Raw genomic sequence first — 55647 nt, 5'->3', positions numbered from 1 at the left:
TCAGGCCCTCCTCCGGCCAGGTGCGCGTGCTCGGCGAGGATCCGCGGCACGGCGGCGCGCGTCTGCGGCGGCGCATCGGCTACGTGCCGGGCGAGCTGCGGCTCGAAGGCCGCGTGACGGGGCACCGGATGCTGTCGTTCTACTCCGAGGTCTCCGCCCCCGTCGCGCGTGGCTACGTCTCCGAGCTCGCGGAGCGGCTCGGGGTCGATCTGTCGCGCCCGGTGCGCAGTCTGTCGAAAGGGAACAAGCAGAAGGTCGGGCTGATCCAGGCGTTCATGCACCGACCGGAGCTGCTGATCCTCGACGAGCCGACCAGCGGTCTCGACCCGCTCGTGCAGCGCGAATTCCTCTCCATGGTGCGCGAGGCGCGCGACGCAGGGCAGACCGTGCTGCTCAGCTCGCACGTGCTCAGCGAGATCCAGCAGACCGCCGACGAGGTCGCCGTGCTCGCCGCGGGTCGCATCGTCGCCCAGGGCGACGTGGCGTCACTGCGCCTCGGCTCGGTGCGCCGGGTGAGGGTCGCGCTCGACGGGCAGGATCCGGATGCCCTGCACCGCCGCTTCACGGGCATCCCGGGTGTGACCGAGCTCGAGATCACCTCTCATGCGGGCGCGCTGCAGCTGGCCGCCACCGTCGACGGCGACATCGACCCGCTGGTGAAGACGCTGGCCCAGGTGACCGTTCGCGACCTGACCGTCGAGGAGCCCGACCTCGAGGAGAGCGTGCTGCGGCTGTACGGCCCGACCGCCCCTTCGCCGACACCCCTGGTTCCTGCCGACACCCCCAGGTATGGGCGTTCGCAGGCGGGGGTGTCGGCGACAGGTGGGGGTGTCGGCGAGACCAGACGCTCACGTCACGAGGGAGGTGCGCGATGAGCGGCATCCTGCCGGTGTTCCGGCGCAGCATCCGCGAGTCGTGGCGCAGCCTGATCGGGTGGAGCCTCGGCATCGCGGCGGTGCTCTTCCTGTACCTGCCGCTGTACCCGAGCTTCGGGGCGAACGGCCAGCTCGACGGCGTCATCGAGGCGCTGCCGAAACAGCTCGTCGACACGATCGGCTACGACCAGATCGCCACCGGCGCCGGATACGCGCAGAGCACCTTCTACGGATTGATGGGCTTCCTGCTGCTGACCATCGCCGCGGTGCTGTGGGGCTCGGCCGCGGTCGCCGGCGCGGAGGAGTCGGGTCGGCTCGAGCTCGACCTCGCCCACGGCATCGGCCGGTCGCAGTACGCGGCCGAGTCGGCGCTGGCGGTGCTCGTGCGGCTGCTGTGGCTGGGGGCGTTCTCGGGCGCGATCGTGTTCGCGCTGAACGAGCCGGCGGAGCTGGGCATCCATCCTCCGCACATCGTCGGAGCCGCGCTCGCGCTCACTGGGCTGGCGTTCCTCAGCGCGATGGCAGGTCTGCTCGCCGGCTCCCTGACGGGGCGCAGGGCATGGGCGACCGGCGTCGCGGCGGGCGTCGCCGTGCTCGGATACGTGCTCCAGGCCGTCGCGAAGCAGTCCGACGACCTCGAATGGCTCAACGCCCTCTCGCCCTACGCGTGGGTGTACCACCAGCCGCCGCTGAGGGACGGCGTCGAGACGGGCGGCCTGCTGCTCGTCTGGGGGATCGCCGTGGTGCTCGGCGTCGCATCGGCCCTCGCGCTCTCGCGCCGCGACCTGCGCGGGTGAGCCCGGCGGCGCTAGCGTGGCAGCATCATGACTGCCACGCTCGCGCTCACCTCGGTCACTCTCCCGTCGGCTCCCGTCGGGGCGCCGAATCCGCTGCCGGCTGTGGCGGCCATGCCGCAGGCGCCGTACGAGGCGTCGGTCGACGGGCTTCCGGATGACATCGCCGAGAACATCCGGTACGGCCAGGTCACGAGCATCCACCCCTACCTGCTGCAGGATGAGTACACGCGAGAGCGCACCCCCACGCCGATGCGCGTGGCAGTGCTCGAGAACGACCTGATGAGAGCCGAGTTCGCGGTCGAGCTCGGTGGGCGGCTGGTGCGCCTGCTCGACAAGGCCACGGGGCGCGATCTGGTGTACCGCAACGCGATGTTCCAGCCGGCGAATCTCGCGCTGCGGGGCGCCTGGTTCTCGGGCGGCGTCGAGTGGAACATCGGCATGCGCGGGCACTGGCCGCTCACCTGCGATCCGATGTACGCCGCATCGCTCATCGCGCCCGACGGCGAGCCGGTGCTGCGGATGTGGGAGTACGAGCGGGTGCGCGGGCTGATCGTGCAGATCGACGCGACTCTCGACTCCGCCGTCGCGGCACTGCATGTGCGCGTGCGGGTGCGCAATCCGCACGCCGACGAGACCGGCATGTACTGGTGGACCAACATCGCGGTCGCGCAGACCGCGGGCTCGCGTGTGTTCGCCCCTGCGACGCACGCGTACCAGACCCAGTACGACGGGACGCTGGGGCGGGTGGACGTCGCCTCGCCCGACGTGAGCCGCCCGGCCGAAGCCCGCGCGGCGGCTGACTGGTTCTACTCGCTCGAGGGTTCGGTCGTGCCCTGGATCGCCGCACTCGAGCCGGATGGCTCCGGCCTCGGCCACGTCTCCTCGCCGCGCCTGTCGGGACGCAAGCTGTTCGTGTGGGGCGAGACCACCGGTGGGCGGCACTGGCAGGAGTGGCTGGGAGGACGGACGGGCGCGTACTTCGAGATCCAGGGCGGGCTCGCGACGACGCAGTACGAGCACCTGCGGATGCCGGGAGGCGCGACCTGGGAGTGGAGCGAGACCTTCCTGCCGTTGCAGGTCGACGGCGACGTCGACGGGGCGTGGGCCTCGGCCGTGGAGGTCGTCGGGGCGCAGCTGCGCACGGCGGCGGGAGCCACCGATGCGTCGCGCCTCGACGCCGTCGCCGACGTCGCTCCGGAGCGACTGCTGAACGTCGGCTCGCCGTGGGGCGCGCTGGAGGCTGTGCTCGCGGAGCGGTACGGAGAGGCGTTCGAGAGCCTGCCCGGCGTGCGGTTCGACGCGACGGCAGGGGAGGACGCCGCGTATTGGCGCCGCCTGCTCGGGCTGAGCGAAGCCGACGCTCGGGCGGGCTCTGATGCCGGCGCGATCGACGCGGACGGCGACGACTCCGATCTCGACGCGGGTGCACCGCCTGCCAGCTATGTCGCCGGCCCGCTCTGGGATCGGCTCCTCGCCGAGGCTCCGGCCAGCTGGCTCACGCATCACCACCGTGGAGTCATGGCGCACGCGCGCGGCGACCTGGCCGGGGCGAAGGCGGCCTACGAGGCGTCGCTGCGCCTGCGCCGCACGGCCTGGGCGCTGCGAGGGCTGGGCCTGGTCGACATCGCCGGCGGGGAGACGGATGCCGGCATCGCGGCCCTCGCCGACGCCCTCTCGCTCGCCCCCGATCTCGCTCCCCTCGCGCTCGAGCTCGGTGAGGCGCTGCTGACCGCGGAGCGGGCGGAGGAGGCATCGGGGCTCATCGCATCACTGCCCGCCGAGGTGCGGGAGCGGGGTCGGTTCCGGGTGCTCGCGGTGCGCGCGGCGCTGGCATCCGGAGCTCGCGACGACGCCGGACGGATGCTGGAAGCCGAGTTCGACGTGCCGGACATCCGCGAGGGAGAGCTGAGCATGTCGGCGCTGTGGCAGCAGGCGTTCCCCGACCGCCCCGTTCCGGCCCGCTACGACTTCTCGATGACCTGACCCGGCCGCTGTACTCGCCCGCCGTCGTATCCGGGGCTTGACACCATCGCCGGTCATGTGGTTACTTAGTTAAGTAACCAACCATCTAACCGGAGGCGACGTGATCGACGAAGCCAGGCCGCTGTTCCTCCAGATCGCCGGGTCGATCGAGGAGTCCATCCTCGACGGCACGCTCAGCGAGGACGACCAGGCCCCCTCGACGAACGAGCTCGCCGCGTTCTACAGGATCAACCCGGCCACGGCCGCGAAGGGCGTCGCCATGCTGGTCGACAAGGGCATCCTGCTCAAGCGTCGCGGGATCGGGATGTTCGTCGCCGCCGGCGCACGCGACATCCTGCTGGCCGAGAGGCGCACCGCGTTCGCCGAGCGGTACATCGACCCGCTCATCGCCGAGGCGGCGACGCTGGGCCTCGGCGCCGAAGACCTGACCGCCCTGCTGCGCGAGCGAGTGCGGCGTGCGGATGAACACGCATCGACAGAAAGGAGCCGCGCATGACCGCTGTCATCGAGGTTCGGAACGTCACCAAACGCTACAAGGACAAGCTCGCTCTCGACGGCGTCTCGCTGTCGATCGAGAAGGATGCCATCTACGGGCTGCTGGGCCGCAACGGCGCCGGCAAGACCACGCTGATGTCGATCCTCACCGCGCAGAACTTCGCCACATCCGGCGATGCCCTGGTGTTCGGCGAGCGCCCGTACGAGAACGCGCGCGTGCTCAGCCGCATCTGCTTCGTGCGCGAGAGCCAGAAGTACCCCGACGACGCCACGCCGACGCATGCGTTCCGCGCCGCCCGGATGTTCTTCGACAACTGGGACCAGACCTTCGCCGAGCGTCTGATCGCAGACTTCCAGCTGCCGATGAAGACGACCATCAAGAAGCTGTCGCGCGGCCAGCTGTCGGCCGTCGGTGTGATCATCGGCCTCGCATCCCGCGCCGAGATCACCTTCTTCGATGAGCCGTACCTCGGTCTCGATGCCGTCGCGCGTCAGATCTTCTACGACCGCCTGCTCGAGGACTACACCGAGCACCCGCGCACCGTCATCCTCTCCTCCCACCTGATCGACGAGGTGTCGAACCTCATCGAGAAGGTCATCGTGATCGACGAGGGCAGGGTGCTGCTCGACGAGGACACGGATGCGGTGCGGGGGCGTGCGTCGACGGTCGTCGGCGATGCCGCCAAGGTCGAGGCGTGGGCCGAAGGACGCGAGGTCCTTCATCGCGAATCGCTCGGCCGAGTGGCATCCGTCACCGTGCTCGGTCACCTCACCGATGCCGACCGCGCCGCCGTAGCCGAGGCCGATCTCGACCTCGCGCCGGTATCGCTGCAGCAGCTCATCGTGCGCCTCACCCAGAACGCCGCCCAGGCGCGCTCCACCACCACGCCCGCTCTTGCCGAGGAGGTCCGCTGATGCGACGCGTATTCAATGTCGTCCGACTGCAGATGATCAACCGAGCCCCCTTGATCTGGGTGCCGCTCATCGTTCTCGCCGGAGCCGTCGTGCTCTCCGTGCTCATCTACGCGATGATCCCCGTCGACACCCCGAAGTACGGCGGTGGCGGCCAGGCCCCGCTGTGGGTGTTCTTCGGCGTGGGGATGTCGGCGATGACCCTGACGTTCCCGTTCTCGCAGGCGATCAGCATCACCCGCCGAGAGTTCTTCATCGGAACGATGCTGACCGCGGTCATCAGCAGTGCATTCATGGGACTGCTCTTCCTGATCGGCGGAGGCATCGAGCTGCTGACCGACGGGTGGGGCGTCAACGGATGGGTGTTCCACCTGCCCGACCTGTGGACCGCCGGTCCCGCCGGTGCGTTCGTGATCTTCTTCACCCTCGCGCTGTTCTTCTTCGTCACGGGGTTCACGGGCGCCACGATCTACAAGCGGTGGGGGGCGATGACCATCTCGCTCGTCGGCGTCGGAATCGGTCTGCTGCTGGTCGCCGTAGCCTTCGTGATCACCAGGCTCGAGCTCTGGATGCAGGTCGGCAGAGTGCTGGGTGAGCTCGGCGCGCTGGGGATCGCCCTCTGGGGCCTGGTCGGGGTGGTCGGACTCATGGCCGTCTCGTACCTCACTCTGCGCAGGGCGACTCCCTAGGCGAGCGGGGGGCCGCGCGGCGGCCCCCCGCGAGCCGGTCAGATCGTCTCGTCCGCTGCGAGGATGTCGATCTGCCAGAAGAGGCTGGCGGGATCGGCTTCATCGTGCGCCTCTTCGATCTCACGGAAGACCTCGTCGACCCGGGTCATCGCCTTCTCGAACTCCGCACGGGTGAGGCGGGCATGGCGCTGCTGGAACGTGCCGCGGACCACCGGGTCGCGGCCCTGCGTGTACTCCGGCGTCCAACTGGCTACGCGGCGCAGCAGGTCGGCGTGCTCGTCCATGACCAGTCGGACGAAGGCAGCCCCGGCCGCGGTGTCCTCGATGGGGTGATCGGGTGAGCCGAGCTCGAGGGCGTGCAGTTCAGCCGGCTTCCAGACCCGGTCGCGCCGATCGCGCGCGTGCTCGGGATCGGGTTCGATGAGGCCGGCGTCGGCAAGGACGCGAAGGTGAAAGCTGAGGGTGTTGGCCGCGACGTCGAGGTCGGCCGCGAGGTCGGCGGCGCGCGCGTGCCGGCGGCGGATCAGCTCGTTGACGATACGGCGGCGAAGGGGATTGGCGAGAGCCTTGAGCATCGCCGAGGTCATGGTCGTCACGCCCTGGTGACCGCTGCTCTTCGTGTCGTCCGGCATGACCGCATTGTACTCAGCCAAATTTGCGCAACTTTAGTTGCGCAAGTTTTCTTGCGCAGATAGCATCGCCATCATGACGACCGACTCGCCCGCGCGCCTGTGGAGCAATCGCCGCTACTGCTCTGGCTGGTCAGCGACACGAGCAAGGGCCTGGGCACGACGCTCTTCGGCTTCGCGATCCCGCTCGTCGCGCTCTTCGTCACCGACGACCCGGCGCAGGCCGGCATCATCGGCGGCGTCGGCATGGGCGTGCGCCTGATCAGCACGCTGGTCGGCGGCGCGCTCGCCGACCGGCACGACCGCATCCTGATGATGCTGGTCGGCTCGCTGATCGCGATGCTCGTCGGAGCGGCCTTCGCCGTGCTCGCCTCCGCCGATGCGCTCACCTTCGCCGTGCTGCTGGCCCTCGAGATCGTGCTCTGCGTGCGAGCGGGACTGTTCGAGCCGGCAGGCGAGAGCGCTCTGAAGCAGCTCGTCTCTGACGAGACGATGGGCCGCGCCCAGGCCGCCAACCAAGGCCGAGACGCCGCACTGCAGCTCGCCGGCGGACCACTGGGCGGCGTCCTGCTCGCGGCAGGAGCATGGGTGGTCGGAGTCGTGATGACGGCGGCATACGGCTTCGCCGCGATCACCGCGTGGATGCTGGTGCGCGCCACCCGTCGCACGCGAGCGGCGCGCGGAGGAGACGACGGCTCCGACGGCGACGCCGGTGCCATGGCATCCGGATTCGCGACCGACGTGCGCCCCGGCGCGACCTCCGGCGCGGAGAGCGAAGGGGATGCCGCGGCGGCGGCCGTCGCCGAGGAGGCCCCGCGCGGCGGGATGCTGAGCGAGATCCGCACCGGGTTCCGGTGGCTCTTCTCCCGCCCCGACCTCAGCGGCGTGCTGATCGTGATCACCGTCATCAACCTCGGCTTCAACGCGGCCAGCACGAGCGTCGTGTACTCCCTGCAGCAGGACGGACACTCCGAGGTCGTCATCGGGGTGATCTCAGCCGCGATCGGCGCGGTGATGCTGGTGGGCGCCCTGGTCGCGCCGATGCTCGTGCCTCGCGTCAAGGCGGGCACATTGACCTCTCTGGGCCTGGTGGTCGCGACGGCCGGGGTGTTCGCGATGAGCGTCGTCGACGCGCCGGTGGCCATCGCGATCGTGTTCGGCGCCGCGGTGTTCCTCCTTCCGGCGCTGAACGCCGCGATGATGGGCTACTTCATGGTCGCCACGCCCTCGCACCTGCTCGGGCGCGCGAACAGCGCAGCCGGAGTGCTCGGCATGGGGGCGATGCCGCTGGCTCCGCTCATCGCCGGCTTCGGCCTCTCGTGGGCAGGTCGCACGACGACCATCCTCTTCTGCGGTGCGCTGTGCGCGGTCGCCGCCCTGCTCGCCCTCGTCAACCGTCCGCTGCGCTCGCTCCCGTCCGAGGCGGGTTGGCGCGCGCATGCGGCGCAGTTCGAGCCCGCCTCACCGGTCGGGGTCTCCTGAGCGGACGGGGGTGCGGACGGTCGGGTCGGGCGGAGCGCGGACGGCCGGGTTTTGCCCGGCCCCGGGGTCGATCGCGTACGCGAAACGGCAGGAGACCGTGCCGAATCGACTCCCGGTCGCCCGCGGCGGATGGGAAACGCCGGTGGAGGCATCCGCGCGCCGGCGTTTCCCATCCGCCAGCTGCTGTCCGTCGAGTCACGTGACCCGGATGCGGGCACGGCCCACACCGCGGCGAGCAGGAATCGACCGCCCCACACCGCGGCGAGCAGGCGCTCAGCGGTGGAGATCGTCGAGCAGGTCGACGGCGGCGCGTGCGTAGTCACCGATCCAGCGGTCGAAGATGCGCTTGATCGGCATCGGCGCGAGCGAGAGGCGGCGCTCCCGGCCGACGCGGCGGCCGATCACGAGCTCGGCCCGCTCCAGCACCCGCAGATGCTGCAGCGCTGTGGTGCGATCCAGCTCGGGCAAGGCCGCGCACAGCTCGCCCGTAGTCAGCTCGCCGGGGCGCAGCGCGTCGAGCATCCGGCGCCTCGCCGGTGCCGCCAGCGCCTTGAAGACGAGGTCGTCGTCGGCGGGGGTTCCATCGGACGATGACATGTTGTAATTTTACAACATGTCGGAGCAGATCACCGAACTCTCCTTCACCGTCTCGGGTCGCGTGTCGCGGCCCGTCTCCGAGGTCTACGAAGCCGTCGCCGACCCCGCCCAGCTGTCGAAGTACTTCACCACGGGCGGCGCCCGTGGCCGCCTCGAGACGGGCGCCGATGTCACATGGGACTTCGCCGACTTTCCCGGACGCTTCCCGGTCACAGTCGTCGAGGCCCAGGCTCCGAACCGCATCGTGCTCGAATGGGACGGGTCCGACACGGCATCCGACACCGGACGCACCCGCACCGTCTTCGAGTTCGCCGCGATCGACGAGGGCACACGCACGCTCATCACGATCACCGAGAGCGCCTGGCGCGCGACCGATGCCGGCGCGAAGAGCGCCTTCGGCAACTGCGAGGGCTGGACCGGGATGCTGTCCGCAATGAAGGCATGGGTCGAACACGGCATCAACCTGCGAGACGGCTTCTACAAGTAGAAGCACCGACCAGAATCGGCCCGGACACAGTGCCGAGATGCTCGCCCGAGGACTCGCACCGTCGGGACCCTGCCGCGAGCTGTACGTGCGCTCCTGGCCGCAGGACGACGAGTCCGCCTTGGTGACCGGGCGTGCCCGACCGACCCGGATGCCCGCGCCGGATGGGAAACGCCGGTGCGCGCCCCCTGGAACCGGCGATTTCCATCTGTGCGGCCGGGCGGCAGATGGGAAACGCCGGTGGGAGGCATCCGGCACCGGCGTTTCCCGTCCGACAGCTGCGGTCCGTCGAGCCACGTAACTCGGACGCAACCCGACGCGGGCACGACGCGCGGCTCAGCGCAGCAGCCCGCCGCCGGGCGCGGGCACGACGCGCGGCTCAGCGCAGCGGGTCGAAGGGGCGGATCTCGTCGGCGATGCGGCCGGTGGTGATCTGCTCGGCGAGCAGCTTGCCGGTCGCGGGGCCGAGCACGATGCCCCACATGCCGTGGCCGCCGGCGACGTACACGTTCGGGGCCTGGGTCGCGCCGACCAGCGGAAGCCCGTCGGGTGTGACCGGGCGCGAGCCGACCCATTCGTCCTGGCAGTCGTCCAGATCGATGCCCTGGAACATCTCCCGCGCGTGGGCGATGATCGCCTGCACTCGGCGAGGTTGGAAGGGCTCGTCGGGGCGGCGGAACTCCATGGTGCCCGCGATGCGGAAGCGCCCCTGGTACGGGGTGCACGCGATGCGCTGGAACGGGAAGTACACCGGATGCTCCTGCGGCACCTCGGTCGAGACGGTGAACGAGTACCCGCGGCCGGCCTGCACGCGCGTGCGCACACCCAGCTTGCGGGCGAGCGCAGGCATCCAGGCGCCCGTCGCGATCACGACCGAGTCGGCCTCGAGGCGCTGACCGTTCGACATCGTCACCACGGGGCGGCGAGTCGACGAGACGTCGGTGACCTCGTATCCGGTGACCAGCTCGGCACCCCGTCCCACCACAGCGGCGCCGAGCGCCTCGAGGAACGGCGCCGGCTCGAAGAAGCGCTGACCGTCGAGCCGGTACGCATGCGTCACGGCATCCGACAGAACCGGAGCCAGCTCGCGCGGGTTCTCGAGGCGCTCGAAGGGCACGTCCTGTCCGTGGCGGACGACACCCTCGATCTCGTGCAGGAAGCCCTTCGAATCAGCCTCCTGCTTGAAGCCGATGACGAAAGGCCCCTCGCGGGTCCACGACTTCACGCCGCCGTCGATCAGCTCGTCGAAGCACTCCAGCGCGATCTTGTCGATCGGCGTGAGGTCGGCCATCGTCCTGTCCCACGCCCGGTTGGTGCCGTGCGCGGCGAACTGCGCGAGGAACGACCAGAGTCCGGCATCCACCCGGAACGGCACGTGCAGGGCGGCATCCGGGTCGAGCAGCGCCTTGGGACCGTACGTCCACAGCCCGGTGTCGGCGAGCGGGATGGTCTTGCCCGGGGTCAGCCAGCCGGCATTGCCCCACGACGAGCCCGCGCCGATGCCGACGCGGTCGATGACCGTGACGTCGACTCCGCGCTCCTGCAGATGCCATGCCGTGGCAAGTCCGACCATTCCGGCACCGACGACGATCGTCCGCGTCATTGCGTCCTCCTGAGACAGCTGAGCGTGGGCGCGAGAAGACGCCCACTACCTGCGATTATGCAGATTCCGAGGATGGATGGATGCTCCGCCGAAGATTCTGCGTAGAATCAGGTATGAATGGTGGCAATCTTCACCCCTCACGGAGGAAGGCCCTGCATGGTCGCTGAATCTTCGCGCCCCGTCCTGGATGCCGTGGACCGCACCCTGCTGCACGAGCTGAGCCGCAACGGACGCATCTCGAACACCGAGCTCGCCGCCATCGCCGGCATCGCCGAATCGACCTGCCTCAAGCGGGTGCGCGCGCTGCAGGCGAACGGCGTCATCGTGGGCTTCCACGCCGAGATCGCACCCGCCGCCCTCGGCCTGCACCTCGAGGCGCTCATCACGATCCGTCTGCACGCTCACGCCCGCGGAGAACTGCGCCGATTCCAGACCTACCTCGAAGAGCTGCCGGCGACGCAGCGCGTCTACTTCCTGGCCGGCGACCGCGACTTCCTGGTGCACGTCGCGGTGCCGGATGCCTCGGCACTGCGCGAGCTCGTGTCCGACACCATCAGCCTGCAGCCCGAGGTGGCATCCACCAGCACCAGCCTGATCTTCGCCCAGGCCGCCGGATCGCGCGGCATCTGACCGCCGCCGTCCGACCGCCCGCCGCCCGGCACCCCGCGCTGTCCCAGATCCGGCAGACCACCCCAGATCCGGACGTCCGAGCCACAAGCATCCGGATCCCGGCAGACTTGCCGGATTCCGGGCAGACTAACCCCACCGACCCAGCGCGCCGACCCAGGCAGCGCGCCGACCCCGGGCAGCGCCGACCCCGGGCAGCGCGCGGATCAGCTGACGCGCACCTCGAATCCGGCTCCCGCCAGCGCCGCGCGCTGCTCGTGGGTGGCAGCGGGGTCGGTGATGATCAGCGGGAAGAGGTCGGAATCTCCGACGTGCGCGAAGGCCGCACGGCCGATCTTCGAGGCGTCGGCGACGATCACCGCGCGCCCGGCGCGCTCGGCCATCATCCGGTTCACGGCGGCCTCTGCCTCGTCGTGCGTGCTGCCTCCCGACTCTGCCGAGAGTCCGTTGACGCCGATGAAGGCGATGTCGAGGCGGATGCCGCCGAGCAGCTGCTCGACGAACGGCCCGACCAGTTCGAAGCTGCGACGGTGGATCACGCCGCCCGTGACCACCACCTTGAACTCGGGTCGCATCGCGAGCTGCGCGGCGATGTTGACCGCGTTGGTGACGACGGTGAGGCCCTGCTCGGCGAAGTCGTCCCTCGCGGCGAGCGCCGTGGCGATCGCGTTGGTCGTCGTGCCACCAGAGAGCCCGACCACCTGGCCCGGCTCGACGAGGGATGCAGCGACGGCCGCGATCTGCTCCTTGGCTCCCGTGCCGTGATGGCTGCGGTAGCGGATCGGCAGCTCGTAGGCGACGGACTGCGCGACGGCGCCGCCGTGCGTGCGGGTGAGCAGCCGGCGCTCGGCGAGGCTGTCGAGGTCGCGGCGGGTGGTCGCAGCCGACGCGCCGAACCGCTCGACGAGATCGTCGACGCTCACCTCGCCCTGTGCGGCGAGCAGGTCGAGGATGGCGGTGAGTCTGGCGGCGCGCTTCATATCGTGCTCAGTCTGGCAGTCCGGGCGACTGTCAGGCGGATTCGAGGGCGAACAGGCGCAGCATCCGCGCCGCCTCCTCGGCGACGGCCTCGCGGGCCGGCTTCAGGTACTTGCGCGAGTCGACGAGGTTCTCGTCGGCGGCGAGCGCCTCGCGGATCGCCCGGGTGAAGTAGCCGTTGAGGTGGGTCGAGACGTTGATCTTCGTCATGCCCGCGCGCACCGCCTGCACGATGACGTCGTCTGCGACGCCGGACGAGCCGTGCAGCACCAGCGGGATGTCGCCGCCGGAGCGCCCGATCCCGCGCAGCGCGCTCTTCAGGCGTCCGATGAGGTCGATGTCGAGGGACGCAGAGCGGTCGAGCATCGCGTGCGATGAGCCGACGGCGACGGCGAGCGAGTCGACGCCCGTCGCCTCCACGAACGCGCGGGCCTCATCGGGGTCGGTGCGGACGCCAGGGGCGTGGGCCCCGTCCTTGCCGCCGACCTCGCCGAGCTCGGCCTCGATGTACACGCCGGCGGCTCGTGCGCGCGCCGCCACGTCGGCCGTGGTGTCGACGTTCTGCTCGTAGTCGAGCCTGCCCCCGTCGAACATCACCGATCCGAAGCCGAGTTCGATGGCCTCGTCGACGAGCTCGGGGCGCTCGGCGTGGTCGAGGTGCACGGCGACCGGGGTCTTCGCGCGCCGGGCGATGGCGAGCGTCGCCCAGCCGATGGGCTCGAGGCCCCCGTGGTAGTCGGCGCAGTTCTGCGAGATCTGCAGGATCACGGGGAGGTTCGCGCGCTCGGACGCCGAGACGAGCGCCTCTGCCGTCTCGAGATGGATGACGTTGAACGCGCCGATCCCGGTGCCGGCGGATGCGGCTGACCGCATGAGCTCACGTGCGGATACGAGGGTCATCGGGGCTCCTTCGGGTGGGATGCCGGGCGCTCGCCCGGCGAGAGACCGGATTCCGCATGGGGAGCCACGCGTGCGCGTGTTTCCCGGGCAGGATGCGGTTTCTCACCGGAGGGCGCACCGGACGTCAGGGTGAGGGCGGCCTCGAGGTCGGGCCAGGTGGGATGGATCTCGCCGGCGAGCGGCATGAGCACGGCGGCGGCAGACCAGGCGGTCGCGCGGCGCAGGATCTGCGCGGGCTCGTGGATGCCTGCATCCATCAGCACCGCGCACGCGGCGACCCCGGCGTCCCCCGCACCGGTCGGGTTGCCCGCGAGCGACCGGTCAAGCCTCGCGTGCAGCACGGAGAGGCCTCCGGATGCCGCGGGAGAGACCGCGAGCATCCCGTCGGCCCCGAGCGAGAGCAGCACGAGCCGGGCACCGCGGCGCACGAGCTCGCGCGCGCCGTCGATCGGGTCGTCGAGGCCGGTCGCATCGCGCAGCTCGTGCTCGTTGGGCTTGAGGACGGATGCCCCGGCCTCCGCCGCGGCCAGCAGCGCCGGGCCCGAGGTGTCGGCGATCACCGTCGCGCCCGCCTCGAGGCCGAGCCGGATCAGGGAGGGCAGAGCGTCGTCTGGCGTGCCGGGCGGCAGACTTCCCGAGATCACGAGCACCCTGGCGCGCTCGGCCGGACGCGGGTCGGGCGCCGAAGGGTCGGCGACCGGATGCGGGTCGGGCGCCGACGCGTCGGCGGTCGGACCGGAAGCGGGGGTGCGTCCGACAGCCGAAGCACCCATCGAGAGGTCGCCGCCCGCCGCGGCGCCGAGCGCCTCGGCAACGGCTTCCCTCAGCGCATCCCACTCGGTGGCCGACGGCGCCACGCCCCGCTCGTTCATGATGGTGGTGTCGCCGAGAGCCTCGTCGACGAGCGCGACGCTGCGCCGCGTGGCGGCGGCGACCGGCACCAGCACGTTCGGCACGCCGGACGACGCGAGCTCCGCGGCGAGCTCCTCGCCGGTCGCGCCGCCCGATGTCGTCACGGCGCGCACGTCAGCGCCCTGGGCGTGGGCGACGCGGGCGACGTTGAGGCCCTTGCCCCCTGCGCGCACCTGCCCGGCATCCACCCGGTGCGTGCCGCCGACGACCAGCGACGCGACGTGCCAGGTGAGATCCAGCGCCGGGTTGGGCGTGACGGTGACGATCATGCCGCTGCCACCTGTCGGGCGCGCAGCGCCGACCCGAGGATGCCCGCGTTGCCGGACAGCTCGGCCGGAACCAGGGCCGGGATGCGGTGGAAGCTCAGCCGCTCGGCGAGCCGGGATCGCAGCTCGTCGAACAGCGCTCCGCCCGCGCGCGACAGACCTCCGCCGATGACGACCGCCTGCGGGGCGATCACCGCGGTCAGCTGCGCGATCGACATGGTCAGTGCGTCGAGCGCCTCGTTCCAGATGCGGCCAGCGGTCTCGTCTCCGGCTGCGGCGCGGGCGATGACCTCGCGGGCTCCGTCGACGACCTCGCCCGTGGCGTCGGTGTAGCGTCGCGAGATCGCGCCGGCCGAGGCCACCGCCTCCAGGCACCCGCGGGCGCCGCACGGGCACGGCCACTCCCCGATCGGCGAGTGGCCGACCTCCCCCGCATAGCCGCCGGCGGTGTGCGGGCGGCCGTCGACGAGCAGCGCGCCGGCGATCCCGGTGCCGATGATCAGCACGACGGAGTCGGCGAAGTCCCGCGCCCCGCCGAGCACGTGCTCGGCCCAGCTGGCCGTCCGCACATCGTGGTCGAAGGCCACGGGCATCCCGAATCTCGCGGCCATCAGATCGCGGATCGGCGCGTCGCGCCAGCCCAGGTTGCTGCTGAAGACGCCGATGCCGTTCTCGGCGTCGACGATGCCCGGTACGACCAGTCCGACCGCCTTCGGCTGCGCGTGCGGATACTGCGCACGCAGCTCGCCTGCGAGCTCGGCGAGCCGGTCGATCAGCCGTGTGGGGCTGTCCTCACCGCCCGCCGGGGTCGGCGTGCGTCGCAGTCCGAGCGCGGTGCCGTTGGCGTCGAACAGGGCCGACTTGATGTCGGTGCCTCCCACGTCGAACGCGAGCACGGGTGCGCCCGCGCCGATCGTCACGGCGCGCGCCAGGCGCTCACCGGACTCGTCGCTGACCACCTCGGGGATGCCGCTCTGCTCGGACATGTCCTGCTCCGTCGTCGTCGGTCGTCGTCGGTCGTCAGCCGGCGAGGATCACCGAGCGGGTGAGGTTGCGCGGCTGATCGGGGTCGAGGCCCTTCGCGATGGCGCGGTCGAGGGCGACACGGTGCAGACGCACGAGGTCGGCCATCGGGTCGATCGCGTGCTGCACGAACCGTGCACCGGTCGCCTCGACCTGCGCCTGCAGGCCGTCGGGGGCGGCGCCGAACTGCCACGTGATGCGGTCGGGAGCGGCGATCGCGATCGGGCCGTGGCGGTACTCCATCGAGCTGTACGACTCGGTCCACGACTGCGACGACTCGCGCATCTTGAGGGCGGCCTCGTGGGCGAGACCCATCGCCCATCCCATGCCGAGGAAACTGTACTGCTCGGCGTCGCGGAGGGCGGTGTCGTCGGCGCCGTCGAGCACGTTCCGCGCATCGGCGATCGCGGCGTCGAGGTTCTCGCCGAGCGAGGCGCGGAACAGCGCGAGCGCCGTGGTCGCGAAACGGGTCTGCACGACCGACTGCTCGTCGGCGAAGGGCAGGCCGATCACGGTGTCGGCGAGGTCGACGAGCGGCGAGGTGGTGTCGCCGACCACGGCGACCACGGGCGTCGAGCCCGTGACGCGCTCGGTCAGCTCGAGCACCTCGGTCGTCGTGCCGGAGCGGGTCAGCGCGACGATCGCGTCGTAGCCGCGGCCGAACGGGAACTCGGATGCCGTGAACGCATCGGTCTCGCCGTGACCGGCGGTCTCTCGCAGAGACGCGTACGCCTGCGCCATGAACCAGGAGGTGCCGCAGCCGACCACCGCGATGCGCGCGCCGGATGCCGGGAGCAGGGCCTGCTCGTCGCGCATCGCGGCCGCGCGGGCCCAGGTGTCGGGCTGCGAGGTGAGTTCCACGCGCATGTGCGCGCCGGCGGTGATGGTCATGGCAACTCCTGGATGCAAGTTTTTGACGCTTAAGAGCGGGTAACGCTCATATTGTGCCATGAAACTGCGACACACTGAAGCGGGATCAGCGCCCCTCGGCCGCCTCGGTGTGGTGCCGGATGACCTCGGCGACGACGAAGTTGAACCATTTCTCGGCGAACTCCGGATCGAGGTGCGCCTCTTCGGCGAGTGCCCGAAGTCGTGCGGTCTGCTGCTCCTCGCGCCCGGGGTCGGAGGCGGGCATCTCGTGCTCGGCCTTGAGTCTGCCCACCTGCTGCGTGCAGCGGAACCGCTCGGCGAGCATGAAGATCAGCGCGGCGTCGATGTTGTCGATGCTGGCGCGCAGGCGCAGCAGTTCGGCACGGGCGGCGTCGGCGGGGGCGGCGGCGTCGGACATGATCCTCCTGGGGTCGGGACTCTCACGATAGTCAACCCCCGCGTCGCCATGACAGGTCGGCGCCGACGCCGCCCTAGAGTAATCGCCATGAGCACCGAAGAACCGTCGTCGTCCGCTTCCCGCGACAGCGGCGACTCCCGCGCCGAATCCAGGGCCACCCGCGCGGCCGACGACGCGGAGGCCGCAGAGATCCGCGCGGCCGACGAGGCGGACGACACCGCGGAGGCCGCTGAGCGGGCGGAGCATCCCTCCCCCGCCGATGCCCCGACGCCCCGCCGCTCGACCTGGACCCGCATGGACCGCCCGTTCCGGCTCGGGTTCCTGATCACCCTCGGCGGCCTGTCCGCCTTCCTGCTCGCGCTGGCGCTCACCAACCTGTCGACCGTCCTGGTCTATGTCGCGTTCGCCCTGTTCGCCGCCCTCGGCCTCAACCCCGCCGTGCGGCTGCTCGAGCGGCGCGGGCTCTCACGCGGGCTCAGCGTCGCGATCGTCATCGTCGCCCTGGTCGTCGCGGTGGGACTCATCCTCGTGATGATCGTGCCCGTCGTCGTCGAGCAGGTCTCGTCTTTCGTGAAGTCGGTGCCCCAGGTGATCGACGACTTCATGCACACCGACCTCTACCTCCTTCTCGAGAAGCAGTTCGGAGACCAGATCGACTCGCTGCTGGCCGATGGCGAGAAGCTGCTCACCGACGGCAAGACGCTCACGGCCCTGGGTGGCGGCGCGCTGAAGGTCGGCAGCTCGATCGCCACCGGCATCTCCGCGTTCGTGATCGTCTTCGTGCTCACCCTGTACTTCGTCGTCGGACTCCCCGGCATCATCACCTCGATGCTTCGTCTCGCGCCGGCGCGCAAGCGCTCGCAGGCCCGCGGCATCGTCGAGCAGATCACCGAGTCGGTGGGCGGCTACGTGCAGGGCATGGTGATCCTGGCGTTCGCGAACTCGATGATGGCGCTCGTGCTGTACCTGCTTCTCGGGCTGCCGTTCCCGCCGCTGATGGCGGTCGTGGCGTTCCTCGTGACGCTCATCCCCCTGGTCGGCCCGCTGCTGTTCCTCGCGATCGGCACGGTCGTGGCGGTGCTCGCCAACCCGGTCAACGCGCTGATCTTCGGTGTCGTCTACCTGGTCTACATCCAGATCGAGGCCTACGTGCTGACCCCGAAGGTGATGAACCGCACCGTGTCCGTGCCTGGTCTGCTCGTCGTGATCGGCGCTCTGGTCGGTGGCACCCTGCTCGGGCTGCTCGGCGCCCTCGTCGCGGTGCCGGCGACGGCATCCATCCTCATCGTGCTGAATCAGATCTTCATCCCACGGCAGGACGCCCGCGTCTGACAGAACGCGCGGCCGGGTGGGAGGCCCACCCGGCCGCGCTCATGCCGTCGAGGTCAGATCAGGCCCTTCTCCTTCAGCCAGGCCGTGGCGATCTCGGCCGACGACTTCTGGTCGACCGTGCTCTGCACGTTCATGTCGACGAGGTCTTCGGCGGTCAGCTCCGCGCTGATCGCATCGATGACGTCGCGGACGTCGTCGGCGATGTCGCTCGAGACGAGCGGCACGACGTTCGACGCGAGGATCATGTTCTCGGGGTCTTCCAGCGCCACGATCTCCTCGGTCTGGAACGCCGGGTCAGCGGTGTAGATGTCGGCCACCTGCACGGTGCCGGCGAGCAGCGCGTCGAGCGTGCCCTGTCCGGTGGCCGAGAACTTCAGGTCGACGCCGTAGGCGTCTTTGGCGCCGGCCGGGCCGTAGGGGCGCTGCTCGAACTCGGGCGCCGCGCCGATGGTCGCGGGCTCGCTGAGCTTCGACAGATCGGCGATCGTGGTGAGACCGTTCTCGTCGGCGAACGACTTCAGCACCGTGTAGGTGTCCTGATCGCTCGCGTCGGCGAACTGGAGGGCGGTGAGCCCGTCGGGGAGCACGTCCTGCAGCGCCGCATAGACATCGTCGGGGCTGGTGGCCGTCGCCTCCTTGTCGAGGTACTCGAGCAGGTTGCCGGTGTACTCGGGGAAGACGTCGATGTTGCCCGACTCGACCTCGGGCATGTAGGCGTCGCGCTGGCCGATGCTGAAGGTGCGCTCGACGGTGAAGCCGGCGTCTTCGAGGCCCTGGGCGTAGATCTCGGCGATGATCTCGTTCGAGTAGTACGCCTGGGAGCCGACGACGATCGTGTCGCCGCCGCCCGTGTCGCCGCCGTCGCCGGCGGGCTTGTCGAGCGGGTTCGTGTTCGATCCGCAGCCGGCGAGCGAGAGCGCGGCGACGACGGCGATGCCGGAGATGAAGGCGGTGCGGGTCTTGCGATGGGTGGACATGGCGGCCTTTCGATGGGGATCAGGCGGGGACGGATGCCACGCGGCGAGCGCGCGAGGTCGAGGCGGGTGCTCCGGAGGCGGGGGTGCGCAGCCCGGCGGGGACGGCTGCTCGCTGGGCGAGCGCCATGAGGAGGTCGACGATGAGAGCGAGCAGGGCGACGAGGATCGCCCCGCCGAGCACCTGGTCGAAGCGGCTCAGCGGGATGCCCTGGATGATGGGCCACCCGAGGCCGCCGAGGTTGACGTAGGCGGCGATCGTGACGGTGGCGATCACCTGCAGCAGCGCCGAGCGCAGCCCGCCGATCAGCAGCGGCAGCCCGAGTCGCAGCTCGACCCGCGTGAAGATCTGCCACTCCGTCATCCCCATCGCGCGCGCGGCGTCGATGACGCGCCGGTCGATGGCCTCGAGGCCGGTGTACGCCCCCGCCAGCAGCGAGGGGATCGCGAGCAGGACGAAGGTGATCACTGCGGCGAGCGGCGTCTGCAGGATGCCGAGCACGAGCACCAGCAGCACGAGCAGTCCGAATGAGGGGATCGCCCTGGCGGCACCCGACACAGCGACGGCGACCTCGCGCCCTCGGCCGGTGTGGCCGATCAGCCAGCCGGCGGGCAGGGCGATCGCGGCCGCGACGGCGACCGACACGATCGTGTACAGCAGGTGCTGGACGAGCAGAGTGGGCAGCGCGTAGGTCCCCACCAGGCGGTCTGGTGAGAACAGCCATGCGAGTGCGTCGGCGAAGAGGTTCATGCGCTGACCGCCTTCGACTGTCGCGCCGTGATCGACGTCGCGCGGGTCCACGGCATGAGCATCCGCCCCGCGAGCATGAGCGCGAGGTCGACGAGCAGCGCGATGACGACCACGGCGACGACCCCGGCCAGCACCTCCGGGATGAGCCTGCGCTGCTGACCGTTCGTGAACAGGTAGCCGAGGTTCCTCACGCCGATCAGGATGCCGACCGTGGCGAGTGAGATCGTCGACACCGCGGTCACGCGGAGACCGGCCAGGATCACGGGGCCGGCGAGCGGCAGCTCGACGGCGAAGAAGCGCCGCGGCGCGGCGTAGCCCATCGCGGTCGACGCCTGGAGCACGTCCGCGTCCACCGAGTCGAGTCCGTCGGCCACGGCGCGCACGAGGATGGCCACGGCGTAGATCGTCAGCGCGGCGACGAGGTTCTCCTCGCTGATCACCGAGTATCCGAGCGCCGCCGGCATGAGGATCAGCAGCGCGAGCGACGGGATCGTGTACAACAGACCCGTCAGCACGATGAGCGGCCCGCGGACGAGCCGGTACCTCCAGGCGATCCAGCCGAGCGGCACCGAGAGCAGCAGGCCGAGCAGGATGGGGATGAGGCTCTGACGCAGGTGGGTCACGGTGAGCTCGACGATGAGCCCCAGATTGTCCACCACCCAGGTCATGCGCCCGGCTCCGCCACCAGACGCCCCTGCGTGCGGCCCTCCGAGTCGACCACGACCGCCCCGTTCGCCGTCTGCTTGACGGTCAGCGCCCTGCGGCCCCGCTCGGCGCCGATGAAGGCCTCGACGAAGGCATCCGCGGGGTTCTCGATGATCTCGCTGGGGCTGCCGACCTGCACGACACGAGCCCCTCGGTCGAGGATGACCACCTGGTCGCCGAGCAGGAAGGCCTCGTCGATGTCGTGGGTCACGAAGACGACGGTCTTGTCGAGCTCGACCTGCAGACGGATGAGCTCCTGCTGCAGGTCGGCGCGGACGATCGGGTCGACGGCCCCGAAGGGCTCGTCCATCAGCAGGATGTTCGGGTCGGCAGCGAGCCCTCGTGCGACGCCGACGCGCTGCTGCTGCCCACCGGACAGCTGGCTGGGATAGCGCTCGGCGAGGGACTGGTCGAGTCCGACCGTGGTGAGCATCTCGCGAGCCCTCGCGTGCGCATCGCGGCGCGAGACGCCGGTGAGGCGCAGCACGGTGGCGACGTTGTCGATCACGGTGAAGTGCGGCATGAGGCCGGAGTTCTGCATCACGTACCCGATGCGCCGGCGCAGCGCCACAGGGTCGCCGCCGAGCACGCTCTCGCCGTCGATCTCGACCTCGCCCGACGTGGGCTCGACCATGCGGTTGATCATGCGAAGCAGCGTGGTCTTGCCGCAGCCGGACGATCCGACGAACACCGTCGTCTTGTGCGACGGGATGACCAGGCTGAAATCGTCGACGGCGCGCGTGCCATCGGGGAACGTCTTGGTGACCGACCTGAACTCGATCATCGGATCTCGACTCCTGCGGGGACAGCTCTCATGCACGTACCTCCTGGCATCCATTCGAGCGTAGGCGACGTCACGGACATTGCGGCCGGAACCCACGGCTTTTCCGGCCATGACAAGGGTTCGGAGCCGACGGCGCAGCGGATTGCCGACGCCGGGCCAGGCGCGCGTCGCCGCGGCTCACGCGGACTGCCTGCCGTACGCCTCGAGCAGTCGCAGCCAGATCTCGCTCATCGTCGGATACGCGGGCACCGCATGCCAGAGACGGCTGATCGGCACCTCGCCGGCGACGACGAACGTCGCCGCCTGCAGCATCTCGGCGACATCGGCGCCGACGAAGGTCGCGCCGACGATCACCTCCCGCTCGGTGTCGACCACCATCCGCGCCCTGCCCCGGTAGGAGTCGGCATGCAGGGCTGCGCCGGCGACCGAGGCGAAGTCGCAGTCGACGACCTCGATCTCACGTCCCGTGTCGCGTGCGGCATCCGCCGTCAGGCCGACCGAGGCGACCTCGGGCTCGCTGAACACGACCTGGGGCACCGCGGCGTGGTCGGCCGTGGCGACGTGCCTGCCCCACGCGTCGTCGGCCACCACCTCGCCGCGCGACCGGGCGGCGATGACGTCGCCGGCGGCCCTCGCCTGGTACTTGCCCTGGTGCGTGAGCAGCGCCCGGCCGTTCACGTCGCCGACCGCGTAGAGCCAGTCGACCCCTGGAACCCGCATCGTGTCGTCGACCTCGATGGGGCTGCCGGGGCGAAGACCGGCCAACTCGATGCCGATGCCGGCGCTGCGCGGCGTGCGTCCAGCGGCCACGAGCACCTCGTCGGCCCTGATCTCCTCACCGTCGTCGAGGGTGAGCGTGACCGTGCCGCCGTCCCTGCGCACCGCGCTGGTCTGCGCGTTCAGCCGCACATCGACCCCGAGCTCCCTCAGCCCGTCGGCGACCTGCTCGCCGGCGAACGGCTCCATCCGCTCAAGGAGCCCGTGCCTGGCGATGAGCGTGACCGCCGATCCGAGCCCCGCATACGCGGTCGCCATCTCGACGCCGACGACTCCGCCGCCGATGATGGCGAGCGACGCGGGCACCTGCTGGGCGCTGGTGGCCTCGCGGCTGGTCCACGGTCGGGCGTCCCGAAGGCCGGGGATGCCGGGGATCGCCGCATCCGATCCTGTGGCGATCGCGACGGCGTGCCTCGCGCGAAGCACCCGCTCTCCGTCGTCGGCGGCGACCGTGACCTCGCGCTCGCCCGTGAGCCTGCCTTGTCCGCGCACCAGGTCGATGCCGGCGCTGCGCAGCCACGTCACCTGACCGTCATCCGACCAATCCGCCACGAATCGGTCGCGCCTGGCGAGCACCTCGGCGGGCGCGACGGAGCCTCCCGTCACGCCGCGGACGTGCTGCGCGACGCGCAGCGCCTGCATGGGCCGCAGCAGCGCCTTCGACGGCGTGCACGCCCAGTACGAGCACTCGCCGCCGACGAGCTCGCTCTCGACGATGACGACGGTCAGGCCGCCTTCGACGGCGCGATCCGCCACGTTCTCCCCTACGGGGCCGGCGCCCAGGACGATGAGGTCGTATTCGTCGCTCATTCCGCCAGTCTTGCCGAGCAGACGAGGCGACGCCACGGGTTGACAGGCGATTCCCGATTCAGGCAGTGGGTCCGAACCGGCTCGATCGGTGCGCGGGACGCCTGGCTGCGATCGACGGACTCAGCGCGCGGGCAGCATGACCGTCGGCGTGGGTGCCGCGGTGACGTGGCGCACATCGCGCGGAGCGCCGGTGCGCTCGTCGAGATCGACCACGCTCACCGATCCCGAGCGCTGCCCCGATACGAGCAGGGTGCCGTCGTAGACGAGGTGGTGACGCGGCCAGTCGACACCGGAGTCGGAGAGCGCGAGAGGCTCGAGCACCTCCCCGCCCCCGCGCACGCGCAGCGCCGCGAGGGTGTTGCTGCCGCGCAGCGCCGTGTAGAGCGTGTCGCCGTCGCGCGAGACGGCGAGCTCGGCGGGGAAGTCGAATCCCACCTGCGCGATCGGGGATGCAGGCGTCGCGGCGACGAGGCCCCAGCTCCCGTCGCGAGCGGATGCCAGGGTGAACACCTCGCACGAGTACTCGGTGACCACGTGCAGATGCCCGCTGGGGTGCAGCACCAGGTGCCTCGGGCCGGTGCCGCGCGGCAGCACGACCTCGTGGTCGAGGGCGAGCGCCGTCCCCGAGACCCTCCAGATGCGCACCAGGTCGAACCCGAGATCGGTGGTCGCGATCCGCCCGTCGGGGAGGAAGACCGCCGCATGGGCGTGCGACTGCCGCGGATCGGCGCCGGCGGGCACGGGGTGCGGATCGCGGGCGCGCGACGGATCGGCATCCGGCCCCTCGTCGGCATCCGGCTCGCCGAACAGCGCCGCACGCAGAGCCGCCGCCCTGTCGACGCCGGGCGGCACGAGCGCGCCGTCGTCGGCGATGCCGAAGCGGGCCACGCGGCCGTCGCCGTAGCAGCTGGCGATCAGCATCCGCCCGCGGGGCGAGACCGCGAGGTGGCAGACGCCCTCGCCCGCGCTGACCGGCTCGCCGAGCGGGCGCAGTGCCGCCTCGCCGGCGCGAGCGAAGGCCTGCACCGTGCCCTGGCCCTCCAGCGCGGCGTAGACGACGTCGAGCGTCGGGTGCGCGGCCAGCCACGATGGCGACGGCGCGGCCGCCGCGACCCCGCGGTGCCGCAGCGTCGACGGCCCTCGACCGTCATCGACCGACAGGACGCCGATGCCCTCGGCTTCCCCGTCCATGTCGGCGCCGTAGCCGCCGGCCCAGAATCGCGTCATGCGTCATCCGCTCCGCTCGTCACCGCTCCGCTCGTCTTGCACAGATGTCGGCGGATCTCACGCCCGTCGGCCGGATTCGGCAGGATCGACCGACATCCGTGCATCGCGCCGACATCTGTGTCCACGAACCGCCGAACCGGTGCTCAGTCGACCAGCTCGTGACGCACGATGACCTGGTCGCGGGCGGGGCCGACGCCGATCACCGAGATGCGGGTGTTGCTCATCCGCTCGAGGGTGAGCACGTAGTCCTGCGCGTTCTGCGGCAGGTCCTCGAAGGAGCGGGCCTTCGAGATGTCCTCGCTCCACCCCGGGAACTCCTCGTAGATCGGCTTCGCATGGTGGAAGTCGGTCTGGTTCACCGGGACCTCGTCGAAGCGGGTGCCGTCGACGTCGTAGGCGACGCACACCGGGATCCGGTCGAGACCGGTCAGCACGTCGAGCTTGGTGAGGACGATGTCGGTGATGCCGTTCACGCGGGTCGCGTAGCGGGTGATCGGGGCGTCGTACCATCCGGTGCGGCGCTCGCGGCCGGTGGTGGTGCCGTATTCGCCGCCGGTCTTGCGCAGCCACTCGCCCACCTCGTCGTCCAGCTCGGTCGGGAACGGGCCGGAGCCGACACGGGTGGTGTACGCCTTCACGATCCCGACGATGCGGTCGAGCCGGTTGGGGCCGACGCCGGATCCGGATGCCGCTCCCGCGGCGGTCGCGGTCGACGAGGTCACGAAGGGGTAGGTGCCGTGGTCAACGTCGAGCATGGTCGCCTGGCCTGCCTCGAACACGACGACCTCGCCGCGATTCAGCGCCTCGTCGACCAGGTGGCCGGTGTCGGCGACCATGGGGCGCAGCCGCTCGGTGTACGAGAGCAGGTCGTCGACGATCTCGTCGACCGTGATCGAGCGGCGGTTGAACACCTTCACGAGCAGGTGGTTCTTCTGGTCGAGCGCGCCCTCGACCTTCTGGCGCAGGATGTTCTCGTCGAAGAGGTCCTGCACCCGGATGCCGACGCGGTTGATCTTGTCGGCGTACGCGGGTCCGATGCCGCGGCCGGTGGTGCCGATGCGCCGGTTGCCGAGGAAGCGCTCGGTGACCTTGTCGAGCGTGCGGTGGTACGCGGTGATGATGTGCGCGTTGGCGCTGATCTTCAGGCGCGAGGTGTCGACGCCGCGGGCGTCGAGCGCGTCGAGCTCCTGGAACAGCACGGCGAGGTCGACGACCACGCCGTTGCCGATGACCGCGTTGACACCCGGGCTGAGGATGCCCGAGGGCAGCAGGTGCAGGGCGTACTTCTCGTCGCCGATGACGACCGTGTGGCCGGCGTTGTTGCCGCCGTTGAACTTGACCACCCAGTCGGTGCGCTCGCCGAGCAGGTCGGTGGCCTTGCCCTTGCCCTCATCGCCCCACTGGACGCCGACGATCACGATTCCTGGCATGCGTGTACCCCCTGGTGCTGCACGCTTTCGCCGGGTTTGCACCGGCAGATGAGCTGGCCCTGATCGGGCGAGTCCATCCTATCGGAGAGGCCTTTCGCCCCCTGGGGCCACGGCCGATACGTGCCACAGATGGCACCCCTACCGCCGTGGGCTCAGAAGCATCTCGAGAGTCCGGAAGGTGTCAGCCATGAGCGGTTGACGTCGCTCGACCGTGTGTTCGTCATTGACTGCTGGGCGCCGCTGGAGTGCCGAAAGCCCTCACACCGACCACGTGCGCGTGGTCGGCACCATTTGTGGCGTGAGCCACGATGCGCAATCCGTCGATTGCGATCGGGAGCGCGAGCGGAATGCGAACGCGGCGGTGACGGTTCTCGCGGACCTTCTGCAACGTTGACCACCGGCCGCCGATCCGGACCAGAACATCGAAATCACGCAGCAGCGTCGGCATGATGCGGTCCGGCGTCCAGTGATGGTGGAGATTGACCAGATCAATCATGAGGTCTGCGTCGAGCAGCACCTGCACCTCGTGCACGGACACGGGCGCATCCCAACTCAGATCCAGCGTCGGGTTCGCGTCGACGGCGAGCCTCTCGGATGACCACATCTGCGGTCCACCGTAAGGGCGGCTGTAGCCCCCGAGCACGCGCGCTGGCGCAAAGGTCCCTGTCACCCCCCGCACCCGCACAGCGAACCCCTGCCCCGTCGCAAAACGCTTCCAGTGTCGGAACTGCAGGGGCCATGCCTCGTGACTTTCCAGAGGCCTCCGGCGCATGAAGCTCAGCCCGGGAGCATCGGCGTCGGACGATTCGACGAACACTCGGTCGTCAGCGCGGAGCACGACGACCACGTTCTCGCCGTCTTCCGCCGGACGTGCGGGAAGTGGCACATCCACCCGCAACCACGCCGGGTCGCTGGCGGCCACGTCGATCGTCGTCTTGGCGAGAACCCGATCAGGCAGGTAGTTGCGGGCCTTGGACACCCCGTGGACGTCGAGGGCAAGCACGCTGTCCTCGATCGCGCCGACACGGATCTCGAGCTGCAGGACATCGCCTGACACCGGCACGACGACCGCCAGGTCGGAGGCGAGGGCGAGGGCCTCACCACCAGGAGTCGTCTCGAGCACAGCGCGCGTGGATGAGGCGGAGACACGCGCATCCAACGCGTGATCACTCGGATCGAGATGGCGCAACCCGAGTGCGCTCGAGTCGGCCCGTGTCATCGCTGCACGCATGCGCCAGAACTCGACCCCGGCGAGCTCTCGCGGTGTCAGGCCCTCACGCGTGCCGATCGCCGCCGCCAATCCCACCGCCTCGCCGAGCGCGGCGCAGGTCGCCATCACGCGAGTGGAGCCGAAAGCCACGTGCGTCGCGGAGATGTTCCGCCCCGCCATCCACAGGTTGCCGACATTGCGGGAGTAGAGGGAGCGAAGCGGGATGTCGTAGTTGCCATCCGAGAACCAGTGGCGTGATGCGGGGGCCGAGCTGTACACGCCACCCGCCGGATGCAGATCGATTGACCAGCCGCCGAACGTGACTGCGTCCGGGAAGTCCCGCTGGCTGAGGATGTCCTCCTGCGTGAGCACGTGGTCGCCGATCAGACGCCGATACTCCCGCTTGCCAGGCACGGCGCCGATCCACTCCAGGGTGAGGTTCTCGACCCCCTCGAACTCCCCCGAGTTCTTGATGTGGTCCCAGATGCCATAGCAGATCCCCTGCAGTTCATCGCGGATGAGCTCGTTCTCATCCGTGACATCCCGCTCCCCGCCCCACTCGATCCACCAGAACGCGCAGCCGCGCATGTCGCTGCGGATCACGCGCCGGCTCGGGATATCCGTCTGCGAGATGTCGACGGCGAACGATGGCGGCACGAACTCGGAGGGGTGGCCGGCGTCCTTGCTGTAGAACAGGATCGTCGACCCGAGCAGTTCCGAATCGGTGGCATCTGGAGCCCAGGACTCTCCGAAGTCCTCCCGGCTCTCCCGCCCGATCATGTACTCAGCACCGGCAAGATGCCCCACGAGCGCATCGCCCGAGCAGTCGACGTACGCCGGAGACCGAAAACGGATTCGACGCTCTGACCCCATCTGCCACCCAGTGACCGAGTCGATGCGTCTCTGTTCCGGTGAACCGCTCGCCTCTACTTCATGGACATCTGTGTTGAGGAACAAGGTGATGTTCTCTTCGGCCCGAACGGCCTCGAGCACGACGAGATCCCAGTAGTAGGGATTCCCCTCCGGATTACGGAACTGGTTCTCCAGCCAGAGTTCGCCCATGATCCCGGTCTCCCGTGCCCATTGGTGCGCGTCGAAGGCCGTTGCGCCGCGAACCCACACCCGCACCTCGGACGAGGAGTTCCCCCGAGCACGGGCCGGTTCTGCACCAGCGCGACGCGAGCGCCGGACCGTGCCGCGGCGATGGCCGCGCACACTCCTGCCAATCCCCCGCCGACGACGGTGATGTCGCTTTCGAACGTGATCTCTCTCATGGTCTCTTTCCGCCTGTGGGCATGGTTCGGTGACTCAGCGCATGCAGAACGTGATCGAGACGCCCGCGACCGGCGGGCGTCTCGATCTTGTGGGTCCGGTCAGGCCCTCGCCGCGGCGTACTCGTCGGCGATCCTGTCGCCGCCACCGGAGCGCCAGCGCTTCACCGCCGCTTCGAGGTCGCCCATCTTCCGGCGACCCTGCACGACTTCGCTGATCGCGTCACGCACGTCGCGATCGAGCGATGTGCCCAGCGAGGTCTGCGAATCGGAGATGAGACCGACTGTGGGCAGCTCCACGCCACCCTCCACGACCTTCTTCTGCAGCTCCCAGTTCTGCTTCGTGATCTCCGGCGCCCCCGGCGTGTAGATGGCCGTTGGGAAGCCTGAGGCGAATCGCACGGGCACTGCCGAGACGTCTGCGACGCCGGTCTCGGTGAGCACGGGCTCGCCGTCAGCCCAGGTGAAGTGCGTGCCTTCTGCCCCGTAGGTACGGTAGAGGTGCTCAGCCGTTCCGAAGGGCGCGGCGAGGTAGTCCTGCACCCGCAGAAGCTCCTTGATGCGATCGGGCTTCGCGTCGGCGTTGATCGCGGCGAAGGTGTACAGGCCGTTCAGCAGCCACTTCGCCGCCAGACCACCGCCGTCGTGGCGGGGCGCCAGCAGCGGTTCGACCCGGAACCCGGCGATGCTGGCGTTATCCCTGTAGAAGTTGGGCCACCACATGAATCCGGACGAGTTGATCACCGTGTGCCCCGCGCTGAAGTTCTGCAGGTTGTTCGACTGACCCGAGAACGCGTCGGGATGGAACACGCCTGCCTCGTGCATTCGAACGAGGAACTCGACGCCTCGGAGGAACGACTCGCTCTCCCACATGCGTGTGAAGGCACCGGAGTCGTCGACCTTCCACTGGTTCGGCGCACCGAACATCTCCATCACCCAGTCCGTGATCGTGGGCCAGCTGGCGATCGCCCAGCGCGATGCGGACTTGTCGGTGACCTCCTTGCAGAAGTCGAGGAAACTCTGTGCGTCCTGCAGATCAGGCTTGACGCCGAGCGAGTCGGTGATGTCGGAGCGGTAGAAGAGCGGGCTGCTGGCGCGGACCGAGGGATATGGAACGCCCCAGATGCTCCCGTTGATCATCACGTTCTTCCACGCCGAAGTCGGCAGGTTCGCCAGCATGGGGTACTCGAGCACGGCGTCACCACCGAGGTACTCATTGAGGTTCGCGAACCGGCGCGGAAGAAGCTGATTCAACTGCGGCACATCGAGGTTCAGCTGGACCAGGTCAGGCAACTGCCCGCCTGCGATCGCTGTGCTGAGCCGTGCCTGATAGTCCGCGCCGGGCACACCATTGATGTCGAGGTCAGCGCCGAGGCGGTCGTTGAGACCGGCCCAGAACGTGTTCCCCGGAGGCTTCTGGGGCAGGTTGTCAAGAGCGCACATGAAGCTGACAGGTGACGTGGCCGGTTTGCCACTGATCGCGGCCACCGGATTCGACGGATAGCGGTAGAAAGCTTCCGGAACGCCGTCGGCCCCCGGGAGATCCGGTTTCACGCCCGTGAACGCACGGTAGGTCGGCAACGCAGCAGCTTTCCCGCCCGCACCGGCTCCGGCCGGTCCGCCCTGCGGCGCGCACCCCGTGAGCACCGCGGCGATGCTGGCGGCACCCAATCCGGCGCCGATCAGCAGGTTCCGTCGTGTCAGCGTCGACATCAGTTACCTCTTTCTTCTGGTGTGTTGGTGGTTCTCAAGACGACGACGCCCCTCGGCCAGGTGCAGTCGCAGTTCGCTTTCGCTGGTGTGATCGAGGTCGCTGATGATCGCGAGCACGAATGGTGCGGCCTCGTCGGTGTCGATCGAGATCGCACCCGAGATGTGCTTGGGGCCCAGCCAGGAACTGATCACCAGTGCGTCACCGCGCAGGTTCTGCTTTGCCGCCTCCAGAACGCCCTCGGGTGTCGCCGGGACGGCAGTCGTCGGGCGTTCCCACCCGAGCTCGTCGCCGGACGCTCGGAGCGCATCGAGCATCGTCTGCTCGGGCAGTTCCAACAGGACACGCAGGCTCGCCGTTGACAGGTGGAGCGGATACCGCCTGGTCGAGAAGGAGATGCGCTGGCCGGCAATGGATCGCAGGAAGTAGAGCGGCCGCCCGTTGACGACGGTGGCCAGCGTGACCTCACAATCGGGGTGCTCCTGCGCGATCGCGTTCATCGGCTCGCGCAGCTCCGAGACCAAAGGGAACGCCTCGATGGCATCCGCGCCCATCGCGAACACGCGCAGGTCAGGCTCGAAGCCACCGCCTGACGCCGCTCGCGCATAGCCGGAGGCGACCAGTGTCCTCATCAAGCGTGATGCCGACGTCTGGTGGACTCCCAGCGCTTCGCCGATCTCCGTCCCGGTCAGGGGCTTTCCCGCTCTGACGAGCAGCCCCAGGGCATCCAGCGCACGCTCCACCCCCTGGTTACGGGAATCGGCCCGGTCCGCGTCATTCGCCATCATGGTTCTCCAGTTCCCGAGGCGCGTCGAAGTGCTCGATCGCACGGGCAATATCGCGGATCGATTCCTCGATGTGCGCCTCGTATCTTGCGGTTGTCGGCCGCCATGTCGTCTGCATGAATCCGAGCAGACGCTCAGGGCGGATGTTCCGCAGAGCGTAGTCGACGGTGCGCGTGAGATTGTCCGCATAGAGCCAGTTCGAGGCAGCGGGGATCTGGTCGAAGCCGTTCTGGTCGAGGTCGACGTAGGCGCGGTACTGTTCGATCGCGCCGAGACGAATCGGTGTGCTGCTCCTCGGGGCTCCGTCAAACAGGTTCCGGTAGTACCAGTTGCTCTGGAGTACATCCCGCGACATGCGGGCATAGAACTCCCGTGGGTGAGCCCACGCGTAGTCCGACCAGATCCATGCGCGGGCGTCATGCCGTTCGACAGCGCCGACGAGTAGTTCGAGGTCGTGCCACCAGAGCTCACCCTGCCTGGCGACGGCGAGCTCCCACCCGATTTGAGAGGCGGCATTCTCTTCATCCATCCCGATGTGGAAGAAGCGCGGAGCGAAGATCTCTGCTACTTCGTCGATGAGTTCGGTGCACACCTTGTAGTAGGTCTCGGTTGACACCATGCGCGAGTATGTGCCCAGCCAGGCGTCGTGGGTCGTGCTGAAGTTGAGCTTCGGGATCGGCTCCAGCCCGAGGTCACGCAGACGACCCAGTTCATCGCGAAGCCGGTCCACCGACCAGGCACCCTCCACCGCGATCTCCGGATGGGAGCGGTAGTGCACCCCGTCGCCGAGGTCGATGACGACCATGTTCGCCCCGGCATCCGCCAGTCGCTGTGTGATGCGAGCCCAGACATCGTCCTCGCAGAGCAGCTGCGGGTGATAGGAATTCGCGCCTGCTCCGGGCACGTCCTCCCACATGTTCATGCTCAGGTGCATCAGGTGGCCCCAGATGGGCGTCGCCGTCGTCGTCATGTTGGTCGTCATCCCTTCACGGCGCCGATCATGACGCCCTTGGCGAAGTGCTTCTGCAGGAACGGGTAGATCAAGCAGATGGGTACGAGAGAGATCACCAGGATCGCCATCTGCAGAGATTCCTGGGGAGGAGGCGCCTCGCCGATCGTGGCCAGGATCTCGTTCTTATCCACGACGTATGTCCGCAACACCAGCTGCAGCGGCCACTTCTCGGTCGAGTTGATGTACAGCACGGCGTTGAAGAAGGCGTTCCAGTAGGCCACCGCGTTGAACAGGCCCACGACCGCGATGGGGGCCTTGGACATGGGAAGCACAACAGACCAGAGTGTTCGCAGTTCGCCGGCTCCGTCGATTCGAGCGGCATCGACGAGTTCCCGCGGGATCTCGAGGAAGAAGCCGCGCATCAGAACGACCTGGAATCCGGTCACCAGCCCTGGGAGGATGAGCGACCAGTATGAATCAAGGAGGCCCAACGACTTGATAAGGAGGTAGTTGGGGATCATCCCTGCCGAGAACAGCATGGTGAACAGGACGAGCAGCAGGATCGGCCTGTGCGCGAAGGTGCCGGGCCGGGACAGTGCGTATGCGAGACAGGTCGTGACCACGAGGGACAAACCGGTTCCGACGGCGGTCACTCCAATCGACACGATCGTGGCACGGGTGACGATACCGCCGCTGAACACCGCACGATACGCCTCGAACGTCGGTGCCGTCGGCCACAGTACGTACCCGCCAGCGGATCGGATCTGCGACTCGTCAGCCAGGCTAGTGGAGACGACTGCAATGAAGGGGATCACGATGACCATGCAGCAGGCGAACAGCACAATGCCCTTCAACGCGCGCATGGCTAACGACGGCGGGTGAGTTCCGCCGAGTCTCTGTCTCGTTGTCGTCATCGATCAGTCCTTCGAATACACGCCGCGCTCACCGAACACGTGAGCAAGCTTGTTGGCGCCGAGCACCAGCGCGGTCCCGACCAGTCCCTTGATCAGGCCGGCAGCCGCGGAGACTCCCCATTCGCCGCCTGCGATTCCCCGGTTATAGACGTATGTGTCGAGCACCTCGGACGCTTGGAGGCCGACGGCTTCCTGCTGTAGATAGATCTGCTCGAATCCGACGGTGAGCACATCCCCTAGTCGCAGGATGAGGAGCAGGATGATCACACCGCGGATCGCGGGCAGTGTGACATGCCAGAGCTGACGCCATCGTCCGCCGCCATCGATCGCGACGGCCTCGTAAAGCTGTACATCCACCTGCGAGATCGCCGCGAGGAAGATGATGGTGCCCCATCCGGCGTCCTTCCAGATCACCTGCGAAGTGATCAGTGCGATGAACCCGTCCGGGTTGCCGATCACATGCCAGATCGGCAACCCGTTCTGAGCGAACCAGGTGTTCAGCATCCCGGCATCGCCGAGGATCTGCTGGAAGAGCGCCACGACGATGACCCAGGAGATGAAATGAGGCAGGTACAGCACAGACTGCACGAGCCGCTTCAGCCGCTCACTCAGCAAAGAGTCCAGGAGTAGCGCGAGAGCAATCGGCACGGGAAATACGAGAACCAACTGCACGAGGGCGATCACAAGCGTGTTCAGCAGCGCGTTCACGAAGAACGGGTCGCCGGCGAAGAGCACCGCGAAGTTGTCGAGGCCCACCCAAGGCGCCTCCGGGATGGTGAGGAACGGCTGATAGTCCTTGAACGCGATGACGTTGCCGAGCAATGGCACGTAGTGGAACAGAAGGACGAGCAGGACGCCGGGAAGCGCGAGCATGATCAGTCCGCGGTCGCGGATGAACCGCCCCTGTCCGGGGCGACGGCTGTGCGACATCGAACCTCCTTGGTCAAGCGTTCAGCGCTGTCGTGACAGTATCACAAGCGCACAGCGCTTGACAATTGGGGTGGTGAGCCGCGACCATGCCCCTATGGATTCATCAATGAAGCTGAAGGCCATCCCCATGGATCGCCGCCTGTTCCTCGGCCTCGCCGGCACCTCTGCCGCCATCGGGGCATCGCTGCTGCTCGACAGCCGCAGCGTCGCCGCGTGGACCGTCCCCCCCTCAGCAGTCACGGACTCCGCGGCGAACGCCACGTTCGCCATGTTGCGCATCCGGTGGCGTGACCTGAACCTCGGGGTGGGCTTCGACCCCACCGCGGCGCCCTTCCAGGCGAAACTCCTGAGCCTGGGCACCCAGGCGCTGTCCTTCATGAACACGATGGCGCCCGCGCGTGGCTCGCTGTGGCCGACGCTCAGCTACCTCGACCCCGAGCCGGACGGCGATGCCGAGTCGATCGCGTTCACCGCCAAGATCACCAGCTCTTTCCAGAGGCTGTGGACCATGGCTGAGGCCTGGGCACAGCCGGGCACGGGGCACACGGGCTCTCAGACCCTGCTCGATGCGGTCATCGCCGGCCTTGACCACCTCACCAGCGATGCATACTCCCCGGCGCACCCTCGCTTCGGTAATTGGTGGGACTTCCAGATCGGAGCGGCTCGGGCTCTCGGCGACACGGCGACACTCGTGTTCGAGCACCTCTCCAGTGCACGACGAGCACACTACGCCGCGTGCATCGACTTCTATCTGCCCGACCCGGTCGTGAGCTCGTACACGGGGCTGAGCACTGGCGCCAACCGGGTCGACCTCTGCCGTGCGATCGCCATCAGCGCTCTCCTGTCGGAGAACTCCGCGCGGCTCTCCTTGGCCAGCGCCGCGCTCAGCCCGGTCTTCGATCACGTGACCACCGGAGACGGCTACTACGCGGATGGATCGTTCATTCAGCACGACACCGTCCCGTACATCGGCAGTTATGGCGCCGTACTGTCAGACGGCGTCGGCCGATTGCTCGCGCTGCTACACGGAACCGAGTGGGAGATCGCACCTCCGAACCTGCCCAAGTTCTTCGATGCGGTCGACAAGGCGGTCGCCCCGCTTCTGTACAACGGGTTCATGATGGATTCCGTCTCGGGCCGCAGTATCGCTCGGCCGGCCACCTCGGGCTTCGTGCGCGCGCATTCGCACCTCGCATCCATCGCGCTGATCGCGAAGGGTGTCGAGAGCGCCACGGCTGAGCGCTGGCGGTCGATGGTCAAGGGCTGGCTGTTGCGCAACGCTGTGGAACCCGCCATGGGCTACTCCGCCGCCACCACGGTGCGACTGGCCTACCTCGACGAACTGCTTCGCGGCACCGACGTGCCGCCTGCTCCCGAAAGGGCCGAGAGCAGGGTCTTCGCGCAGATGGACCGCGTCGCGCACAAGCGCGTCGACTGGGCGGCTGCGCTGTCCATGGCGTCGGCTCGCACCTGCTACTACGAGTACGGAAACGGGGAGAATCTGCGCGGATGGAACACCAGCAATGGCTGGATCCAGTGGCTCACCCCGAACACCATGGATCAGTACACGGGCAACTTCTGGCCTACCGTCGACCCCTACCACCACACGGGAACCACGACCTCACTGAAGCCGCTCAACGACGGCGAAGGCGTCGCATGGGGCCGCACGGCCCCGGACACCCCCTGGGTCGGCGGTGCAGGCGACGGATCGCTGAGCATCGCCGGCCAATATTTGAAAGCGATCTCCAGCACACTGGAGGCCCGCAAGTCCTGGATCTTCCTCGACGACAGGGTGATCTGCCTCGGCGCAGGCATCACCGCCTCGGATGCTGCAGCAATCCACACGACGATCGAGAACCGTCGTGTCAGAGCATCGAGCGACAACACCCTCACCTTGGACGGCGTGACATCGGTCCCGCGACCCGGTGACTCGGCGACGGTGACTGCCACGTGGGCCCATCTGAGCGACCACGGCGGCTATGTCTTCCCATCGGGCGAGACCGTGCACGCTTCCCGACAGACGCGCAGCGGTCGCTGGAGAGACATCAACTCATCGACGAGCAATACGCAGACCGTGTCCGAGACGTACGTGACGATGACGATTGATCACGGCGTCAACCCCGGCGATCAGGGATATTCCTATGTAATGCTCCCCGGTGCATCGTCAGAGCAGACTCGTCGCGCCGCCGCCTGCATCCATGGAACGGTGCAGATCCTGTCGAACACGGCCTCCGTCCAGGCGGTGCATCTTCCTCGGTTGAAGACCACTGCGGCGAATTTCTGGCAGTCGGCGACGGTCAAGGACCTTTCCTCTTCCGGACCCGCGTCAGTGCTGATCCGCGTCTCCGGCACGGAGGCGACGATCTGTGTCAGCGACCCGACACGCACCACCGGTCGGCTCGTCTTGACATGGGAGCGCGCCGTGAACGCCGTCCTCGAGCAGCCCGATACTCTCAGCGCCGTGACGACAGGTGAGCGCCTGCGCATGGAGTTCGAGGGGCTCGCCGGCACTCAGGGTGCGACGCAGGTCGTGCGTGTGAGCATCTGACTGGCGGGCCGATCGGCTCCTGCCGGGAACTCAGATCCGCCCCAGGAGCCAATCGGCCTGCCTGGCCCACTGCACCGCCTGCCCGCCCTCGTGGCCGTTGAACTCGTACACCTCGATCTCGGCATCCGACGACGCGCAGTGATTGAACGCCGCGAACACGCCGGACGGCGGGACGATGTCGTCCATCAACGCGACCGAGAACAGCGCCGGGGCGACGATCCGCCGTGCGAAGTTCACGCCGTCGAAGTAGGACAGGGTGTCGAACACGGCATCCACCCGATCACGGTGGACAGAGAGATAGCGCTCGATCTCTCGGAATGGGAACTGGGTCGCGATGGTCGCGGAACGCCGGAAATGGCAGAGGTATGGCACGTCCGGCAGGACGGCGCGTACGCCGGCATGCAGGCCGGCCGCCGCGAGACTGATACCTCCGCCTTGGCTGACTCCGGTGACCGCGATCCTCGCGGGATCGACGAACGGCAGAGTCTTCACGGCATCGATCAGCAGCACCGCATCGGTGAAGACCCGGCGGTAGAAGTAGCCGTCAGGATGCGAGATGCCACGTGTCATGAATCCTGCAACAGCCGGATCCGAGCCATGGGGATCGGGGGTGCGCCCGCCCGATCCCCAGCCACTGCCCTGCCCCCGCGTGTCCATGACGACGTGCACATATCCGGAGGCCGCCCATTTCAGATGATCACTCGGTGCGCCGCGACCGCCGTTGTACCCGATGTACTCCACCACTGCCGGCAGAGCGGTAGCGGTGCGGGGGCGGATGATCCAGCCGTGGATCGGCTCGCCCGCGAAGCCCGTGAACGTGAGGTCCTCGACGACGACCTCGGTGATCGGGCCATTCACCGAACGGACGGCGGGATCACCCGCGAGCGCACGCGACTCGGAAAGAGTGCGCGACCAGAACTGATCGAAATCATCAGGCTCGGCCACTTCTGGTCGGAAGGCCCGCAATTGATCCAGGGGAAGGTCGGTCAATGCCATAGCACCAGAGCATATCAAGCGCTGACCGCTTGAGTCCGTGGACCATCGCCCGTCCCCGCCGCTCGAGAGATGTCGGTGCCACCTGCCACGATCGGAGGATGCCCGCACCGGATCCTCTGATCGACTCCGCTCCCTCCGCACCGCGCCCGAGCGGATCGCTCGTGCTGCTCGCCGCCCTCGTGACGGTCGTGCTCTGGGCATCCGCTTTCATCGGCATCCGCGGCGCAGGACCGCACTACGACCCCGGCGCGCTCGCGCTGCTGCGGATGGGCGTCGGCACCGTCGCGCTGGGCCTGATCGCGTGGCGGCAGGGCATCCGCCTCCCGCAGCGGCGGCACTGGTGGCTCGTCGCGGTCTGGGGCATCGGCTGGTTCTGCGTGTACAACGTGGCGCTCAACGCCGCCGAGCTCACGCTCGACGCGGGCACAGCGGCGATGGTGGTCAACCTCGCGCCGCTCATGGTCGTGGTCTTCAGCGGACTGTTCCTGCGAGAGGGCTTCCCGCGGCCGCTGCTGATCGGCGCGCCGATCGCCTTCGCCGGCGTCGTGCTGATCGGGATGAATTCGCGAACGGATGCCGGGCTCGACGTCACCGGTCTTCTGCTGGCCCTGCTCGCCGCCGTCATGTACGCGGGGTGCACCCTGCTGCAGAAGCACCTGCTGACCTCGGGCGCCGATTCGACCACCCTCACGTGGCTCGGAGCGGCCGCGGGCACCGTCGCCCTGCTGCCGTGGACGGGCAGTCTCGTCGGGGCACTGCAGACCGCGCCGCTCGACGCGACGCTGTGGGTGATCTACCTCGGCATCTTCCCCACCGCGATCGCATTCACCACCTGGGCGTACGTGCTGCAGCGCAGCACCGCAGGGCAGACCTCGGCGACCACGTACGTCGTGCCGGCGATCGCGATCCTGCTGTCGTGGCTGATCCTCGGCGAGGTGCCGACGCCCCTGATGCTGCTCGGCGGCGCCCTGTGCCTGCTCGGCGTGCTCGTGACGCGCACGCGGTGGCGACGGCGCACCTGACGCGAACCGGACCGCCTGCTCGCTAGCATTCGAGCATGACGACCTGGTGGCCGTGGGGCCGACTCGCAGCATCCCTCCTCGGCTTTGCGGCGATCATCGCCCAGCTCATCCTCACTCTGACCATCGCGATTGGATCGACCACGGCGTGGGGCGGGCACCTGCCGACCGTCGTGGTGAACTTCTTCAGCTTCTTCACCGTGCTGTCGAACCTGGCGGCGGCTGTAGTGCTGGCCGTCGCGGCCGTGTGGGCCTGGACGACGGGGCGGGATGCCACGCGCGAGCCCCGATGGCTTGCCGTGACGCTCGCCTGCGTCGCGACGTACATGATCACCACGGGCATCGTCTACAACCTGCTGCTGCGAGGGATCGAGCTGCCGCAGGGCTCGACCGTGCCCTGGTCGAACGAGGTGCTGCACGTGATCATCCCGCTCTTCCTGCTGGCCGACGTGCTGTTCGCGCCGAAGCGGCGGATGCTGGGCTGGCCGGCCCTCGCGACGATCGCGGCGTTCCCCATCGTCTGGGCCGTGTACACCCTGGTGCGCGCGAACCTGATCACGTCGCCCGGCACCGGCGACGCGTACTGGTACCCGTATCCCTTCCTCAACCCGCACCTCACGCCGGGCGGCTACCTGGGCGTGGCAGGGTACATCGTCGGCATCGCCGTGGCGATCATCGCGGTCGGCGCCGGCGTCGTCTGGTGGTCGCGCAGGCGTGCGCAGGCTCGGGCTTCCCGCTGAGCGGGGCGGTCAGGCCCCGTTCGACGAGTGGAACCCGGCCTGGCGCACGGCCTCGCCCAGCAGCACGAAACCTCCCACCGCGAGAGTGAGCGCCCCGGCGGGGAAGTAGAGCAGGTGCGGGGCGTCGGCGAAGTACGCCTCGGCCTGCGAGAGCTGCAGCCCCCACGACAGAGCCGGAGCCTGCAGGCCGATTCCGAGGTAGGTGAGCGCGGCCTCGCTGGCGATCACCGCACCGACCTGCAGCGTTCCCAGCACGATCACCGGGCCCACCGTGTTCGGGATGACGTGAGACAGCAGGATCCGCCAGGTCGGCAGACCGAGCGCCTTGGCCGCCGTCACGAACGACCGAGCGCGGATCGAGATCGTCGACGTGCGCATCACGCGCATCGCGGCCGGCCACGAGAATGCGATCAGCACGGCCGAGACGAACCAGACGTTGCGCGCCTCGATGGAGTTGAGCACGAGCACGGCACCGAGAAGCAGCGGCACCGACACCACGACCTCTGAGATCCTCGACAGCAGGGTGTCGACCCATCCGCCCAGGTAGCCCGCGAGCATTCCGAGCACGATCGCGATGAGCGCCGTGCCCAGTGTGACGACGATGCCGACGGTGATCGAGTTGGCCGCGCCGTGCACGACGCTCGCGTACAGATCGCACCCCTGCACCGTGAAGCCGAAGGGATGCCCAGCCGCAGGATCCGGCGGGCGTCGCGAGAACGAGAGATCGCACTCGCGCGGGTCGCCGTGCCCGAAGAGGCCCGCGACGCTGGCGGGCCAGACGGTGATCAGGAGGAAGAACGCCACGAGCACAGCGCCGATCCAGAACTCGGGGTTGGCGGCGAGGCGACGGAGGACCCGCCCACCGCGCGGCGCGCGGGTTTCGGCGGTCTCCTCGGCGAGGAACGCGATGTCAGACATGAGAGATCCTTGGATCGAGAACACGGTGCAGCAGATCGACGAGCAGGTTCGCGACGAGCACCACGAGCACGCCCGCCGTCACGATCCCGACGACCACCGAGCCCTGCTGGGTGTTCACCGCTGTGAAGAGCGCCCGGCCGATGCCGGGCAGATTGAAGATCCCCTCGACGAGGACGGCCCCGCCGAAGAGCGACCCCAGGTCGAGGCCGAGATACGTGACGACGGGAACCATGGCGTTGCGCAGGACGTGACGGGTGCCCAGCCTCCACGGGGTGATGCCCCGCGATCGTGCCGTGCGCACGAAGTCCGCGTTCACGGTCTGCAGGATGCTGGTCCGAGTGAGCCGGGCGATCGGCCCGACGCCGAGGGCCGCGATGCAGGCCGCGGGAAGGATGAACGACATGGGCCACCCGTCGCCCGCTCCTGCGACGGGGAACCATCCGAGCTGAAGGCCGAGCACCTGCTGCGCGAAGAACGCCAGGACGAACGTGGGCACCGCGAGGCTCACGATCGTGATCGATGTCGCGATGCGATCGATGACGCCGCCGGGACGCACGGCCGCGATCGCTCCGACGCCGATGCCGACGATGAGCTCGATCACCCACGCGGTCAGCGCGAGCTTGACCGTGATCGGCCAGGCATGCCCCAGGATCGACCCGACGCTCTCGCCGGTTATCGTCGTGCCGAGGTCGCCCTGGAGCAGCCCCCAGACGTAGAGGCCGTACTGCACGATGACCGGCTGGTCCAGGTGGTAGTGCTGCTCGAGGTTTCGTCGCACGGCTTCGGTGAGCTGCGCGTCACCGGCGAGCGTGCCGAGCGGGTCGCCGGGGAGGGCGAAGACCGCCAGGAAGACCAGCAGTGACGTGCCGAAGAAGACGACGACGGCCTGGAGCAGTCGGTTGATGAACGGATGCATGGATGACTCCTGTACGTCGGGCCCTCCCGAGCTCTGCGGATCGGGAGGGCCCTGCGCGTCAGCCGGCGAGTTCGACGCCGGCGAACTGGCCCTTGTTGAACGGGTCCGGGACCCAGGATGATGCGCGCTCCGACACGGCGAAGGTGCTCGGGTACGTCCACAGCAGGATCGAGGCGGTGTCCCTCACCAGCAGATCCTTCGCCGCGGCGTACTGCGCCAGCTGCTCATCGAGCCCCGGCGCGCCCGCGGCGGCGTCGAGAAGGGAGTCGAACTCCGGGTTCGCGTAGAACGATCCGTTCACGCTGCCGTGGGAGGAGTACGACGGTCCGAGCGTGTCCAGCGGCGAGGGGTAGTTCGCGGGTGCGCCCAGCGCGACGGGCGTCTGCACCTCTTTGCCGAGAATGCCCGACCAGGTGTTCTCCGACGCGACCTGCTTGATCTTCACGTCGACGCCGAACGTCTTCGACCACTGGTTGGCGATCGCCTCCGCCCACACCTCACGGCCGGTGCCTGTCACCGAGGTGATCGCGAGCTCGCCGTCGATGCCGCCTGCCGCGTCCCACAGCCTCTTGGCCTCTTCAGGGTCGAACTCGCAGTCCGCGCCGCATGCGTCGTCGCGGTAGCCGACACTCGCCGGGATGTCGTAGTCGGTGGCGACATGCGCCTCTCCGTCGAGAAGGGAGTCGATGATCGCCTGCCGGTCGATCGCCATCGACAGCGCCCGACGGATGTCGGCGTTGTCGTACCCGGGCAGGTAGGTCGGAAGACTGAGGTAGTTGCGCCAGTCGTCCACTGCCATGCGACGCACCAGATCGGGCGCGGCTGCCTCCGCCTGAGGGATGTCCGCGGGGTTGAGGGTGACGATGTCCACCGCACCCGCCTGGTAGTCGGTGTAGGCGACGTCGTTCCCCGTGTAGATCCGGAAGGTCACACCGTCGTTCGCCGGTGCGGTCCCCGCATACTCGTCGAAGACGACGGTGGGGATCTGGTCGCCTCCCGTCCAGGGCTCGGAGAGCCTGTACGGTCCGTTCCCGATGGGCTGCTGCGCGAACGCCTCAGCGTCGGTCAGAGCCTCCGCGGGGATGGGGGAGTAGTACGGCCTGCCGAGCAGGTAGGGGAACTGGCTGTTCGGCGCCTTCAGCGTGACCGTGAGGTGGCTGCTGTCCTCGACGACGACGCCGCTCAGCGTCTCCGCGGTCGGCTCGCCCTCGGCAGGAGCCACCGCGTCGTAGCCTTCGATGTTCGAGAACTGGTCGCCCTGCGCCCACGCGTTGTCGGGATCGACGGCGGCATTCCATGCGCGGGCGAAGGATTCCGCATCCACGGCTTCGCCGTTGTGGAACGTCCATCCGTCGGCGATCGTGATGCGCCAGACCTTCTGGTCGTCGGTCTCGATCGACTTCGCCACGAGGTTGCGCACCTCGCCTGTGTCCGGGTCGTAGTCGACCAGCCCGTCGAAGAGGGCGCCGACGACCGTATTGGCGAACAGTCCCGAGCTGTTGCCCGGGATGAGGCTCGTGGGCTTCTGGATGCCTACGGTGAGGATGGCGTCGCCACTGACGCCGGCCTCTCCGGGCGATGCGGAGCAGGCGCTCAGCGCCAGCGCCACGCCCGCGGCTGCGGCAGTGGCGACGACCAGGCGGTGGCGCCGTTGTGTCGATGACTTCATGGTCTCTCTTTCGTGATCGGTATCGGGTTGGGTGGGGTGGATCGGCTGTGTCGATGCCGGGGTCAGGACGACCGGTGACCGACGAGCACGGCTCGGCCGGGAACGGCTTCGAGCAGCTCGCGGGTGTAGGCCGCCTGAGGGTTCGAGAAGACGTCGCGTGTCGGTCCCGCCTCGACGACGCGGCCGCCGGACATCACGACGACATCGTGAGCGATCTGTTCGACGACGCCGAGGTCATGCGAGATGAAGAGGTAGGCCACGCCCAGCTCCTGCTGGATCCGCTGCATGACCTCCAGGACGTTCGCCTGCACGAGCACATCGAGTGCGGAGACGGGCTCGTCGCAGACGATGAGCTCGGGCTCAGGAGCCAGCGCCCTGGCGATGGCCACGCGCTGCCGCTGTCCTCCGGACAGCTCGTTCGGAGACCGCTCGATGATGTCCTGGGGCAACCTGACCATCTCCAGAAGCTCCCGGACGCGCACCCGCCGCGACGCGGCGTCCCCGATGCGGAAGGCACGCAGCGGCTCAGTCAGGATCTGGCCGATGGTCGCCATCGGATCGAGCGATGCATACGGGTCCTGGAAGATCGGCTGGACGCGGCGCCGGTAGGCGAGCAGCTCGCGCCCCTTCAGCGCGGTGACGTCCTCTCCGTCGAACCGGACATCGCCCGTGGTCGGCTCGAGCAGCTTGAGCGCGATGCTCGCCGCCGTGCTCCTGCCCGAGCCCGACTCGCCGACGATCGCGAGCGTCTGGCCGCGGCGGACGGCGAATGAGACGTCGTCGACTGCGTGCACGGGCTCTGTGCGCCGGCGACCGTGTCCGCGTGCGGGGTAGGTCTTGCCGAGGTGAGCGACGGAGAGGATGACCGGCGCCGACGGATCGGGCAGAGGAGCCCCGTCGCCGCTCCGATTCGCAGGCGCGGCGGCGACGAGCGCGCGCGTGTAGTCGGCCTGAGGCGCGATGAGAACGCCGCGCGAATCGCCGTGCTCGACGACGCGGCCTCTGTGCATGACGAGCACCCGATCCGCCCGGTCTGCGGCGAGCCCGAGGTCGTGGGTCACCAGGATCACGGCCGTTCCGGCTTCTGCCACCAGCTGATCGAGATTGTCGAGGATGACGCGCTGAACGGTGACATCCAGCGCCGACGTCGGTTCATCGGCGATCAGCAGGCGTGGGCGGTTGATGGTGCCCATGGCGATGAGTGCGCGCTGCTTCATACCCCCGGAGAGCTCGTGGGGGTACTGCCGGAAGCGGGATTCGGCATTGACGAGGCCCGCGCTCTGCAGGGCTGTGAGCGCACGCGCCCGAGCCGCGTCGGGGCGCAGTCTGCGGTGCACTCCGCCTGCCTCGACGACCTGCGCTCCGATGCGGTGCACCCGGGTTCAGATTCGACATCGGGTCCTGCGGCACGTACGCGATGGTGTCTCCGCGAAGCCCGCGCATCGCGGGCTCCCCGAGGCCGACGACCTCGGTGCCGGCGAGGGTGATGGACCCGCGGACTCGGGCAGTGGCCGGCAGCAGACCGAGCACCGCGCCGGTGAGCGTGGATTTGCCCGAGCCCGACTCGCCGACGATGGCGAGCTTCTCGCCCGCGTGCACGGCGAACGACACATCGGTGACGACGGGCGTGTCCCTGTAGGCGATCGACAGGGAGCGCACGTCCAGAACAGGCTCAGGCGCCGCGCGAAAATCGCGGTTCATGATTTCCCCTCGGGATTCGAGGGGGCTTGGGCACGATCACTCTATTGGCGCGGTGAAGGTCCCTCAATGGTCGCAGTTTTGTGCAGTAACAAAAACGTTTGTCGTCGAACAAAAGCTCTTTCATACTGTTCGAAGTCTGACCACCGGGGCTTGGGCGCTCATGGATGGCATCGACCACCGACTGACACTTCGATGATGAGAGGGCGTGCGCCGTATGAGGCGGAGGCTGAAGGATCCCGGAAGCGCGAGAGTCCCCGCGGAGGTCTCGGCATGAGCGCGTTCCGCCTCGGCGCAGCGTCGACCGCCGTCGATCCGGCGATGATCGCCCGGCTCCTCAGCTCATCGACGGCCACGCTCGGCCATCTGACGGATTTCGGGTTCGTGCGCGGGCTCGTGCCCATCGGGGCGAGCCCTGCCTTCGCCGGTCCCGCTCTGACCGTGCAGATCCCGCACGCGGATTCGACGGCCGTCCACGAAGCACTCCGGCACATCCGCCCCGGTGACGTGCTCGTCATCGATCAGTCCGGAGACGACGACCGCTCCAGCTTCGGGGGGACTCTCGCAGGCATCGCCCTCGACGCTGGGGCGATCGCAGCGGTCTCGAACGGTCGGACGAATGATGTCGACGAGATCATCGACCTCGGCTTCCCCGTGTTCTCACGGGGCCCGGGCTCGCTGACGACGAGGATCCTCGGGCTGGAAGGCCGCATCAACGTTCCCGTCGCGGTCGGCGGAGTCGTCGTCATGCCTGGCGACATCGTCTTCGGCGATTCCGACGGTCTGTGCGTGATCCCGCGCGCCGAAGCCGAGGAGATCGTCCGCCGGATCACAGAGCTGGACGCCGATCCGGTGATCCTCTCGCTACGGGAGTCGGTCCGAAACGGGACGCCGCTCGGAGCCCTCACCGGAGCGTCGGCACTCTTCCGCGGAGGCGGCGCATGATTCCTCTGCGCAGCAGCGCCGACCTCGTCGTCGGCTGCGTCCAGATGCGCTCGGTCCTCGATCCCCAGGAGAACCTCGAGCGCGCTGTCGCGTACGTCGAGACCGCAGCGCGCGCCGGCGTGCGACTCCTGGTCTTCCCTGAGTCGGCATCGAGCCGCTCCGACGACCCCGCAGTCCGCCCGATCGCGGAGCCCCTCGACCTCGGCTTCGTCCCCGGGCTCGCGGCCGCAGCCGCCCGCGCCGGCATCACGGTGGTCGCGGGCGTGATGGAGCCGGGGCCGGCGGGCCGTCCGTACAACACGCTCGTCGCGCTGGACGGCGGCAGAGTGCTGTCCGCCTACCGCAAGCTGCACCTGTACGACGCGGCGGGCTTCCGCGAGTCGGACACCGTCACACCGGGCGACGGCCCCGTCGCGACGTTCGACGTCGACGGGTTCAGCATCGGGATGATGACCTGCTACGACATCAGGTTCCCAGAGCTCTCGCGTCTGCTGTCCGATCGCGGAGCGGACGTCATCGTGGTCCCGACCTCCTGGGTGCGGGGGCCGATGAAGGAGCTGCACTGGAACACGTTCTGCCGAGCGCGAGCGATCGAGAACACCGTCTACATCGCCGGTGCCTCGCAGACGGGGGGAAACCGCATCGGCCGAACGACGATCGTCGGTCCGGACGGCATCGCAGAAGCCGCGGCGGGCACGGATGAGGGGCTGGTGCTCTCACGGGTGTCGACCGCGAGACTCGACCGGACCCGCGAGACCTTCCCGATGCTCCAGCAGAGACGTTTCCGCATCGACGCCACACCCCGCTCCGCCGGCCTTGCCCGTGTGGAGGAGGCCGCCCGATGACCGAGGGCGACCAGAGCGCTGCTGTTCCGGCGTGGGTGGATGCAACGCAGATACCCGATGTGTCGGCGCGCGGGATCGCATCGCACGTCGCGGCCCTGGTGCGCAGCGGCGAGCTCTCTCTCGGCGAGGTGCTGCCACCCGTGCGTGTGCTCGCGGGCGAGCTGCGGGTGAGCCCCTCCACCATCTCGACCGCATGGGGACTGCTCAAGAAGCGAGGCCTGCTCACCGGCACGGGAAAGGCCGGCGTCAAGGTGGCGAGCGCAACCGGACTCATCCGCGGTCTGGAGATGTACGCCACGGTGCCGGGGGTGAACGATCTGCGCCTCCTCTACCCCGATGGCGAGCTGCTCCCCGCCCTCGACCAGGCCCTCGTGGGAGCGGCCCACCAGAAGAACCTCAACGAGTACTACGACTCGGCGATCCTTCCCGCTCTGCAGCGCGCCATCGAGCCGAGCTGGCCGACCCGCTCGGAGGCGTTCGCGGTCGCCAACGGAGGTGCGGACGCCGTGTGGTCGGTGCTCCAGTCGATCTCGGTTCCCGGCGACCGCATCCTCGTCGAGTCGCCCACCCAGCCTCAGCTGCTGAGCCTCATGGTGGAACTCGGCCTCACGATCGTCCCGATACCGTACGGCGTCGACGGGCTCGACCCGCGTGCCTTCCGGGACGCGCTCGCGACGCGGCCCGCGGCGATCTTCTTCCAGCCGCGTGCGCAGGTGCCAACGGGGCTCGCCTCCTCTCGCGAGCGGATCGCCGCGCTGGCGGGGATGATCCGCGGGCCCCATCACCCGCTGATCATGGAGTACGACGATCTCGGCGACCTGGCCCGCGGCCGTCACCATTCCTTCGCCGAACACGCACCGGATCACACCGTGATCATCCGCTCCTACGAGAAGTCGTACGGGCCCGACCTCCGGCTCGCCGTCATCGGCGCTCCTGAGAACGTCATCCGCAATGCGCACGCCCAGATCCGCCTCACCCGACAGTGGACCTCGCGGATCCTGCAGGCAGCCCTCGCCTGGATGCTGGAGGATCCGACGACGGCCGCCTCGCTGTCAGCTGCTCGATCGACCTACGCGATGCGGCTCACCGCGCTCACCGCACAGCTGCGCGCCCGAGGGATCCCGATCGCCACGGAGGACGGGTTCTGCGTCTGGGTCCCGGTCATCAGCGAATCCGCGGCCGCCGAAGAGCTGTCCGGCCTCGGCATCCTCGTCATGCGGGGAGCCTCGTCGTTCGCCGGTGCGGCCGGTCCGCACATCCGCGTGGCGACCTCGCGCCTTCCCGTCGACGCCGCCCCGCGCCTCGCCGAGCTCATCGCCGCGGCCGCCGGTCGCGTGGAGGACTCGTGACATCTCGATTCCTGCCGCTGCGCGCGAGCCTCTCCGCCGACCGCCTGGCATGGTGCGCGGTCGTCCCGACCGATGCCCTCGGATGGGCCGTCGTGGTCCACGGCAGCGACAGAGACCCCGTCGGCATGGTGCGCCAGCTGCGCGGCTGGGCCGAGCTCCGCCGCGTCGCGCTCTTCGCGCCGCTCTTCCCCGTCGGCGTCCCCGTCCGCGGGGACGGCGACGGGTACAAGTCTCTGCGCACCGACGGATACGCCTTCGACCAGGCGCTGCTGTCTATGCTCGCCGAAGCCGCCGACGAGACTTCGACGCCCACCGGCCCCTTCCTGCTTCTCGGGTTCTCGGGCGGCGCCCAGTTCGCGCATCGCTTCACGCTGCGCCACCCGGAGCGGGTCGCCGCACTGAGCATGGTCGCGCCAGGCAACGTCACGCTGCTCGGCAACGGCAGGCGCTGGTGGGCGGGCGTCGCCGATGCGCAGCAGGCGCTCGGACGCCCCGTCGATCTCGCGGCGCTCTGCTCGACCCCCGTGCAGGCACTGGTCGGCGGCGACGACGACGACCGGCAGGTCATCCGCATCCGGCATCAGGATTCCCGCTGGGTGGAGGGGGCCAACGATGCCGGAGTGACGCGCGGCGAGCGCCTGCAGGCGCTCGCGGATGACTGGCGTGCGCACGGCGTCGACGTCGAGCACCGGGTCCTCGAAGGGGTGGGCCACGAGTTCGCTCCGTTCGCCCCCGCGATCCAGTCGTTCTTCGACGGCCACCTCACGGGTATCGGGGACACCGACCCGGGGGAGTCGCACCCATGAGAGCGGAGCGGAGAGGAATCGATTCATGAAGATCACAGAGGGGCGTCTCCGTCGCGTGAACGGAGAGACGGCGTATTGGCTGGCCGAGGACACCGAGACCTCCTCCTCCGAGCCCGGAACACCGCTCGTCGTGCTGCACGGCGGTCCTGGCTGCACGCACGACTATCTGCTGAGCCTGACCGACCTGGTGCGGCCGGGGCGGCCGGTCGTCTTCTACGACCAGATCGGCAACGGCCGCTCGTCGCATCATCCGGACCTTCCGCCCGAGCATTGGACGGTGGGGCTCTTCCTCGATGAACTCGACATGCTCCTCGACGGCCTCGGCTTCACCGACGAGTACGACCTGCTCGGGCAGTCGTGGGGCGGGATGCTCGCAGCCGAGCACGCCGTGCGGCGTCCGCGAGGCCTTCGCCGGCTGGTGATCGCGAACTCGCCGGCGTCGATGCCGCGATGGCGCGCCGCCGCCGCCGCGCTTCGGGCGGAGCTCCCGGAGGACGTGCGATCGGTGCTCGAGCAGCACGAGGCTGCAGGGACGATCGAGAGCGATGAGTACCTCGCCGCGAGCGACATCTTCTATGCGCGTCATGTCTGCCGCGTCGTCCCCCATCCGCCCGAGGTGGCTGCGACGTTCGCGTGGCTCGATCGGGATCCGACGGTGTACCGGGCGATGAACGGCCCGACCGAGTTCCATGTGATCGGCTCGCTTCGCGAATGGACCGTCGAGAGTCGGCTTCCGCTGGTCTCGGTTCCGACGCTCGTCATCAACGGGCGCCACGATGAAGCCACAGACGAGACGATCGAACCCTTCCTGACCGGCATCCCCGACGTCACTCACCACCGCTTCGAGCAGTCCAGCCACATGCCGCACTGGGAGGAGCGAGAGGCGTACATGTCTGTCGTGGCAGCGTTCCTCGCGCGCGATCAGGCATCCGTCCGGCCAACCTGATCCGCTGCGCCTCACCCGATCCGCCGGTCGGCCCGACTGAGCAGCGGCCATCGCGCGAGCGGCGGCCGCCCACTCGACGCGGCGGGCGAGGAAGGCATACTGGAACGATGAGCGGCGACGGCCGACCATGTGATTTCGGGGGTTCTCGGGTGAGCGAAGACGCATCGGCGCCGCCGCTGCGTCGCGACGTGCGCACCGCGCGCAGTGCCGTCCCCGCTGCAGGCGCCCCCGCGGCGCGGGCAGGCCGCCTGATCGCCGGCTTCGCCGCCATCGCCCTGATCGGCGCGGGCGCGCTGGTCGCCGGACTCGCGATGCCGGACCCCGAGGTCCGCGAGTCGCGGCCGGTCGAGAAGCACGACCTCACCGTGGCGTCCATCGGAGGCGAGGGCGTCGGCGGCATCGTCCGCCCCGTCGATCGCGACGACCCCGACCCCACGGTGCCGCCGGTGGCTCCGGCTGAGCCGCAGCCGCAGCCGCAGCCGCAGCCTCCGTCATCTCCGGTGGTCACGGAGGAGCAGTCGCCGAGCCCGCCTCCGGCGCCCGCACCCAGCCCAGAGCCCTCGCACCCCGGCGGCAATGGCGACCGCGGTCGCGGGCCGGGCGAGCGCGGGCGCGCAGACCCGCCGCCTCACGCGAAGCCGGGCTCGGTCCTGGCCTTCGTCGAGCGCACAGCCGGGTACGCGGTGGACCTGCTCGGCATCGACCTGCTGTCGGGCGACGAGCTGTCGCTCAGCCGCTGACCCGCGCGATCGTGCGGGGCATCCGCCCATCCTCTCGGGCACGGGCTGGGCGGTTACCCTTGACCGGGGGTTCTCGGTCGACGGGCCCCCGAGCGCACGAGGAGTGAGAGATGTCCGAGTTCCCGATTCCCGCAACGACCTCGTCGGCGCCACCCCCTCCGCCGGCACCGGCGATACCGGGGGAGTCGACGGCTCCGCTGTCGAATGACGACCTCGCTCGTGCACAGCGCATCCTGAAGGTCATCTCCGACTCGTACGCCACGAAGATGGTCGGGCAGGATCGCCTTCGCATGAGCCTGCTCGTCGCGCTGATCGCCGGCGGTCACATCCTGCTCGAGTCGGTGCCAGGGCTCGCGAAGACGACCGCCGCGAGCACACTCGCCGACACCGTCAAGGCCAGCTTCAAGCGCATCCAGTGCACCCCCGACCTGCTGCCGAGCGACATCACCGGCAGCCAGATCTACGACGCCGCCACCGGCAGCTTCCGCACGGTGCTCGGCCCTGTGCACGCCAACTTCGTGCTGCTCGACGAGATCAACCGCTCGAGCGCGAAGACCCAGTCGGCGATGCTCGAGGCGATGCAGGAGCGCCAGACCACGATCGGCGGCGAGGTGCACCCGCTCCCCCGCCCGTTCCTCGTCATCGCGACGCAGAACCCCATCGAGCAGGAGGGCACGTACGAGCTGCCCGAGGCGCAGATGGACCGCTTCCTGCTCAAGGCGATCGTCGAGTACCCGAGCCCCGCCGAGGAGTTCGAGATCCTCAACCGCATCGACTCCGGTGCGCTCGACCCCGACCGGCACGTACCAGGGGCGATCGGCCTCGACGACGTGCACGACCTGCAGGACATCGCGTCGCGCGTGCACATCGACCCCGCGATCCGCAACTACATCGTTCAGCTGGCGTACGTGACCCGCAACCCTGCGCCGTACATCGGGGAGGAGCGCGCCCGGTTCATCAAGTACGGCGCGAGCCCGCGTGCGAGCATCGCGTTCCTGCAGGCGTCGCGTGCGCTGGCGCTGCTGAACGGGCGCACTCACGTGCTGCCGGAGGACGTCCGCTCGCTCCGCCACCTTGTGCTGCGCCACCGGGTGCTGCTGACCTTCGAGGCCGAGGCAGAGGGCGTGCGCAGCGAAGACATCATCGACCAGATCTTCGCGTCGGTGCCGACCCCGTAGACCCCATGGCAAGTCTGATCACCCAGGTGAAGAGCAAGCTCTTCATCCGCTCGTCGCAGAAGTCGATGCACGCGCTGGACGGCGCATACGCATCGCTGCTGCGCGGACGCAGCCTCGACTTCGAGGATCTGCGCCCGTACGAGTTCGGCGATCAGGTGCGCGACATCGACTGGCGCGCCACCGCGCGGCACGGGGAACCGCTCATCAAGCGCACGAAGGCGACGCGCAAGCACACCGTGCTCTTCCTCGTGGATTCCGGTCGCGGCATGAAAGCCCTCGCCGAAGACGAGCGGAGCAAGCGCGACCTCGTGGTGCTGCTCACAGGCGCCCTCGGCTACCTCACCGTGCGGCACGGAGACGACTTCTCGGTGGTCTACGGAGACAGCGCCCGCGTGCGCCGGCTGGCGACGGGCAGCAGCGAGGGCGCGCTCGAGCACGCCCTTCGCACGGTCAGCGCAGCCATCGACTCGAGCACCGATGCGGGCGAGCGGGACGCCCTGCTCCGCTACACCGCGCGCAACGTCGCCCGCCGGATGATCGTCGTCCTCATCACCGACGAGGCGCCGATGACGTCGGAGACCGAGCCGCTGCTGCGGCGGCTCACGGTGCAGCACGACGTGCTGTGGCTGACCGTCCGCGACGCCGACCCCGTGGTCCGTCCCGGGTCCGGCGGCACCCACCGTCGCGATGTCGACAGCGGGTGGGCGATCCCCGACTTCGTGCACGGCGACGCGGAGGTGATGGCCGAGCTCGAAGCCGATGAAGCCGCGCACACCGCCCGACGCGATGCCGCACTGCGGCGCCTCGAGATCACGCACGCCGAGTTCGGCGCGCAGACCGCGGCCGTGCCGACGCTGCTGACCATGCTCAACAGGAGGTCGCATGCCCGCTCCTGACGAGCTCTACCCGCCCGCGCAGTACGGATGGGGCTGGATCGCGCTGGCGATCGGCATCCTGCTGCTGCTCGCCGCTGCGGCCTGGCTGCTGATCGTCCTCACCCGGCCGAAGCGCAGCATCCACCTCGCCGGCGAGACGACCTTCACACCCCCGGCTGCCGCCTTCCTCGATCAGCTGCGCGGCGAGTACCTCGCCGACGTGCAGCACATCGAAGATGCATACCGATCCGGGAATATCTCGCCGCGGCAAGCCAACCTCGAGCTCAGCCGCAGCGTGCGGGCCTTCGTCAACGAGTACTCCGGACTCGAGGCGCCGGTGCTGTCGCTCGACGATCTGGTCACTCGCGGCGTCGACCCTGCGCTCATCGACGCGATCCGCCGGCACTACTACCCGAGCATCTTCCAGCGCGGACCCGCGATCGATCCGATCTACGGTGCCGAGGCCGCCCGGAAGGTGGTCACGACATGGCACTGAGCATGTGGTGGATGCTGCTCGTCGCCCTCGGCGCACTGGCCGCGGCGATCGTGGTCGGGGTGCTGCTCGGCAGCCGCGACATCATGCTCTGCCTCGACGTGTCGGGATCGATGTCGGAGGTCGACGTCGAGGTGCTCAGCGTCTTCGAAGAGCTGCTGAAGGGCTTCGAGGGCGAGCGGATCGGACTCACGATCTTCAACAGCTCGCCGGTGCAGGTCTTCCCGCTCACCGACGACTACAGGTTCGTGCGCGAGCAGCTGCAGAACGTGCGCGGCAGCTTCGACTACGACGACGAGACCCCCGAGCACTGGGTCGGCACGCTCAACGGACCCGGTGCCTCGCTGATCGGCGACGGTCTCGCCGCCTGCACCATGCGCTTCGACCATGAGGACGACGAGCGCAGCCGTTCGGTCATCCTCGCCACCGACAACGAGCTGGCAGGCGCCTCGATCCTCACGATCGAGGAGGCCGCGCAGTACGCGAAGTCGAAGAGCGTGCGTGTCTTCGCGCTCAACCCCGTGCAGGGAAAGGATGCGAAGGTCAGCGCGCAGCTCTCGGAGGCGGCCGCGCTCACGGGAGGACAGTCGTACGCGCTGCGCGACACGACGACGGTGGGCGACATCATCTCCGAGATCCAGAAGCAGGAGGCGACGGCGCTCAAGGGGCAGGCGCAGGTGGTGCTCGTCGACAGCCCGGACCTCTGGATCGCACTGATGCTCGTCGCCGTGCTCGGCTTCATCGTCCTGCTCATCTTCGTACGCGATAAGGGACGAGTACGCGATACGGGACGAGTACGCGATACGGGACGGGTGCGCGACGCGGGCAGCGCCCGGGATGCGGGAAAGGGGCGCGCATGATCCTCCAGCCCGTCCTGCATCCCCTCCTGCTGGCGCTGCTGTGCGCGGTGCCGGCCTTCTTCGTGTCCCGCGCGCTGGTGCGCGGCCCCTCGCGCGGAATCTGGGCGCTTCGCCTCGGGATGATCGTCGTCGTGTTCGCGATGCTGCTTCGTCCCGGCATCCCCGGGGGCACCTCGCAGACCCTCGCGACCGACACCGATGTCGTGATCGTCGTCGACACCACCGCGAGCATCGTGGCCGAGGACTGGGCAGGCGACCGGCCCCGCATCGACGGCGTGCGCGGCGACGTGCAGGCGATCGTCGACGAGTACCCCGGCGCTCGTTTCGCGCTGATCAGCTTCGACGCGGCGGCGCAGCTGCGCCTGCCGCTGACCACCGATGCCACAGCGCTCATGTCGTCGCTCGACGTGATGCGTCCCGAGGTCACGGATCAGTCGCGGGGATCGTCGATCGGCACCGCGAACCGGATGCTGGCCGACACCCTCTCGGCGGCGGCCGAGGCATCGCCGGAGCGCGGTCGCATGGTGTTCTACCTGGGCGACGGAGAGCAGACCGCCTCGCGCGAACCGGAGTCGTTCGCGTCGAGCGCGAAGTTCATCGACGGCGGCGCCGTGCTCGGCTACGGCACGACCGACGGCGGCCCGATGCGGAAGACCACGGGCGCGGGGGCGGAGGCCGGCGGCTACATCGAGTACCAGGGCGGTCCCGCCATGTCGGTGATCGACGAGGACAACCTTCGGCAGGTGTCGGAGCAGCTGGGCGTCGAGTACCTCCTGCGGACGGCGGATGCCGCGATCGAGCTGCCGGAGGCGCCCACCAGCACCACCGACTACTCGGCATCGGGCGAGGTGGGCAACGTCATCGAGCTGTACTGGATCGCCGCTCTCGCGCTGGTCGCCCTTCTCGCCGTCGAGGTGACGCTCGCGACGATGTCGATCGTGCGGCTGCGCGGGCAGTCGACCACGACCTCGCGCGCGAAGGGAGCCGCCTCATGACCTCCCCCACGCACGCCGATGCCGCGGCGGCTCTGCTGGCCGTGAACCGCCGGCGCCGCAGCATCCGGCGCTGGGTCTCGATCGCAACCCTGCCTCTCACGCTCGCCGCGCTGCTGCTCGTCGTGAAACTGCTCAGCATGTACGCGTTCGCGCATACGTCGATCAGCTCGTTCGTGTCTGGTGCGTACGCCGAGTCGGAGTCGGCCGCGCGCGGGCAGGACGTGCTCAACTGGTTCGAGCAGGTCAGGGCTCCGTACAACATCGGCACCGCTCTCGCCGGGGCGGAGCAGCTCGACGCGGCTCGTTCCGAGCTCGAGCGGGCGGTTCCCCTCGCGCAGGGGCTCGAGGTCTGCCCCGTGCTGATCAATCTCTCGCTCGTCGTCGAGCGCCAGGGGGATGCCGCGCAGGCCGACGGCGATGCGGCGAAGGCCGCCGAGCTGTACGGCGAGGCGCTCGAGATCACCGTCGAGACACCAGAGGAGTGCAGCAGCGACGAGGCGCAGCGGCAGTCGCCGCAGCCGGATCGCGACATGAGCGACACGCTCGACGAGAACCAGCAGCGTCAGCAGGAGAAGCAGCGCCAGAGCCAGCAGCCGCCGCCCGAGCAGCCGGAGCAGCCCGAGCAGGGCGAGGGCGAGCAGTCCGAGACCCCGCAGGACAAGCTCGACGACATCGAAGACCGACTGAACCAGGGCGCACAGGAGCGCGAGGATCAGCTCGGCGGTGGCCAGGGCGACGACGGTTCAGGCGGCGGCGGAACGGACAAGCCGTGGTAGATCGTCAGCGCAGCAGATACGTCGGCGGGGCGGAGGGCGCCCCGCCGCTCCCCCGCCCGGTGGCTACGCGGGTGCCGCCCGCACGCGAGGAGGGCTGGATGCCGCGGCCGGCCTGCCCCAGGCATCCGGAATCACCTACACCGCACCGGACGACGGCGGTGAGAGGAAGGGCGTCAACGCGCTGGGCCTGGCCGCCATCTCGGCGACGGCGATCTTCGCGCTGATCCTGCTGCTGCTCATGCTCGCCGGCGGCACCGATGCCGTCTACGGCGTGACGATGCTCGTGCTGCAGCTGACGATCGCCGGGCTGATCGTGGCGGCGATGCTCACCGCTCGCGGCCGGATGCTCGGCGCGATCGCCCTCGCCGTCTCGCTCGTCTTCAACGTCGCGACCGTCGGTGCGATGGGAGCCCTGCGGTCGGCGGCGACGCAGGCGTACGACGGCACGAAGTCGGAGCGGCAGCGGCACGAGGAGGCGTACCCGGGCGTGAAGGACTTCTCGCCTCAGGATGCCCTGGCCGGGCCCTCGCTGGAAGGCGTGCAGTCCGAGGGCGACGCGCTGATGGCCGCCGTCCGCGAGCGCGTCAGCCAGCGCTTCGGCTACACCTGGGTGCAGAGCGGCTCGCAGGACGTGAGCCCCGAGCGCAACGGATACGGTGGCGAGTCGATGCTGCGCAGGTACACGTCCACCACGTGGACGACCGCGCAGCCGGTGCAGGACGACGATCGCAAGCGCGAGGTCATGCAGACGATCGACGAAGTGCTTCTCGAACGCGCCATGAGCGAGCTCTATCCGCTGAACGAGGTGGATGCGGGCATCTCTCCCGACATGGTCGCGAAGCTGTACGGGTCGACCGAGCCGTCACGACAGCACACCTGGGAGTACTACAGCGGCACCTATCCCGGCCCGCTGCGCTTCTATGCGTACGCCTATGACCTGTCGAACGACCCGACCGGAGAGTTCCGCACCCAGCGCGAAGCGCTCGCGAAGCAGACCGGGGAGCCCCTCGAGGGCATCCAGCTCGTGGTCTTCGCCCGCCGCGTGCTCCCCGAGGGCGACCGCGCCGAGTTCGAGCAGCGGCTGCAGGAGTACCCGGGGTTCTGACCCGCAGCTGTCCGCCATTCGGTGCCCGAGACCCGGCGGACCGCCCGAGATGCGGATGCTTCGACCACGGGCATCCGGATGTCGGCAGACCTGCCGGATCCCGGGCGCCCGGCCCGGCGCCGCCCTG

At 69.1% G+C, this 55647-nt stretch carries 53 protein-coding genes and 3 pseudogenes (1 of these 56 only partly in view); 26 read left to right on the top strand and 30 right to left on the bottom strand.

Annotated elements, in window-relative coordinates:
• The 6 genes from FVO59_RS06245 to FVO59_RS06220 form a co-directional block, all read left to right on the top strand.
• Window positions 1-875: the 3' portion of an ABC transporter ATP-binding protein gene (locus FVO59_RS06245; RefSeq protein ID WP_182255758.1), read on the top strand. It extends 160 nt beyond the left edge of the window; 875 of the gene's 1035 nt are visible here — the last part of the coding sequence; the start codon falls outside the window, past its left edge; its stop codon occupies window positions 873-875.
• Window positions 872-1672, top strand: coding sequence for an ABC transporter permease subunit (locus FVO59_RS06240; RefSeq protein ID WP_182255756.1), 801 nt, complete (start codon window positions 872-874; stop codon window positions 1670-1672). The genes FVO59_RS06245 and FVO59_RS06240 overlap by 4 nt, the downstream gene beginning before the upstream one ends.
• A gap of 27 nt (window positions 1673-1699) precedes the next feature.
• Entirely contained in the window at window positions 1700-3655 is a 1956-nt protein-coding gene (locus tag FVO59_RS06235) for a DUF5107 domain-containing protein (protein WP_182255754.1), read from the top strand.
• Window positions 3656-3755: 100 nt separating this feature from the next.
• The gene (locus FVO59_RS06230) at window positions 3756-4151 is read left to right on the top strand and encodes a GntR family transcriptional regulator (RefSeq protein WP_182255752.1); all 396 of its coding nucleotides are present in this window, start codon (window positions 3756-3758) and stop codon (window positions 4149-4151) included.
• Complete coding sequence (locus FVO59_RS06225) at window positions 4148-5065, top strand: ABC transporter ATP-binding protein (protein ID WP_182255750.1); 918 nt, start codon at window positions 4148-4150, stop codon at window positions 5063-5065. Before FVO59_RS06230 ends, FVO59_RS06225 begins: the two co-directional genes overlap by 4 nt.
• Window positions 5065-5751: a hypothetical protein gene (locus FVO59_RS06220; protein WP_182255748.1), complete on the top strand. Its 687-nt coding sequence runs from the start codon at window positions 5065-5067 to the stop codon at window positions 5749-5751. The genes FVO59_RS06225 and FVO59_RS06220 overlap by 1 nt, the downstream gene beginning before the upstream one ends.
• 38 nt (window positions 5752-5789) lie before the next feature.
• Here the strand turns inward: FVO59_RS06220 and FVO59_RS06215 are convergent, their stop codons facing one another.
• On the bottom strand, window positions 5790-6383 hold the full coding sequence (locus FVO59_RS06215) for a winged helix-turn-helix domain-containing protein (RefSeq protein WP_182255746.1): 594 nt from the start codon (window positions 6381-6383) through the stop codon (window positions 5790-5792).
• Between the two features lie 99 nt (window positions 6384-6482).
• On the opposite strand from FVO59_RS06215, the gene FVO59_RS06210 reads away from it, so the two are divergent.
• Window positions 6483-7862, top strand: a complete 1380-nt coding sequence (locus FVO59_RS06210) for an MFS transporter (protein WP_259363474.1) — start codon at window positions 6483-6485, stop codon at window positions 7860-7862.
• Between the two features lie 273 nt (window positions 7863-8135).
• On the opposite strand, the gene FVO59_RS06205 is transcribed toward FVO59_RS06210, so the two are convergent.
• Window positions 8136-8459: an ArsR/SmtB family transcription factor gene (locus tag FVO59_RS06205; protein WP_182255744.1), complete on the bottom strand. Its 324-nt coding sequence runs from the start codon at window positions 8457-8459 to the stop codon at window positions 8136-8138.
• A gap of 16 nt (window positions 8460-8475) precedes the next feature.
• Between FVO59_RS06205 and FVO59_RS06200 the strand changes: the two genes are divergently transcribed.
• Window positions 8476-8946: an SRPBCC domain-containing protein gene (locus tag FVO59_RS06200; protein ID WP_182255741.1), complete on the top strand. Its 471-nt coding sequence runs from the start codon at window positions 8476-8478 to the stop codon at window positions 8944-8946.
• Window positions 8947-9322: 376 nt separating this feature from the next.
• On the opposite strand, the gene FVO59_RS06195 is transcribed toward FVO59_RS06200, so the two are convergent.
• Window positions 9323-10546 (bottom strand): NAD(P)/FAD-dependent oxidoreductase, encoded by a 1224-nt coding sequence (locus FVO59_RS06195; RefSeq protein WP_182255739.1) that lies wholly within the window; start codon window positions 10544-10546, stop codon window positions 9323-9325.
• A 156-nt stretch (window positions 10547-10702) separates the two neighbouring features.
• Between FVO59_RS06195 and FVO59_RS06190 the strand changes: the two genes are divergently transcribed.
• Window positions 10703-11176 (top strand): Lrp/AsnC family transcriptional regulator, encoded by a 474-nt coding sequence (locus FVO59_RS06190; RefSeq protein ID WP_182255737.1) that lies wholly within the window; start codon window positions 10703-10705, stop codon window positions 11174-11176.
• A gap of 203 nt (window positions 11177-11379) precedes the next feature.
• Here FVO59_RS06190 and FVO59_RS06185 read toward each other — a convergent pair whose 3' ends face one another.
• From FVO59_RS06185 to FVO59_RS06160, 6 genes are all read right to left on the bottom strand, one after another.
• Entirely contained in the window at window positions 11380-12153 is a 774-nt protein-coding gene (locus tag FVO59_RS06185; protein ID WP_182255735.1) for a DeoR/GlpR family DNA-binding transcription regulator, read from the bottom strand.
• A gap of 31 nt (window positions 12154-12184) precedes the next feature.
• Entirely contained in the window at window positions 12185-13051 is an 867-nt protein-coding gene (locus FVO59_RS06180) for a class II fructose-bisphosphate aldolase (protein WP_182255733.1), read from the bottom strand.
• Complete coding sequence (locus FVO59_RS06175; RefSeq protein WP_182255731.1) at window positions 13048-14232, bottom strand: 1-phosphofructokinase family hexose kinase; 1185 nt, start codon at window positions 14230-14232, stop codon at window positions 13048-13050. The genes FVO59_RS06180 and FVO59_RS06175 overlap by 4 nt, the downstream gene beginning before the upstream one ends.
• Entirely contained in the window at window positions 14229-15215 is a 987-nt protein-coding gene (locus tag FVO59_RS06170; RefSeq protein WP_182255729.1) for an ROK family protein, read from the bottom strand. The genes FVO59_RS06175 and FVO59_RS06170 overlap by 4 nt, the downstream gene beginning before the upstream one ends.
• A gap of 34 nt (window positions 15216-15249) precedes the next feature.
• Entirely contained in the window at window positions 15250-16143 is an 894-nt protein-coding gene (locus FVO59_RS06165; RefSeq protein ID WP_182255727.1) for an SIS domain-containing protein, read from the bottom strand.
• An 85-nt stretch (window positions 16144-16228) separates the two neighbouring features.
• A complete protein-coding gene (locus FVO59_RS06160) occupies window positions 16229-16540 on the bottom strand; it encodes a chorismate mutase (protein WP_182255725.1) in 312 nt (103 codons plus the stop codon).
• Window positions 16541-16627: 87 nt separating this feature from the next.
• Here FVO59_RS06160 and FVO59_RS06155 point away from each other — a divergent pair, with 87 nt between their 5' ends.
• The gene (locus FVO59_RS06155) at window positions 16628-17872 is read left to right on the top strand and encodes an AI-2E family transporter (RefSeq protein ID WP_182255723.1); all 1245 of its coding nucleotides are present in this window, start codon (window positions 16628-16630) and stop codon (window positions 17870-17872) included.
• A gap of 53 nt (window positions 17873-17925) precedes the next feature.
• Here the strand turns inward: FVO59_RS06155 and FVO59_RS06150 are convergent, their stop codons facing one another.
• The 15 genes and pseudogenes from FVO59_RS06150 to FVO59_RS06090 form a co-directional block, all read right to left on the bottom strand.
• A complete protein-coding gene (locus tag FVO59_RS06150) occupies window positions 17926-18849 on the bottom strand; it encodes an ABC transporter substrate-binding protein (RefSeq protein WP_182255721.1) in 924 nt (307 codons plus the stop codon).
• Between the two features lie 19 nt (window positions 18850-18868).
• A complete protein-coding gene (locus FVO59_RS06145) occupies window positions 18869-19597 on the bottom strand; it encodes an ABC transporter permease (protein ID WP_182256543.1) in 729 nt (242 codons plus the stop codon).
• Window positions 19594-20265: an ABC transporter permease gene (locus tag FVO59_RS06140; protein WP_182255719.1), complete on the bottom strand. Its 672-nt coding sequence runs from the start codon at window positions 20263-20265 to the stop codon at window positions 19594-19596. Before FVO59_RS06140 ends, FVO59_RS06145 begins: the two co-directional genes overlap by 4 nt.
• On the bottom strand, window positions 20262-21086 hold the full coding sequence (locus FVO59_RS06135; RefSeq protein ID WP_182255717.1) for an ABC transporter ATP-binding protein: 825 nt from the start codon (window positions 21084-21086) through the stop codon (window positions 20262-20264). Before FVO59_RS06135 ends, FVO59_RS06140 begins: the two co-directional genes overlap by 4 nt.
• Window positions 21087-21263: 177 nt before the next feature.
• Complete coding sequence (locus FVO59_RS06130; RefSeq protein WP_182255715.1) at window positions 21264-22673, bottom strand: dihydrolipoyl dehydrogenase family protein; 1410 nt, start codon at window positions 22671-22673, stop codon at window positions 21264-21266.
• 120 nt (window positions 22674-22793) lie between these two features.
• Window positions 22794-23900: a lactonase family protein gene (locus tag FVO59_RS06125; protein WP_182255713.1), complete on the bottom strand. Its 1107-nt coding sequence runs from the start codon at window positions 23898-23900 to the stop codon at window positions 22794-22796.
• 143 nt (window positions 23901-24043) lie between these two features.
• Window positions 24044-25330: an adenylosuccinate synthase gene (locus tag FVO59_RS06120; RefSeq protein ID WP_182255711.1), complete on the bottom strand. Its 1287-nt coding sequence runs from the start codon at window positions 25328-25330 to the stop codon at window positions 24044-24046.
• Window positions 25331-25550: 220 nt separating this feature from the next.
• On the bottom strand, window positions 25551-27602 hold the full coding sequence (locus tag FVO59_RS16400; protein WP_259363473.1) for an FAD-dependent oxidoreductase: 2052 nt from the start codon (window positions 27600-27602) through the stop codon (window positions 25551-25553).
• Window positions 27603-27685: 83 nt separating this feature from the next.
• Window positions 27686-27814: pseudogene (locus FVO59_RS16735) on the bottom strand (FAD-dependent oxidoreductase); the annotation flags it as partial.
• A gap of 99 nt (window positions 27815-27913) precedes the next feature.
• Window positions 27914-29524, bottom strand: a complete 1611-nt coding sequence (locus FVO59_RS06110; protein WP_182255709.1) for an extracellular solute-binding protein — start codon at window positions 29522-29524, stop codon at window positions 27914-27916.
• 3 nt (window positions 29525-29527) lie between these two features.
• Entirely contained in the window at window positions 29528-30076 is a 549-nt protein-coding gene (locus FVO59_RS06105) for an IclR family transcriptional regulator (RefSeq protein ID WP_259363472.1), read from the bottom strand.
• 54 nt (window positions 30077-30130) lie between these two features.
• Window positions 30131-30307 (bottom strand): annotated as a pseudogene (locus tag FVO59_RS16730) (helix-turn-helix domain-containing protein); the annotation flags it as partial.
• Window positions 30297-31289, bottom strand: a complete 993-nt coding sequence (locus FVO59_RS06100) for a glycoside hydrolase family 20 protein (RefSeq protein WP_182255705.1) — start codon at window positions 31287-31289, stop codon at window positions 30297-30299. The pseudogene FVO59_RS16730 and the gene FVO59_RS06100, both read right to left, overlap by 11 nt.
• On the bottom strand, window positions 31286-32083 hold the full coding sequence (locus FVO59_RS06095; RefSeq protein ID WP_259363471.1) for a carbohydrate ABC transporter permease: 798 nt from the start codon (window positions 32081-32083) through the stop codon (window positions 31286-31288). The genes FVO59_RS06100 and FVO59_RS06095 overlap by 4 nt, the downstream gene beginning before the upstream one ends.
• A gap of 93 nt (window positions 32084-32176) precedes the next feature.
• On the bottom strand, window positions 32177-33103 hold the full coding sequence (locus tag FVO59_RS06090) for an ABC transporter permease (protein ID WP_182255701.1): 927 nt from the start codon (window positions 33101-33103) through the stop codon (window positions 32177-32179).
• 94 nt (window positions 33104-33197) lie between these two features.
• On the opposite strand from FVO59_RS06090, the gene FVO59_RS06085 reads away from it, so the two are divergent.
• Complete coding sequence (locus FVO59_RS06085; protein ID WP_182255699.1) at window positions 33198-35651, top strand: polysaccharide lyase 8 family protein; 2454 nt, start codon at window positions 33198-33200, stop codon at window positions 35649-35651.
• A gap of 30 nt (window positions 35652-35681) precedes the next feature.
• On the opposite strand, the gene FVO59_RS06080 is transcribed toward FVO59_RS06085, so the two are convergent.
• Window positions 35682-36647 (bottom strand): acetylxylan esterase, encoded by a 966-nt coding sequence (locus tag FVO59_RS06080; protein WP_182255697.1) that lies wholly within the window; start codon window positions 36645-36647, stop codon window positions 35682-35684.
• 98 nt (window positions 36648-36745) lie between these two features.
• Here FVO59_RS06080 and FVO59_RS06075 point away from each other — a divergent pair, with 98 nt between their 5' ends.
• Together FVO59_RS06075 and FVO59_RS06070 are read left to right on the top strand one after the other, a co-directional pair.
• On the top strand, window positions 36746-37669 hold the full coding sequence (locus FVO59_RS06075) for a DMT family transporter (RefSeq protein ID WP_182255695.1): 924 nt from the start codon (window positions 36746-36748) through the stop codon (window positions 37667-37669).
• A 35-nt stretch (window positions 37670-37704) separates the two neighbouring features.
• Window positions 37705-38406, top strand: coding sequence for a Pr6Pr family membrane protein (locus FVO59_RS06070; RefSeq protein WP_182255693.1), 702 nt, complete (start codon window positions 37705-37707; stop codon window positions 38404-38406).
• A gap of 9 nt (window positions 38407-38415) precedes the next feature.
• Here FVO59_RS06070 and FVO59_RS06065 read toward each other — a convergent pair whose 3' ends face one another.
• The 5 genes and pseudogenes from FVO59_RS06065 to FVO59_RS16660 all read right to left on the bottom strand — a co-directional run.
• On the bottom strand, window positions 38416-39324 hold the full coding sequence (locus FVO59_RS06065; RefSeq protein ID WP_182255691.1) for an ABC transporter permease: 909 nt from the start codon (window positions 39322-39324) through the stop codon (window positions 38416-38418).
• On the bottom strand, window positions 39317-40240 hold the full coding sequence (locus tag FVO59_RS06060; RefSeq protein ID WP_182255689.1) for an ABC transporter permease: 924 nt from the start codon (window positions 40238-40240) through the stop codon (window positions 39317-39319). The genes FVO59_RS06065 and FVO59_RS06060 overlap by 8 nt, the downstream gene beginning before the upstream one ends.
• Before the next feature lie 58 nt (window positions 40241-40298).
• Window positions 40299-41909: a peptide ABC transporter substrate-binding protein gene (locus tag FVO59_RS06055; RefSeq protein ID WP_182255687.1), complete on the bottom strand. Its 1611-nt coding sequence runs from the start codon at window positions 41907-41909 to the stop codon at window positions 40299-40301.
• 62 nt (window positions 41910-41971) lie between these two features.
• Window positions 41972-43285 carry an ATP-binding cassette domain-containing protein gene (locus tag FVO59_RS06050; protein ID WP_346265688.1) on the bottom strand — a complete coding sequence of 438 codons (1314 nt, stop codon included), beginning with the start codon at window positions 43283-43285 and terminating at the stop codon, window positions 41972-41974.
• A 58-nt stretch (window positions 43286-43343) separates the two neighbouring features.
• Window positions 43344-43610, bottom strand: a pseudogene (locus FVO59_RS16660) (ATP-binding cassette domain-containing protein); the annotation flags it as partial.
• Window positions 43611-43880: 270 nt separating this feature from the next.
• Here FVO59_RS16660 and FVO59_RS06045 point away from each other — a divergent pair.
• The 13 genes from FVO59_RS06045 to FVO59_RS05985 all read left to right on the top strand — a co-directional run bounded on the left by FVO59_RS06045 (window position 43881) and on the right by FVO59_RS05985 (window position 55520).
• On the top strand, window positions 43881-44552 hold the full coding sequence (locus FVO59_RS06045) for an RraA family protein (RefSeq protein WP_220465702.1): 672 nt from the start codon (window positions 43881-43883) through the stop codon (window positions 44550-44552).
• Entirely contained in the window at window positions 44549-45397 is an 849-nt protein-coding gene (locus FVO59_RS06040) for a carbon-nitrogen hydrolase family protein (protein ID WP_182255685.1), read from the top strand. Before FVO59_RS06045 ends, FVO59_RS06040 begins: the two co-directional genes overlap by 4 nt.
• On the top strand, window positions 45394-46746 hold the full coding sequence (locus FVO59_RS06035; protein ID WP_182255683.1) for an aminotransferase class I/II-fold pyridoxal phosphate-dependent enzyme: 1353 nt from the start codon (window positions 45394-45396) through the stop codon (window positions 46744-46746). The genes FVO59_RS06040 and FVO59_RS06035 overlap by 4 nt, the downstream gene beginning before the upstream one ends.
• Entirely contained in the window at window positions 46743-47552 is an 810-nt protein-coding gene (locus FVO59_RS06030; RefSeq protein ID WP_182255681.1) for an alpha/beta fold hydrolase, read from the top strand. Before FVO59_RS06035 ends, FVO59_RS06030 begins: the two co-directional genes overlap by 4 nt.
• Before the next feature lie 25 nt (window positions 47553-47577).
• The gene (locus FVO59_RS06025) at window positions 47578-48498 is read left to right on the top strand and encodes a proline iminopeptidase-family hydrolase (RefSeq protein WP_182255679.1); all 921 of its coding nucleotides are present in this window, start codon (window positions 47578-47580) and stop codon (window positions 48496-48498) included.
• A gap of 149 nt (window positions 48499-48647) precedes the next feature.
• On the top strand, window positions 48648-49238 hold the full coding sequence (locus tag FVO59_RS06020; RefSeq protein ID WP_182255677.1) for a hypothetical protein: 591 nt from the start codon (window positions 48648-48650) through the stop codon (window positions 49236-49238).
• Window positions 49239-49348: 110 nt separating this feature from the next.
• Window positions 49349-50416 carry an AAA family ATPase gene (locus FVO59_RS06015; RefSeq protein ID WP_182255675.1) on the top strand — a complete coding sequence of 356 codons (1068 nt, stop codon included), beginning with the start codon at window positions 49349-49351 and terminating at the stop codon, window positions 50414-50416.
• 5 nt (window positions 50417-50421) lie between these two features.
• Window positions 50422-51312: a DUF58 domain-containing protein gene (locus tag FVO59_RS06010; RefSeq protein WP_182255673.1), complete on the top strand. Its 891-nt coding sequence runs from the start codon at window positions 50422-50424 to the stop codon at window positions 51310-51312.
• Window positions 51299-51787, top strand: coding sequence for a hypothetical protein (locus FVO59_RS06005; protein WP_182255671.1), 489 nt, complete (start codon window positions 51299-51301; stop codon window positions 51785-51787). Before FVO59_RS06010 ends, FVO59_RS06005 begins: the two co-directional genes overlap by 14 nt.
• On the top strand, window positions 51778-52644 hold the full coding sequence (locus FVO59_RS06000) for a VWA domain-containing protein (RefSeq protein ID WP_182255669.1): 867 nt from the start codon (window positions 51778-51780) through the stop codon (window positions 52642-52644). The genes FVO59_RS06005 and FVO59_RS06000 overlap by 10 nt, the downstream gene beginning before the upstream one ends.
• Window positions 52641-53639, top strand: coding sequence for a vWA domain-containing protein (locus FVO59_RS05995; RefSeq protein ID WP_182255667.1), 999 nt, complete (start codon window positions 52641-52643; stop codon window positions 53637-53639). Before FVO59_RS06000 ends, FVO59_RS05995 begins: the two co-directional genes overlap by 4 nt.
• Window positions 53636-54415, top strand: coding sequence for a hypothetical protein (locus FVO59_RS05990; RefSeq protein WP_182255665.1), 780 nt, complete (start codon window positions 53636-53638; stop codon window positions 54413-54415). The genes FVO59_RS05995 and FVO59_RS05990 overlap by 4 nt, the downstream gene beginning before the upstream one ends.
• On the top strand, window positions 54363-55520 hold the full coding sequence (locus FVO59_RS05985) for a hypothetical protein (protein ID WP_259363470.1): 1158 nt from the start codon (window positions 54363-54365) through the stop codon (window positions 55518-55520). Before FVO59_RS05990 ends, FVO59_RS05985 begins: the two co-directional genes overlap by 53 nt.
• Window positions 55521-55647 lie beyond the last annotated feature (127 nt).

Origin of the sequence: Microbacterium esteraromaticum (assembly GCF_014084045.1) — a bacterium.
GTDB lineage: Bacteria > Actinomycetota > Actinomycetes > Actinomycetales > Microbacteriaceae > Microbacterium > Microbacterium esteraromaticum_D.
This window is presented reverse-complemented; position numbering and strand designations above follow the sequence as displayed.

Bases quoted from the DNA above. Each gene is read 5' to 3' on its own strand.
- FVO59_RS06240 (WP_182255756.1), top strand. From the start codon at position 872: ATGAGCGGCATCCTGCCGGTGTTCCGGCGCAGCATCCGCGAGTCGTGG.
- FVO59_RS06235 (WP_182255754.1), top strand. From the start codon at position 1,700: ATGACTGCCACGCTCGCGCTCACCTCGGTCACTCTCCCGTCGGCTCCC.
- FVO59_RS06225 (WP_182255750.1), top strand. From the start codon at position 4,148: ATGACCGCTGTCATCGAGGTTCGGAACGTCACCAAACGCTACAAGGAC.
- FVO59_RS06220 (WP_182255748.1), top strand. From the start codon at position 5,065: ATGCGACGCGTATTCAATGTCGTCCGACTGCAGATGATCAACCGAGCC.
- FVO59_RS06215 (WP_182255746.1), bottom strand. From the start codon at position 6,383: ATGCCGGACGACACGAAGAGCAGCGGTCACCAGGGCGTGACGACCATG.
- FVO59_RS06205 (WP_182255744.1), bottom strand. From the start codon at position 8,459: ATGTCATCGTCCGATGGAACCCCCGCCGACGACGACCTCGTCTTCAAG.
- FVO59_RS06200 (WP_182255741.1), top strand. From the start codon at position 8,476: ATGTCGGAGCAGATCACCGAACTCTCCTTCACCGTCTCGGGTCGCGTG.
- FVO59_RS06195 (WP_182255739.1), bottom strand. From the start codon at position 10,546: ATGACGCGGACGATCGTCGTCGGTGCCGGAATGGTCGGACTTGCCACG.
- FVO59_RS06190 (WP_182255737.1), top strand. From the start codon at position 10,703: ATGGTCGCTGAATCTTCGCGCCCCGTCCTGGATGCCGTGGACCGCACC.
- FVO59_RS06185 (WP_182255735.1), bottom strand. From the start codon at position 12,153: ATGAAGCGCGCCGCCAGACTCACCGCCATCCTCGACCTGCTCGCCGCA.
- FVO59_RS06180 (WP_182255733.1), bottom strand. From the start codon at position 13,051: ATGACCCTCGTATCCGCACGTGAGCTCATGCGGTCAGCCGCATCCGCC.
- FVO59_RS06175 (WP_182255731.1), bottom strand. From the start codon at position 14,232: ATGATCGTCACCGTCACGCCCAACCCGGCGCTGGATCTCACCTGGCAC.
- FVO59_RS06170 (WP_182255729.1), bottom strand. From the start codon at position 15,215: ATGTCCGAGCAGAGCGGCATCCCCGAGGTGGTCAGCGACGAGTCCGGT.
- FVO59_RS06165 (WP_182255727.1), bottom strand. From the start codon at position 16,143: ATGACCATCACCGCCGGCGCGCACATGCGCGTGGAACTCACCTCGCAG.
- FVO59_RS06160 (WP_182255725.1), bottom strand. From the start codon at position 16,540: ATGTCCGACGCCGCCGCCCCCGCCGACGCCGCCCGTGCCGAACTGCTG.
- FVO59_RS06155 (WP_182255723.1), top strand. From the start codon at position 16,628: ATGAGCACCGAAGAACCGTCGTCGTCCGCTTCCCGCGACAGCGGCGAC.
- FVO59_RS06150 (WP_182255721.1), bottom strand. From the start codon at position 18,849: ATGTCCACCCATCGCAAGACCCGCACCGCCTTCATCTCCGGCATCGCC.
- FVO59_RS06145 (WP_182256543.1), bottom strand. From the start codon at position 19,597: ATGAACCTCTTCGCCGACGCACTCGCATGGCTGTTCTCACCAGACCGC.
- FVO59_RS06140 (WP_182255719.1), bottom strand. From the start codon at position 20,265: ATGACCTGGGTGGTGGACAATCTGGGGCTCATCGTCGAGCTCACCGTG.
- FVO59_RS06135 (WP_182255717.1), bottom strand. From the start codon at position 21,086: ATGATCGAGTTCAGGTCGGTCACCAAGACGTTCCCCGATGGCACGCGC.
- FVO59_RS06130 (WP_182255715.1), bottom strand. From the start codon at position 22,673: ATGAGCGACGAATACGACCTCATCGTCCTGGGCGCCGGCCCCGTAGGG.
- FVO59_RS06125 (WP_182255713.1), bottom strand. From the start codon at position 23,900: ATGACGCGATTCTGGGCCGGCGGCTACGGCGCCGACATGGACGGGGAA.
- FVO59_RS06120 (WP_182255711.1), bottom strand. From the start codon at position 25,330: ATGCCAGGAATCGTGATCGTCGGCGTCCAGTGGGGCGATGAGGGCAAG.
- FVO59_RS16400 (WP_259363473.1), bottom strand. From the start codon at position 27,602: ATGGGCGAACTCTGGCTGGAGAACCAGTTCCGTAATCCGGAGGGGAAT.
- FVO59_RS06110 (WP_182255709.1), bottom strand. From the start codon at position 29,524: ATGTCGACGCTGACACGACGGAACCTGCTGATCGGCGCCGGATTGGGT.
- FVO59_RS06105 (WP_259363472.1), bottom strand. From the start codon at position 30,076: ATGGGCGCGGATGCCATCGAGGCGTTCCCTTTGGTCTCGGAGCTGCGC.
- FVO59_RS06100 (WP_182255705.1), bottom strand. From the start codon at position 31,289: ATGACGACCAACATGACGACGACGGCGACGCCCATCTGGGGCCACCTG.
- FVO59_RS06095 (WP_259363471.1), bottom strand. From the start codon at position 32,083: ATGGTCATCGTGATCCCCTTCATTGCAGTCGTCTCCACTAGCCTGGCT.
- FVO59_RS06090 (WP_182255701.1), bottom strand. From the start codon at position 33,103: ATGTCGCACAGCCGTCGCCCCGGACAGGGGCGGTTCATCCGCGACCGC.
- FVO59_RS06085 (WP_182255699.1), top strand. From the start codon at position 33,198: ATGGATTCATCAATGAAGCTGAAGGCCATCCCCATGGATCGCCGCCTG.
- FVO59_RS06080 (WP_182255697.1), bottom strand. From the start codon at position 36,647: ATGGCATTGACCGACCTTCCCCTGGATCAATTGCGGGCCTTCCGACCA.
- FVO59_RS06075 (WP_182255695.1), top strand. From the start codon at position 36,746: ATGCCCGCACCGGATCCTCTGATCGACTCCGCTCCCTCCGCACCGCGC.
- FVO59_RS06070 (WP_182255693.1), top strand. From the start codon at position 37,705: ATGACGACCTGGTGGCCGTGGGGCCGACTCGCAGCATCCCTCCTCGGC.
- FVO59_RS06065 (WP_182255691.1), bottom strand. From the start codon at position 39,324: ATGTCTGACATCGCGTTCCTCGCCGAGGAGACCGCCGAAACCCGCGCG.
- FVO59_RS06060 (WP_182255689.1), bottom strand. From the start codon at position 40,240: ATGCATCCGTTCATCAACCGACTGCTCCAGGCCGTCGTCGTCTTCTTC.
- FVO59_RS06055 (WP_182255687.1), bottom strand. From the start codon at position 41,909: ATGAAGTCATCGACACAACGGCGCCACCGCCTGGTCGTCGCCACTGCC.
- FVO59_RS06045 (WP_220465702.1), top strand. From the start codon at position 43,881: ATGAGCGCGTTCCGCCTCGGCGCAGCGTCGACCGCCGTCGATCCGGCG.
- FVO59_RS06040 (WP_182255685.1), top strand. From the start codon at position 44,549: ATGATTCCTCTGCGCAGCAGCGCCGACCTCGTCGTCGGCTGCGTCCAG.
- FVO59_RS06035 (WP_182255683.1), top strand. From the start codon at position 45,394: ATGACCGAGGGCGACCAGAGCGCTGCTGTTCCGGCGTGGGTGGATGCA.
- FVO59_RS06025 (WP_182255679.1), top strand. From the start codon at position 47,578: ATGAAGATCACAGAGGGGCGTCTCCGTCGCGTGAACGGAGAGACGGCG.
- FVO59_RS06015 (WP_182255675.1), top strand. From the start codon at position 49,349: ATGTCCGAGTTCCCGATTCCCGCAACGACCTCGTCGGCGCCACCCCCT.
- FVO59_RS06010 (WP_182255673.1), top strand. From the start codon at position 50,422: ATGGCAAGTCTGATCACCCAGGTGAAGAGCAAGCTCTTCATCCGCTCG.
- FVO59_RS06005 (WP_182255671.1), top strand. From the start codon at position 51,299: ATGCCCGCTCCTGACGAGCTCTACCCGCCCGCGCAGTACGGATGGGGC.
- FVO59_RS06000 (WP_182255669.1), top strand. From the start codon at position 51,778: ATGGCACTGAGCATGTGGTGGATGCTGCTCGTCGCCCTCGGCGCACTG.
- FVO59_RS05995 (WP_182255667.1), top strand. From the start codon at position 52,641: ATGATCCTCCAGCCCGTCCTGCATCCCCTCCTGCTGGCGCTGCTGTGC.
- FVO59_RS05990 (WP_182255665.1), top strand. From the start codon at position 53,636: ATGACCTCCCCCACGCACGCCGATGCCGCGGCGGCTCTGCTGGCCGTG.